Here is a 41911-nt window from a genome sequence, read left to right as displayed (position 1 = left end):
GGATGAACGATACAGCTCTACGTCCACTTTATCCCTACGAACAGAGCCTTATGTCTCTGGTGTGCTATAAGTGTGTCAATCTAATCCCATGGATTCGTGAATTAGGCTGTGCATATTGCGGACGAGCGATCCGCTGTCCAGATTGTCAGCGTCATCCTTTGCGAAATGATGGTCTAAGAGCCAATCGAAGCGTGGTGCGCTATGACGAACAAATGAAGAAATGGCTGTCTCAGTATAAATTCAAGGGAGATCGGGTGAATGAGCTAGTCATGGTCAGGATGATGCAGCTTGCCTATGAGCCGCTGCTGTCCACCGTGTGGGAACGGCGACCAAGCATTAGAGGTGGTGGGATCCCTTCGTTGTTCCAGGGCAAGCGGGAGGCGATCCTGCCAGATCTCATTACATTTGTACCAACTACTCTTGAGCGTATCCAAGTTCGCGGATTCAATCAGGCAGAGCAATTTGCACGGGTGCTGGGAAGAGAATGGGGAAGGCCGGTCGTAGATCTTCTGACGCGCACACAGGATTCAGAGAAGCAGAGTAAGCAATCCCGAATAGGTAGGGAGTGCAGCATGTCTAATGCGTTCGATCTGCCTCAATGGGCGGGGAAAAGCCTGCAGGAGGTCTGGAGTGCTTTAAAGGCAAGAGAAGGGAGTCCTGTGACTGAATTGCGTCTACTTCTTATTGATGATGTATACACAACGGGGAGTACGTTAAGAGCCTGCTCTCGCAAGCTATCGTCATTATGCAGGGTGCTTGACTGTCCGGTCTCGATTGTCAGCTATACGTGGGCGAGGGCTTAGACGAAGAGGAGCGCAGTACGACTACTCGTCTAGGAGATGAGCGGCGAATACGGTTTGGAAGGCTGAGGAATGAGCTGCGGCCCCAGTTTGCATGAGGCTACTCCAGCCACAAACTAAACAGGGCAAGGCTTGTGGATAAAAATTTGCTCGTCATCTGCCGATTATTGATATATGATGAAGAAATGAAGCATCGAAGGAGGCGAATGACATGGAGCTGAGCAATTGTCTGCGCTGCGGAAAACTTTTTGCCAAGGCATTCCGGGATCTCTGTCCAAACTGCTTGAAAGAAATCGAACAGGAGTATGAACGCTGTGTTGCTTATCTGCGTGAAACGCGTCAAGCCACGATGCGGGAGCTTAGTGAAGCGACTGAAGTAAGCGTTCGCCAAATTACGCGTTTCATTAAAGAAGGACGCATTTCCACATACCAAGCACCGAATTTGGCCTATGAATGTGAAATTTGCAGCCAGCCGATTCGCGAAGGGAATATGTGCGAATCTTGTCGAAGTCGCCTTGTGAAGGAGTTTACACAGACAGTAGTTGGTGCAGAAGAGGTGAAGGAAGCTCCTCGCATGGGGGATGGCGCCTACCGGGTTATTGATACGAAACGGGAACGCGAATAATTCAAATTTGGAATTTGTCAATAACAAAATTCTCTGAAATGAGATTTTTTAGATTAAGTTCATAATATTCATGACAATACATCTAAATAATTCTTGACACTGCGCCGATAATCTTAGTAAAGGTTATCGGCTTTTCTTATTGATAAGATGGAATGAGGCAGTAATGGAGCAGTCAACATGCAATATTAAAAGCTGTAATGGGTGCTTCTATCAATGATGGATATTGATCTAAGTTTGTCTTATGGAACGAGGTGAATGGGATGAAAATTAATGAAACACAGCGTCTTGGCGCGATCCAATATTATCAGAAACAGCAGGCGATGAACCGTGCATCGCAGAAACCTTCCCGCAAGGATGAGCTGATCATCTCAACTGAAGCGCAGGAAATGCTTGATGCACAGAACCGGGTAAACGGTTCTGCACGCAGTGAGCGCATTGCAGATTTGAAGAAGGCTGTATCCACCGGAACCTATCATGTGGAAGCGGACAAGATTGCAGAGAAGCTGCTTCCGTTGTTCCGTAAAGAGAACGAATGAGCGGAGGAACAGGTGTGAGTGTGCAGCGAATCATTGGATCGCTAACTCTTCTGAACGATTTGCACAAGCAGCTGCTTGATATTGCAGAAGAGAAAAAGCAAGTGATCGTCAAGAACGATGTGGAAGGCTTGTCGCAGCTGATGACGAAGGAATCCAGACTGTTGAAGCAGGTATCGGAGGCTGATGAGGAGCGGCAGCAGGCAGCACAGGAGTTCATACTGGAGAAGGGCATACGATCCCAGTTGAATTTGACGGTGACAGAAATTGCTCGACTTGTATTCCAAGCGGAGGAACGCGTGGAATTGCTGAATATACAGCGGGATTTGTCCGATACCCTGCATAAGCTGAAGGAAAGCAATGTTATTATCCAGGAGCTGTTGCAGCAATCGTTATCCTTTGTCGAATACTCCTTAAATCTTTATATGAGCCGACCAGAGGATGAGGTAGTGTATCAACATCCAGCACAATCCAGCTCGAGCACACCGCGCAGCATGTTCGACACAAGAGCGTAGACTCAAGGATGAAAGCAGTTATAAAGGTACAGCTTTACCTATTTAGATAACAGATAGAAAGCTGAAATGCGAAGCTACGGAGAAAGTGAGGAAGCGAGCGATGCGTTCGACTTTTCATACATTAGAGATTGGTAAGCGGGGCATTATGGCCCACCAGACTTCCATCAGCACAACAGGTCACAATATTACGAATGCGAATACGCCTGGCTATTCGCGTCAAGTCGCGAGGCTGACGGCTGCACGTCCGATTGATTATCCGGGTATGTACAACTCGTCAAGAAACCCGAATCAATTGGGGATGGGCGTTGAGGTGGACAGTATTCGCCGAGTACGCGATTTCTTGCTGGATATAGAATATCGCAATCAGAATACGGTTCATTCCACATGGAAGGTGAAGCAGGAAACGCTTGGGAATATTGAGGGTGTATTCAACGAACCTTCCGATAACAGCTTGGCGAAGAGTGTATCAGAGTTCTGGAATGCTTGGCAGCTGTTAAGCAAAAATCCAGGCAATTCTGATCTGTCTGCCCGTACAGTAGTTCAGCAAAAAGCAGTTGCACTGACGGAAACATTCAATCATATTTCCAACCAATTGAATGTACTTGAGAATAACTTAACTGAGCGAATCAACGTTAAGATTGGCGAAGCCAACAACTATATAACTCAAATTTCAGACCTGACACAGATGATTAAGCGCATCGAAGGTCTTGGTGACAATGCCAACGATTTGCGGGATAAGCGGGATTTGCTGGTTGATCAGCTGTCTGGACTCGGCAACGTGAATGTTGTTGAAGGGGAAGAAACGTATCAAGTATCCTTTGGTGGCACACTCGTCATTGATAATATGGCGATGACGCAGATTACGGACGGCGACATTGGTGCATTAACAGATGGTGAGATTAAAGGCTACGTGGAATCGAGAGATATTCATGTTGCCGAATATAAACGTCAATTGGATATCATCGCGAATACGATTGCGAATGGGCCAGTTGAGGTTACCATCCCAGCGGGTACGATATTGCCGCCTGGGGTATCTATACCGAATGCAGTTATGGATCCATCCAACCCGCGTAAACTGATGAACGATGCGAAGTATACGGTGAACGGTCTGAACGGTCTGCACAAAATGGGCTATGCCCTGCAAGAGCCAGCCAAGCAAGGCGGAGACTTCTTTGTATCGCAGAATGGCGGCCCGATCACTGCTAGCAATATGAGGGTAAACGCAGATATATTGAGCGACGTGAAGAACATTGCAGCTTCAATGCGCACAGAAGTACGCCAAGGGCCTAATGGTACAACGCAAGAAGTTCCATTGCAGGGTAACGGCGATATGGCTCTGCTTATTGCCAGCTTGGCGGAGAAGGTATATAGCTTCTCACAACCAGGTGCAGTTACGAAATCTGCGACGATTAACAGCTATGTGCAATCCGTCGTTGCGCAGCTTGGTACAGATGCTGACCATGCAACGAAGATGGTAGAGAACAGCTTGCTGCTTGCGGATCATGCGGACAGCCTGCGTCTAGCAGTCAGCAGCGTGTCGATGGATGAAGAAATGTCGGACTTGATCAAATTCCAACATGCATATAGTGCTTCATCCCGCATTATAACAACGATGGATGAAATGTTGGACAAACTCATTAACGGTACCGGCGTCGTCGGTAGATAAGGAGGAAGAGTGACATGCGTATAACCCAATCAATGATGAGCAGCTCCATGATGAAGAATTTGCAAAATAATTTTAAGCGCCTAGATAAATATCAAGAACAGCTCATGACGAACCGTCGCTTGAATCGTCCTTCCGATGATCCTGTAGGAGTGGCAAGCGCGTTGCATTACCGTGCAGAGATTAGTTCGACGACGCAGTTTGAAGAAAATGTGCAAGATGCGGATTCGTTTATGAAGTTCACGGATACAGTATTGAACGAAACTACTCAGATCGTTCAGAAGTTATCCGAACTCGCTGTCCAAGGCGGAACGGATACAGTTCCTAAGGATGCTCGAGAGAATATTGCGCGTGAAGTGGAACAGTTGTACAATCACTTAGTCTCCTTGGGTAATTCCCAATTTAAGGGAAAATTCATTTTTAATGGCCAACGTATTGATCAGCAACCATACCCTGCAGATCCTGCAAAACAAACTTATGATTTAGATACTGGTGTTGTTCAATACCAAGTAGGTGCGGGTATTTATGTCGATGTAAATATGCTGGGTGACAAAGTATTTGGAAAATATGGTTCTTCAGATAATATGTTCAAGATCGTTGACGATATGAAACAGGCACTTTTGAATGATAATACTGGCGGAGTCGCAGGAGCGATCCCAAAGCTGCAAGGTATGCTTGAAAAGCTAACCATTGCGCAAGCAGAAGTCGGGGCAAAACAAAACCGATTGGAGTTTACGACGAGTCGGTTAGAAGATTTAAATTTGAACTATATAAGTTTACAAGCTGAGACTGAGGACATAAACATGCCTAAGGTTATTACGGAGTTGAAAACGTCAGAAAGTATATATCAGGCTTCATTAGATACAATTGCACGTATTTCTCGTCCAAGCTTGCTTGATTTCTTGCGATAGGATGTTGGTGATATGAATATCCCTCGGATACAAATTGATCAACAGTACTCCAAAGTTGGTTTGGAACGTGAAGTCGGGAGACTCAATATCGAAACTCCAACCCCAAAGCTAGAGATTTCCCAGCAACAGGTTTCTGTGCAAATGGATCGTAGCGACGGTAAATTAGAGATTGACTCTCGTAAGGCTTGGTCAGCATTGGGGAGTGCGAGACTTGAGGAAGTTACAGATCGGATCGCGCAAGAATCATTGCAAATATCGATGCAAAACATTGCTAATATATCAAGTGAAGGTGATCGGATGATGGCCTTCCATAATAAGGGAAATGCATTTGCTGAGATTGCGAGAGAGCGGATGTTCAGACAATATCCGATCGAAGTTTGCGGATCGCCGAGCTATGATAATGTAGATATTGAATATACTCCTGGAAAAGTAGATATGGAATGGAAAAGTGGGGGCGTGAAATTCGATTTTAATCGCACTCAACCAAGAGTGGACTACTATCCTGGCAAGGTTAATCCTTATCTCATTCAGAAGAACTATCTTTTCTTTTCTAGTAGCGGCAAACAATTGGATGCAGTAGTATAATGAAGTAGTGAAATAGCTATATAGAACTAAATGTTCTCTATAGCTATTTATTTTGGGAGGGATAAAAAGATGGAAGTGAAATCTTCGCGTCTTGGCATATTGCAAGTTTCTGAGGACGATTTTGTGGAGTTTCAAGAAGGGGTTTTGGGTTTCCCTGAATCTAAAACGTATGTTTGGCTAAATTCTATGGAGACTGATCTTCCAATAGAATTGTTACAGTGCACTAGGGACAGTAATTTGGCATTTATGGTTGTTGATCCATTTGAATTTGCATCTGAGTATGAATTCGATCTGAGTGAAGAGACAAAACACGCATTGGATATTTCGTCGCAAGAACAAGTGGTTATTCGGGTCATCCTCACTGCTCGACAGAATAGTACCACAATTAATTTAAGGGCACCGCTTATTATTAATGTCATTAATCGTCGCGCCTCTCAAATTATTTTGGATGGACCTCAGTATCAGTTGCAATATCCGATAGGGAGGGGATAGTATGCTAGTACTGACGAGAGGCAAAGGCCAGAAGATTATGATTGGACAAGACATTGTTCTTACTGTGGTTGAAGTCAATGGTGATCAGGTGCGAATAGGTATAGAGGCTCCTTCTGATATTTCTATTTATCGTGAGGAGATATATAGGAGTATTAAAGAACAGAACGAGTTTGCTTCAAAGTCGGAACTAACACTTGATCAGATCGAACTTATTGGAACGTTGCTGAAGCAAAAAAAATAAGAAAATTTCGATTATTGGAGAAATAGCTATAAACTTCGACTATTCAATGCCGATATATTATATAGCAGGTCATTCGCAATGATTCTAGCGGCCGAAGAATCTAGCATGACCAGGGGGTGTGAGCAAGGAAGCGAGCACCATTACACGATTCCAGGGAGGAAATTAATTATGCGTATTAACCACAATATCAGTGCTTACAACACACAACGTCAATTGTCTTTCAACAACACACAACAAAGCAAATCTTTGGAAAAGTTGTCTTCCGGTTACCGTATTAACCGTGCGGCAGACGATGCAGCAGGTCTTGCAATTTCCGAAAAAATGCGTAACCAAATCCGCGGCTTGGAGCAAGCTAACAAAAATGCTTTGGATGGCATTTCCTTGATCCAAACTGCTGAAGGCGCGTTGAATGAAACTCATGCAATGTTGCAACGTATGGCAGAATTGTACACGCAAGCAGCGAACGAAGTATTGACTACTTCTGATACTGCGAAGATCGACAAAGAGATCGGTCAGTTGACTGCTCAAATCGACTCTATCTCCAGCCAAACGAAGTTCAATACGAAAGATTTGATCAGTAAAGCTGTAGACAAAAAGGCGCTTATTTTCCAAGTTGGTGCGAACAAAGGAGATACAATTACCCTTTCATTGGCATCAGCTGATACAGCTAGCTTGACTATTGATAAACTTAAAGCGTTGGATGATGGCAAAAACGCAACTGCAGCTGATAACTTGAAAGCTGTTCAAGGCGCTATTGACGCAGTTTCCCAAATTCGTTCCGACCTTGGTGCTGTTCAAAACCGTTTGGAGCACACTATCAACAACTTGGGCACAACTGCTGAAAACTTGCAAGCAGCTGAGTCCCGTATCCGTGATGTTGATATGGCTAAAGAAATGAGCGAGTTCACGAAGAACAATATCCTTCAACAAGCTGCTACAGCTATGTTGGCGCAAGCTAACCAACAACCGCAAGGCGTTCTTCAATTGCTTCGTTAATCAATTAATTAGAATGGAACCGGCCGGGCTTACCGGTCGGTTTTTCTTGAATATACGGGTAGAAGGAGTTGTCTATCGTGCGGGTTGAATCGTTCCCAGAACCGTTCATAATTTCCCGTGGCGACAATTTGGCTATACTCGAAGATGGATTAAAGAATGCTAAGTCCAGTCACCAAGAGATAGTGCCATCTATCGGAGAGAAACAATTCAACGACATGATTGAACGGAGTAATAAGGCTCTGCGTGGATTAGATACCCATTTGAAATTATCCGTTCATCAAAAAACTCACCAAATCGTCGTTAAGGTAATGAATACTGAAACGAATGAGATTATTAAGGAAATCCCGCCTGAAAAACTGATAGACCTTATGTATAATCTCTGTGAGCAATTGGGTCTATTTGTAGATGAGAAGGCATGAGTAGAATGTGAGGTGGAAAATATGGCAACACCGATCCGTTTTGGAGGAATAGCCTCAGGTATGGATACGGATAAAATGATTAAAGACCTGATGAAAGTGGAACGTATGCCGGTCGATAAGATCAAGCAGCAGAAACAGTCAATCATGTGGAAGCGCGATGAGTATCGAACCATGAATAGTACATTGACATCTATTCGAAGCATAGTAGACAAAATGAGGTTTGCAACCTCCTTCAATAAGCAAAATGCTGTAAGCAGCAATAACGGGGTAGTAACGGCAACATCTTCGGCCAGTGCAGTAAGCGGCAGTTATTCGATTAGAGTCGATAAATTAGCCTCGTCAGCAGTACTCATCGGAGCTAAAAATGCAATAGATGTGAGGGATAAAATATCTTTCAATGGGGATTTTGAAGTAAATGGTGTAAATATTCATGTGGATAGTGACGACACTTATGAATCCGTCATGAAGAAAATAAGCAATTCCAAGGCAGGAGCGACGATTAGTTACGATAGTATCAATAAAAGCTTTATGATGTCTTCAACGTCTACTGGTTCTTCTGCAAAAATTGAAATAAAAGATCCTAATGGCGACTTTGCAAAAATATTTAACATAACTTCTACTTCGGCACAAGGCACTAATGCGGAAGTTGTGCTGAATGGAACGAAAATGGAGTTAGAAAATAACTCGTTTGAGTTTAACGGGGTAAAGTTCGATCTGAAGGGCGTATCTACATCGGATGTTTCCGTAACAGCAACACGTGACACTGGCGATATTGTATCTCAAATAAAAGAGTTTGTGAAACAATATAATGACTTAGTCGATAAAGTAAATCAGAGTACATCTGCAAGACCGAACAGAAACTATCGGCCGTTGACTGAGGAAGAAAGAGAAGGTATGACGGAAAAGCAGATCGACTTGTGGGAATCCAAGGCTAAAGTAGGTCTGTTGTATCGTGACGATATTTTAAAGGAAACAGTAAGCACCTTGCGCCGATCATTAGTTGATAACGTTAAGGGGCTAGGAGAGCCGAATTCTCTCTCAGACATCGGAATAACTTTTAAAGGTTATTTAAAAGGTATGACCGGAGAACTAGGGAAATTAGAAATTGATGAGCAAAAACTACAAGATGCAGTAAATAAAAATCCTGATGCAGTTATGCAATTGTTTACAAAAACAAGTAATCTTGATCAAAAGGATCCGAACTTTAAATCCGAGACAGGATATGCAGATCGACTGTATACCGATTTGACAAATCAAATTAACAAGATTATCAAGAGAATAGGATCAGGGAAAGTACCCGATGCTGTTGATAATAGCCAATATGGTAGAGATATTGATGAAATGAACAAGAGAATGCAAACGCTTGAGAGCCGTGTAGCATTAGTAGAAAAAAGGTATTATAAGCAATTTACGGCGATGGAAAAGGCGTTGCAAAAATTGAATAGTCAAGGTTCGTGGCTTTCTCAGCAATTAGGGCAATAAAAAAGTCCATTTTCAACGATCAACTTAAGGAGATGTTTAAATGATCGCATCGAATTACAAACAACAATATTTGAAGACAAAAGTAGAAACAGCGAGTCCCGGTGATTTAACACTCCTACTATACGAAGAGTTGCATCGCAAATTGAACATGGCGAAAATGTTTTTTGAAAAAGAAGAAATGAATGAAATGATGAATTATATTCATGGCTCAAGAGAGATTCTTACAGAATTGATCGCAACACTAAATTTTGAGTATGATATTGCTCGTCAATTGTATTCACTTTATCATTATTATTTACGTAAATTGAACGAGTTTGCTATTTCAAAACGCGTTTCTGATTTGAATGAAATCCTGGAGTTTGCTAAGGAATACTCAGACACATGGCGGCAAGCGCTTCAGCTTGTGAAGAGTAACAAGGTGAACGGATGAACGTGACAGATGCTTTAAATCGTATAAAAAAAATATATCAAGTAATCACTAGCTCACAAAATTACAAATTGTATTTTGATAATGAAGATGAGTTAGATGGCTTATTTGCTATTCTTGCAAGTAACACAGAAAATGATTATTCGAATCAGGAGAAGATGTTACTCCGTGAATTATACGATTTGAATGGTCAAGTAGAAAAAATATTATCAGCTAAAAAGAATCAATCGGAAATGTTTCAAAGAAAGTCTCAATCATTATACGATTCTCCTGCCATTCAGGAATCGTATTTTTTTGATAAAAAAAGTAATCAAGGAGGCAGTACGTTGAAACGAGTGAATCGTATTGCGGTGTTAATGCTCACCTTTTTAATCACTATTAGCGGAATCAATATTCCCTATGCATCGGCGGCAACGGATTATGTTACCGCAACTAAACTTGTTAACCCAGCAAGCATTCTAGTGGGGGAAGAAACAGAAGTAACATTGAATATTGAAGGTACACCACCTGTTAACGTCGTTAAACCAAATGATGTAATTTTAGTAATCGATAGATCCGGCAGTATGGGAACAGACAAAATGAGAGATGCCAAAGAGTCTGCTAAAGGATTTATCGACCTGATGGATTTCACAAAGCATCGGGTAGGCATTGTAGACTATAGCTCGGATATTAAAAATTTTGATCTCACAACAGACAAAGCAGCAGCAAAAAGTTATATCGATAAAATAACGGCCAATGGCGGAACAGCTACAGCAGATGCGATTGGTAAAGCGCAAGAGCTTCTAGCTAATCACCGTCCTGATGCGCAGCCAGTAATCGTATTGCTAACGGATGGCGCGGCTACAGTTGGTGGAGATGGGTTAAGTGCTTTTGACTATGCGTTGAAGAAGGCTCTTGAAGCAAAGGATGCGGGAATCGTATTCTATACGATCGCATTGCTTAACGCAGGCGAAAACCCAGAAAGCAGCGAACCTAATAAGTTGATGAAAAATATGGCGACTACAGCTCGCCATCACCATTTTGTATTGGGTTCCGTAGGATTGAATGAGATTTATGGAGCAATTGTTAAAGAAATTGGTTTGACGAGTGCCTATGACGTAACAGTAACGGATGAAGTGTCTGATCAATTTGAGATTGTTCCTAACTCTTATGATCATAATATTCCGAAACCAGTCGTAACAGGCAATACGTTGACTTGGAAATTCCTTGAGCTTAAAAAGGATACACTTACTTTTACGTATAAAGTTCGTCACAAATCTGATGGGAAAAATGGGAACATCCCAGTATCGACGACGAAATCTATGATAACTTATAAGGATTATACTGGAGTAGAGAGATCATATCGTACCCCTTCAGCTAGCGTGGAAGTCAAATATCCTGCACCAGTAATTACTTCAGTTACTCCTGATAAAGGAAACGTAACAGGTGGAGAGTCGGTCACCATTAAAGGTGCGAATTTCCGCCCTAATCCTACGGTTACTTTTGGAAGCGCTTATGCAAAAAATGTAACTTATGTAAATGATAAAGAAATTACAGTAGAGACACCTGCTGGTTCACAAGGGAAGGTATCAGTTAAAGTCACGAATGACGATAACCAATTTGCCCTAACGGACTTCAATTATTATGCTAATCCTGAAATAACGAGCATAACTCCATCAAATGGCCCAATGGGTGGAGGAACTACAATCAAGGTTTACGGTAAGTATTTCCTTAAGGGCGTTAAAGTGAAATTTGGAGAAAATTATTCCCCAAATGTTTCTTATAATAATGATGTCTCTCTTAGTGTAGATTTACCAGCAACTGATAAGCCAGGCCCTGTAGATGTAGTGATCGAGAATCCAGATGGAACAACTGTTACATCTAAAGGCGGGTTTACATATAACGAGCCTCCAAAAATGGAGTTGATTTCCGTTTCCCCGACGGAGGGGATTACAACTGGTGGCGAAACAGTTGCCTTAATAGGTAAAGAGTTCCAAAAAGGAGCCGAAGTATTTTTTAATGATGTAAAGATACCGACTGTATCGTTTATATCAACTGAAAAATTATCAATTAAGACTCCGGTATGGGCTGACGCTGCTACCGTAGATGTAAAAGTAGTAAATCCAGACGGAAAGCCTGCTGCTCTTACGCAGGCGTTTAAATATGTTACGCCACCACCACCGCCAGCACCTACAATTAAATCGATCTCCCCTAATTCCGGGAGAATGGATGTCAGTACGATGATTTATATTGATGGGACTGATTTTGTTAAAGGTGCCAAAGTTGTTTTCGGCGGATCTGATGAGTTAAGTGCAGACTTTATAGATTCGACACGCATGAGAATACGCACACCGTTATGGGATAAAGCTGAAACAGTGGACATCAATGTAATAAATCCAGACGGACAGAAAAGCGAATCAGGCAAAGAATTTACATTCTTGCCAATACCTGAGAAGCAACCGCCTGCAATAAAAAGCGTGATTCCGTCCAACGGGCCGATGGCGGGTGGAACAATGATTTATGTGGATGGAGCAGAATTCCAAAAAGGAGCGAAATTATACCTGATTAAAGGTGCTACAGAAGTTGAGTTGGAACCCGAATTTATTAACGCTACAAGATTAAGATTACGCACGCCGGCTACGACGGAATCAGGCCCGGTGGATATCAAGGTGGTAAATCCGGATAATAAATCCGTAGTCTTCCAAACAGGTTTTACTTATGATGCACCTCCGGTATTCCCTGACCCTGTCATTACCTCTGTCTCGCCTAATTCAGGGAATAAAAAGGGCGGCAATATTATTGATATTATGGGTACTGATTTCCAAAAGGGAGCTACTGTGACGATCGATACGACAACAGTAAGTCTATATGCTTATATCGATTCAACACGTGTACGTGTTAAGGTGCCTGCTGCAAACCCAGGTAGTGTTGATGTTACTTTGACTAATCCTGACGGTAAATCCTCAAAGATGGCTAATGGGTATACGTATGAAGAGTCTAAACCAGAAATTACAAGCATCACTCCTAATAAAGGACCGTTTAATGGTGGAACACTAGTATACGTTGACGGGATATACTTGGAACCGAGTATAGTAGTTACGTTTAATGGTAATGTTATAGACTATGAATTTATCAATAGCACTAGAATTCGTTTCAGAACTCCGCCTGCCCAAAAACCAGGGCCAGTCGATATTGTACTTACACATCCAAGCGGGGCGTCAGTAACTGCACAGTTTACTTATGATGAACCACCGGTGATTCCAGCACCAAAGATTTCTGTGTTATTACCTGCAAGTGGATCAGTGAATGGTGGTACAATGGTCTATGTTGACGGGGCTAATTACCAGAAGGGGGCCACTGTCACATTTAATGGCGTAAGTTATACGGCAGAATTTATTAATAGCACGCGAGTACGCCTAAGATCGCCGCAAGCTGCTGCTCCTGGTATTGTTGAAGTTAAAGTCATCAACCCAGACGGTAAAGAAAGTAATGGAATGAATTTCGAGTATAAATAATAAAGTGGGGAGGAGTCCTACGGGACCCCTCTTCTTTTTTAGGAGGATGAAATAGAAGTGAGTCTTCCAATAAGTATATGCATCTTGGCGAAAGATGAGGATGAGTTAATTGTAGAATGTATTGAATCCGTCTCGCGGTTTGTTAGGGAGATTATTGTTCTAGATACAGGTTCAAGTGATGGAACTATAGAATTAGCTACAAGGGCTGGGGCATCTGTATTCCAATATGAATGGGAAGGGGATTTTAGTAAAGCTAGGAATCATCTTATTTCTTTAGCTTCAGAACCCTATATTTTCATGTTGGATGCCGATGAGAGATTCACTGGAGGAAAAGAGGAACTAGAAAATACCATTAAAGAGCTTACCGGAGTCGGTCAAGTCAAAATTGTAAACTATATTTCCAACGAAGAACAAAGTGAAACTTACGTATCTCGTATATTCAAAAATAAACAAGGATTTTATTACGATGGGGTAATACACGAACAGCTGATGCTAAATGGAATGACAATTACTCCTCAAAAGACAAGGGTTTCCATAAAACATTTGGGATACCAAAAAGAAATTGTTAGTGGAAAACGAAAACTCGAAAGAAATATTGCATTGCTAAAAAAGCAACTTTCAGTGCAGCCTCACAATCCATATGTACTGTTCCAATTAGGGAGAACCTTCTATGTTCAGGGAGATTATACTCAAGCTGTAACCTCGTTCTTAGAAGCCAATCGTTGTATTGAAAGTTCAAGTGAAGTGCCTACTTATTATCCAAGTCTAGTATTACAGCTGGCCTACAGTCTAATGAAGTTAAAGCAGTGGGATCAACTGAAAAAATTATTTTTATTTGGTATTGAAAAATATCCCCACTATACCGATTTATACTTCATGTATGGCGTTTCTATTATTGAGTCTAAAAATATATCTGAATTTTCTCTTATCCCGCAATTATTTACTACTTGTTTGGAGCTAGGGGAGGCTGACTCAGCGTATTATGAAACGGTTCTGGGGGTAGGAAGCTTTAAAGCGTTATTTAATCTGGGACTATTCTATGAAATTATTGGGGACTCAGCAAAATCTTTTGCCTATTATCAAGAAAGTGCTGAAATGGGCTTCGATCCTGCACAGAAAAGAATAGATCAACTGCAATTAACAATGTAAGGAGCAGGAATATGCGATATCAAACTATTTCATTATGTATGATCGTTAAAAACGAAGAACATGTACTTTCTCGGTGTCTTGAAAGTGTTAAAGGTATTGTGGATGAAGTAATTATTGTTGACACTGGTTCCACGGATCGAACGGTTGAAATTGCTGAGCAACACGATGCGCGTGTTTATTCTTATAAGTGGGAAAATGATTTTGCTGCTGCACGTAACTATGCATTGGAGTATGCAACTTGCGACTACATTTTATCATTAGATGCAGATGAATGGCTAGACAACGACAGCAAAGCATTGCTCCTTGAGCCGCTTGAGGAAGACTATTATTTCCTTCGAATTAGAAATATTATTCGAGCTGGTGTCGTGGAGACTCATTCATTTATACGTCTATATAAGCGGGCAGTTGGATTTGAGTACGAAGGTGCGCTTCATGAACAGATCGATATCGGAAAAGTTGTTGGAGCGAAAGGTGAGCACTTACCTGTATATATTAATCATGACGGATATACAAAGATAAATATTGAGAAAAAAGAAAAGCATATGCGAAATATGGGGATTTTGGAGAAGGAGGTAAAGCGGGATCCTTCTGCATTCAATTATTTCAACTTGGGAACTCAATACAAATTAGTTGGTCAATTTGATAAAGCAATAGAGGCCTATAAAATAGCCTATTCTTCAGGCGCTAATTTTGTGTTTTCACATAAATTAATCATTAATTTAGTACAGTGCTTGACTATACAGAAGAGATACAATGATGCAATAAGAATAATAAATGATTCTATTGCTCTACATCCAGAATACACAGACTTCAGATTTTATCAGGGCAGTATATATTTTGAGATGAAGTATTTTAAAGATGCGGAGCGAAGCTTTCTTACATGTTTGGAGTTAGGTGAAGTCCAAAATCATCTCTTCACTTCCGTTGAAGGTGTAGGGTCGTATATGGCCCATGCTTATTTGGCGCAAATATATCTGGAAATCGGTGAAAAAGAAAAGGCGCAACAACATATTGTGGACAGTATAAAATTAAACCCGATTCATGTGGCTTCTTTAAAAATATGGTTGGATATGTTTCTTATGTCCGAGCCTAACGATATGCTTCGTCAGCTGTTGGCAGTCTATACATCTTCCGAACAAGCAAACGTTCTGTTGTTAGCATTATATCAGCTAAGAAATCCGCTTTTTGTGGAATATATAAATCATGTTGACAGCGAATTAGACTGTGAAGTTAAGGCATGGCAGCTGCAAGTTAATGGGGATTTAGATGAGGCTAAAAAAATATGGCTAAATACAGAAAGCATATCCGCTACTAGCTTCCGTGATGTTTTGTATTTAGCTGTGGTTACAAGAGATGAATTGTTTTACAGAAATTTCGAAAAAAACTTCAATTTACGACAGAAGGACAATTCATTTTTCCGTAAAGTAATCAATGGAGAGGATTGTTCTAAACTCGATATAAATGAAGAAGTCAGAGAATGTTTTAGTGACTTGTGTTACGATCTGTTGATGCTTCGCAATTTCGATGCAATTGAGGGATTAATCGATAATGTAAAAATTCCGATGCTTAGATTTGAACTGGCTTCTCAGCTCCATAAGTTTCAATTTACAGAGCTGGCTCTTAATGTGCTGTGTGAGCCAGAAAAGTCAGTGGATCAGGCTGCGGTTTTCTCGCTAGCTGCAGATTTATTGAACGAGTTAGGGGACTACGGGGATAGCTATCATTATTTAATTCAAGCAATTCAAAAAAAAGGGAATTATGAATATTATTTAAAACTTTATTTGTTGGCAAAGAAAGTCGGAGATAGCGAGAACATTAAATACTCTGTCGGCAATTTGTGCACTTTCATGCCCAAATCCCCATGGGCACATAAAGAATCATCACTTTCTTTATAGAAGCATAAATGACCATAAAAGAGCTGCGAAATTATAAGTAGAAAAGTAATAAGAAAAATATCCCTTTCCTCGTTGACAACGCTTCCATCCGGTGATATAGTCAAACTTGTGGAGGATAAAAACTCCACGGCATTTGAAGATGAAGGGAATGTTATCGACATGCAAGGTAAAGTAAAATGGTTCAACGCTGAAAAAGGTTATGGCTTCATCGAAACTGCAGAAGGCAACGACGTATTCGTACACTTCTCCGCTATCCAAACTGACGGTTTTAAGACTTTGGAAGAAGGTCAATCCGTAGAATTCGATATCGTGGAAGGCGCTCGCGGTCCACAAGCGGCTAACGTAATCAAACTGTAATCATACCGACGTGAGTCGAATTATATATGATTCCGATTAGCTACACACCCCTGGCTTGAATGCCAGGGGTTTTTAGTTTTCTTGAACTTTTATTTGAATTGTTTTTGTTATGTTTAGTGGTCGTTGAAGTTTCGCTATATAGATGTTTAATGAGCCTCAATGAGCTGTAAAGTGAAACCACATGTAACTTGATGTGACAAGACTTGCTGGTACCTATCCCGGAGTTCTGATTCCAGCTCATCGACAACCATGTAAGCCGTTTTATAACCTGAGGATAAGGGTAAATAAAGATACGGAATTGTAAACGGATTGTAACCGTTTTTTTGATTCCTCCATCATAGCTATGGTATAATAAAGGTATCCAAAGGAGGAGTGCTATATGGAATATAAAGTTCGAGGTCAGAACATTGAAGTCACAGACGCACTGCTTGACTATGTCGAGAAGAAATTGAGCCGACTGGAACGGTATTTTGAAACTCCCCCTGCTTCAGGCGCTAACGTTACACTCAGCGTCATTAAGGATGTACACAGTATTGAAGTAACAATTCCATTAACGGGTTTGCTGCTGCGGGCTGAAGATCGAAGCAAGGACATGTATGCATCGATCGATGGCGTCGTAGACAAGTTGGAACGGCAGATCCGCAAGCATAAAACGAAAGCCAACCGCAAGTTCCGTCAGGTTGGTGCGGCGGCAGAGCAGCTCTTCCGTGAACAGTCTACAGCAGCACCAGTTGCGGTGGAGGAAGAGGATGAGCTGGAAGTCGTACGGACGAAGCGATTCACACTGAAGCCGATGGACGTAGAAGAAGCAATCCTGCAGATGAATATGATTGGCCACAACTTCTTCGTATTCTCGAATGCGGAGAGCAAGGAAGTCAATGTTGTATATCGCCGCGATGACGGTCGTTACGGATTGATTGAACAAGGCTAAGAACGGGCACATTGAGTTCTCAGCTGCCATGTAGGGCAGAGAGCTCACCCGATTACCAAAAAAGGACTGAGCCTATTTCCACAACGGAATGGGCTCTTTTCACGTATATATAATAGTACGAGTTCTCAGAAGGTACGACTTGTATGTCACTTTCAAATGCCTTCTATTAATATAGTGTAAATTTTCTTTTGGTTGCTGTAAGCAGGATAGCCCACGGTATGCCGCTACATTCGTGTGAAAATGTGATGAAAGATCGCCGAAAACATGCCCAGCGGCGGTTGCGGGACCCTGTTGAAACTGTTACAATTTATTGCAAAACGAGTCGATGTTACCGTTCTTGTATAGAAGCTTGAATGAAGGATAGAGAACGGCCATAAAATCACGATCGGATTTGCGTGAAAGGGGTTAAGCATGCTAGGACTTGTAAAGAAAATATTCGGCGATGCCAACGAACGCGAAGTTAAGCGGCTCTTGAAGACGGTTGAGGTTATTAACGGTCTGGAACCCGAATTCGAGAAATTATCCGATGAACAATTACAATCGAAGACGGTGGAATTCCGTGAGCGTCTTGCAAAGGGCGACACAGTGGATCAGCTCTTGCCAGAAGCATTTGCTACAGTGCGTGAAGCTGCGAAGCGTACGCTGGGCATGCGTCATTATGATGTACAGCTGCTCGGTGGTATGGTGCTTCATGAAGGCAGGATCGCTGAGATGAAGACAGGGGAAGGTAAGACACTCGTCGGAACACTTCCTGTATATTTGAATGCGTTGGAAGGGAAAGGCGTTCACGTCGTTACCGTCAACGATTACTTGGCATCCCGCGATAGCGAGATTATGGCTCAAGTATACAACTTCCTGGGCATGACAGTTGGTTTGAACCTGTCTGGTATGGACCACAACATGAAGCAGGATGCTTATGCATGTGATATTACGTACGGTACGAACAACGAGTACGGGTTCGACTACCTGCGTGACAACATGGTGCTGTACAAAGAGCAAATGGTTCAACGTCCATTGAACTTCGCGATCATTGATGAAGTGGACTCCATCCTCGTTGACGAAGCGCGTACGCCGCTTATCATTTCTGGACAAGCTGCTAAGTCGACAGAGCTGTACTTCGTTGCAGATCGGTTCGTTAGCCGCTTGAAAGGTGAAGAGGACTATACGATTGATGTGAAGACGCGTCAAGTTGCACTTACAGAAGCAGGTGTGGCTAAGGCAGAGAAAGCGCTCGGCATCGAGAACCTGTTCGATGTGAAGAACGTAACGTTGAATCACCATATCCAACAAGCGTTGAAGGCTCACTCGATTATGCGTCTGGATGTTGACTATGTCGTAAATGACGGCGAGATTGTTATTGTCGACGAGTTCACAGGCCGTATGATGGCTGGACGTCGCTACAGCGACGGTTTGCACCAAGCGATCGAGGCGAAAGAAGGCCTTGAGGTGCAAAATGAGAGCATGACGCTCGCAACAATTACATTCCAGAACTACTTCCGTATGTATCGTAAGCTTGCCGGTATGACCGGTACTGCGAAGACAGAGGAAGAAGAATTTAAGAGCATTTACGGCTTGGAAGTTATCCAAGTGCCGACGAATAAGCCGAACCAACGTAAAGATATACCGGATGTCGTCTATAAGTCGGAAAATGCAAAATATAACGCGGTTGTAGAGGAAATCGTGAAGCGCCACAAAAATGGCCAGCCAGTCTTGGTTGGTACGGTGTCGATCGAGAACTCGGAGCGCTTGTCTGACATGCTTCGTCGCAAGGGTGTGAAGCACCAAGTCTTGAATGCGAAGTATCATGCGGAGGAAGCGAATATTATTTCTAGCGCAGGTGAACCGAATCAAGTCACCATCGCAACGAACATGGCGGGTCGCGGTACAGATATCATCTTGGGCGAAGGCGTATCGGAAACAGGCGGCTTGCACATTATCGGTACAGAGCGCCATGAGAGCCGTCGTATCGATAACCAGCTTCGTGGACGTGCGGGGCGTCAGGGCGATCCAGGCTCCTCGCAGTTCTACCTGTCCTTGGAAGACGAATTGATGCGTCGTTTCGGTGCGGATAACGTCCTTGGCATGATGGAGCGTCTTGGATTTGAAGAGGATCAGCCTATCGAGTCCAAGCTGATTACACGTGCTGTAGAATCTGCACAGAAGCGGGTAGAAGGCAATAACTTCGACTTGCGCAAAGTCGTCTTACAGTATGATGATGTCATGAACCAACAGCGCGGTATCATCTACAAGCAGCGCTATGAGGTGCTTGACTCCGAGAATATCCGCCAAATCGTGCTGGATATGATCAAGCCATGCATCGAGCGCGTCGTAGATGCGCACTGTAATGAAGAAGATATCCCAGAAAACTGGGATCTGGAAGAAGTCGTGAACTACATGCATCGTCAAATGCTTGACGAGGGTACAATTACGAAGGATGACCTGTGGGGCAAGGAAAAAGAAGAAATTACGGAATTCCTGTTCGGCAAGGTTATGGAGAAATATACAGAACGCGAAGAGCGCATAGGGCCAGAACTTGTGCGTGAATTCGAGAAGGTTGTTGTGCTTCGTGCCGTAGACTCCAAGTGGATGGATCATATCGATGCGATGGATCATCTGCGTCAAGGGATTCACCTTCGTGCTTACGGCGGTACGGATCCGCTGCGTGAATACCAATTCGAGGGCTACGAAATGTTCAACAGCATGGTAGCTTCGATCCAAGAAGAAGTGTCCACATACATTATGAAGGCTCAAGTAGAGCAGAATGTAGAACGTCAAGCTGTCATAGAAGAGAGTAAGATGTCTACGAATGCAGAGCCTGCTGAAAAGCGTCCTGTTGTAAGGGGCGAAGTGGTTGGCCGCAACGACCAGTGCCCTTGCGGAAGCGGCAAGAAATATAAGCAATGTCACGGTAAGCAAGACTAATTGGCTCAACGAGTTTTATGCCGATTATAGTCATGAACGCTCTTGCACCGGACATACATTGCTGCATAGACAGTAATAAACAGCATATTCATGGTGGATAGAGGCTAATAAGCAGCTCTCCATATGATAGACCCGAACGGGCGGCCGTATAGCCGCCCGTTGTTCGGGAGAGGGAAGCGACACTGCTCCCTTCCTAACCAATTTTACCGAGGTGGTATTATGATGATCGACGCAAGTGTACGTCACAATATGCGCAGCATCGCAGCTAAACTTACAAACCTTAGGGGGTCTCTTTGACTTCGATCTGAAGCAAGAGATGATTGCCAACTTCGAAGAGAAGATGGCTGCGCCGGACTTCTGGGATGACAATGACAAAGCGCAAGGACTTATCTCCGAGATGAATGCAATCAAGAGCATTGTCGACCAGTATGGGAAGCTGAAGCAGGATTATGACGACAATGAAATGATGCTCGAACTGGCAGAGGAAGAAGACGATGAATCACTAGCTGAGGAACTGACAGCGAATGTTGAACAACTCCTGGCTAGTATTGAGAATTTCGAGCTTCAGCTTCTGCTGAGCGAGCCTTATGATAAAATGAACGCCATTTTGGAGCTGCATCCAGGTGCAGGTGGTACCGAGTCTCAAGACTGGGGTCAAATGCTTTTGCGCATGTATACACGCTGGGCAGAGAAGCGCGGCTTCAAGGTCGAAGTACTGGATTATCTGCCGGGCGACGAAGCAGGCATTAAGAGCGTGACGCTGCTTATTAAAGGATATAACGCTTACGGTTATTTGAAGACGGAGAAGGGCGTGCATCGTCTCGTTCGTATCTCGCCATTTGATTCCTCTGGCCGCAGACATACATCATTTGTATCCTGCGACGTCGTGCCTGAGATTACAGACGACGCAGAAATTGAAATCCGTACAGAGGATTTGAAAGTTGATACGTATCGTGCGAGCGGTGCGGGTGGTCAGCACATCAATACGACGGATTCTGCTGTTCGGATTACCCATATTCCAACGGGCATCGTCGTGACGTGTCAGACGGAGCGTTCGCAGATCAAGAACCGTGAGCGTGCCATGACTCATCTTCGTTCCAAGTTGTATGAACGCAAGATTGAGGAACAGCAGAAGCAGTTAGCAGAAATCCGTGGTGACCAGATGGAAATCGCATGGGGAAGCCAAATTCGCTCCTATGTATTCCATCCGTACAGCATGGTCAAGGACCACCGGACGCAGGTGGAAACCGGAAATGTCGGCGCCGTGATGGACGGCGACTTGGATACGTTTATTGACGCGTACTTGAGAACCTTAATTCAACCATCATCTGAAGCATAAATATGTTGGTACCGACTGCGAAAACCTGCGCCGATCTTTGATCGGGGTAGGTTTTTTGTTGTGCTTGAATGCTTTACCATGCTAGAGAGTGCACATAATAAGATAGGTTCATGGCACAGGATACAGATTTCTTGCCAAGTACTACGACACCGCGGAGTACTGGGATACTGTGAAGTAGTGTGACTCCGCTAAGTACTACGGCGCTGCCAAGTATTGCAACAACGCCAAATGGTTCAACGTCGGCAAAACTGCAGCACTGCAGAGAATTGTGTGACACCACCGAGTACCACGATACCATACGCTTCAATACCATACTGTGTATTACGAAGGAGAGACATTATGCCCCATACATCGGATTCATCTATTTCTCAATCGAGGAAACCTCGGCGTAACAACAATGGCTTACTGCTTCCATACGATCATCCCATGCGGGCAGTAATGGATTACGCCCTGCTTTTCCTTGGAGCCTTTATTATGGCGCTTACGTTCAATACATTAATGCTGCCGAACAAGATCGCTTCAGGGGGCATTTCGGGTCTATCCATCTTGCTGGAGAGTCAATTTGGGTGGAACCCTGCAATTACGCAGTATGCATTCAATATACCGCTCTTCATTTTAGGGGTATGCTTGCTAGGCAAGCAGTTCGGGATTCGGACACTTGTAGGTTCCGTCTCCTTGCCGACCTTTATCTATCTCACACAACATTTAGGGCCTGCTACGGATAATCCGCTGCTTGCAGCTATTTTCGGTGGAATAGGGATTGGTTTGGGTCTAGGTATCGTATTCCGCGGTCGTGGCTCTACCGGAGGCAATGCCATTACGGCACAGTTGCTGAGTACTTTCGGTAAAATCAATATTGCACTGTCTGTCGCGATTTGTGATGGGGTTATCATTTTGCTTGCCGGGTTCATGCTTTCCTTTGAAAGCGCCATGTATGCACTCATCGCTTTGTTCGTCACGAGCAAGACGATCGATGTAGTTCAGGTCGGCTTGGGTTATACGAAGGTTGCATTCATTATTAGTGATGAAGCCGATAGAATTACGGATACGATTCTGCATGATCTTGATCGGGGATTGACGAAGCTGCAGGGCGAAGGCGGCTACACGGGCGAAGGGCGCACCGTGCTCATGGTCGTCGTCGGTCAGAGCGAAGTATATAAACTGAAGGCGATCGTCCGCTCTGTGGATCCACAGGCATTTGTCATTATTAGTGATACGAATGAGGTATTAGGCGAGGGATTCAAGGTGCAAGCGTAAGAAGAGCAAGTTACACTTATGCCTATTAAGGTCTACAAGATATTCATTCATTGCATAAGACTGTTCGATTTTATTCATAAAACGCAGTTCTATTCTGCATATCATGCGCCGCATGTATGTAGAGGGAGCTGCGTTTTTTTATTTACGGTCAAGTTATCCTCATTGTAAATTCAAATCATTTATCTCCGAAATCCCTATGGTTCATGGGTTCTGGACGATATCTCCCCTAATTATCATGATCTATCCTTTTATCTTTTTCGTAAAGAAAATGAAAATTCATGGAAAAGTCATTGTATTTATATAAATACGGTCGTATAATGATACATATTATTCATGAGGGATCATTTTCCTATACGTGTTAACTATTTCAGGGCAGTAGCAATATCCCGGATTTTATACCGATCACAACGAAGCCTACGTTCAGGAGCTTATACAGGAGTAGTGAGGAATGGAGAGAGTGGAATGAATCAAGAGAAGCATGTACGAGTAGCCATTGTTGGTTCCACTGGCTACGGCGGTGTCGAACTTATCCGTCTGTTATTAAATCATCCGAATGTCACGATCACATCAGTCATTTCAGCATCGAGCGCAGGAGCACCAATTGCAGACGGATACCCGCATTTGCATGAAGTGATGTGCGATACGTTGGACGGGGTGGATGTGGAAGAGATGCGAAGGAAGGCAGACGTTGTGTTTACAGCAACTCCTTCCGGCGTGAGCGGACAGCTGGTACCGAAACTGCTGGAGGCAGGACTCGCCGTTATCGATTTGTCTGGGGACTTCCGCATTAAGGATGGCGAGCTATATACGACATGGTATAAGCACGCTGCTCCAGCGGAAGAGTGGCTAGCGGAAGCCAAGTACGGCTTGTGTGAGTTGTACCCGGAGCGTGGATATGCAGAAGGGCGTAAGTTCATTTCCAATCCAGGCTGCTACCCAACGGCAACGCTGCTCGGACTCATTCCAGCACTGCAAGCAGGGTGGATTCAACCTGACAGTCTCATTATTGACGCGAAATCCGGCGTATCCGGAGCTGGTCGAGGCGTAAACTTAGGTGTTCATTATGCGGAGATTAATGAAAACTTCAAGGCCTACAAAGTTAACAAGCATCAGCATATTCCGGAAATCGAGCAGGTTCTTAGCGAGGTTGCACAGCAGCCGGTTACGGTGACGTTCACCACGCACTTGACGCCAATGACTCGCGGCATTATGTGCACGATGTATGCGACGCTTGCAGGGACATACATCGAAGATGACTTTATATCTCTCTATCAAGAGTATTATGCAGGACGGCGATTCGTTCGCATTCGTCCACAAGGACAGTGGCCGGCAACGAAGGAAGTGTTCGGATCGAACTTCTGTGATATCGGTTTTGCCGTAGATCGGAGAACGAAGCGGGTAACGATTATTTCCGTTATCGACAATGTCGTCAAGGGCGCGGCAGGCCAAGCGATACAGAATTTGAATCATATGATGGGATGGGACGAGACAACGGGGCTGATGCTCACACCGGTGTACCCATAACGTGAACATATATACGGATAGCATGAAGCTATTCAATGAAAAAGATGTACGACTTTGATAAAGAAGAAGGTTGATAGGGATGCAAACGCAAGCTCTGAGCACAGAGGTGCAATTATTTAACATTATCGATGGATCAGTAACAACACCTCATGGATTTCGGGCCAGCGGGCTGTATTGCGGCTTGAAGAAATCCGAACGCAATGATTTGGGTGCTATCGTATGCGACGTGCCTGCGGCAGCAGCTGCCGTGTATACAACGAACGTATTCCAAGCAGCGCCGCTTGCTGTAACGCGTGCAAGTTTGAATGAAGAGGGCAAGCTGCAAGCCATTATTGTGAACAGTGGAAATGCGAATGCCTGCACAGGCAAGCAAGGGGAAGCGGATGCATACCGGATGCGCAGTGCATTTGCAGAGCAGCTTGGCATTGCGCCGCATTATGTAGCTGTTGCATCCACAGGCGTCATCGGCGAGCCGCTGAAGATGGATTGCGTGGAGAGAGGGATCGTGGAGCTTCCTACGAAGTTGACTGAGCTTGGAGAAGGTGCGGAGCAGTTCTCACAAGCGATTTTGACAACAGATCTGGTGAAGAAGGAAGCAAGTGCGGTCGTTATGGTCGATGGCAAGCAAGTTACGGTTGCGGGGTGCGCCAAGGGATCGGGAATGATTCATCCGAACATGGCTACGATGCTTGGGTTCGTAACGACCGATGCATCAATCGGTCAAGAGGCACTGGCAGGTTTACTTCGTTCCACAACGAACAAGACATTCAATATGATAACGGTGGATGGAGATACGAGCACGAACGATATGCTTATCGCACTGGCGAGCGGCATGGCAGGCAATGAACCTCTCCATGAGCAGCATGAAGCATGGCAAGCGTTCGCAGCAGCATTCCACTATGTGTGTGAACAGCTGGCTAAAGCAATCGCTCGCGATGGAGAAGGAGCGACGAAGCTGATTGAGGTGCGTGTCACTGGAGCTGTATCAGATGAGGCGGCAACTGCGATTGCCAAGTCGATTGTTGGATCGAGTCTTGTGAAATCAGCTGTATTTGGTGCAGATGCGAACTGGGGCCGGGTTATAGCAGCTGTTGGTTATGCGGGGCAGCCGGTTAATCCCGATACGGTGGATATTCATATGGGGCCAATCACTGTGCTTCAGCAGTCAACACCGGTAGCATTTGATGAAGAGGCTGCGCTAGCCTATTTGAAGGGAGATACGGTCATCTTCCACGTTGATTTACATATGGGGGCTGGCGAATCCAAGGCATGGGGTTGTGACTTGACGTATGATTACGTGCGCATTAATGCGGCGTACCGGACATAGAGCAGAGCAAATGGGGGTCGAGAGCTGCAACTGATCAACAATAGCAGCGATGCGGCTTGGGTACCCATTATAGGTACCGATAGAGATAGTGTATAGGAGAGAGACATCGGAGAGGCTAGATAAGCTGCAAGGAAGTGTGAAGTTGTATTAAGCGGTGTAAAGCAAGAGCGGGAAGGAGCAGCGTGGGAGTATGGCAACGACAGAAACTCAGGGCGTAGAGAAGTCATTGGCGGCTACAGCTGTAAAGCTGTTCGTCATGAAGTGCGGAGGAAGCACCTTGGCAGCATTGCCGAATTCGTTCTATGAACAGCTTCATCAGCTTCAGGAGGATGGTACAGTTCCTGTAATCGTGCATGGCGGTGGACCTGCGATATCAGGCATGCTGGATAAGCTCGGCATCGAGTCCGAATTCATCGGTGGGCTTCGTAAGACCGATGAAGCCGTGCTTGACGTCGTCGAAATGATCCTTGCCGGACAGATCAACAAGCAAATCGTACGGCGCCTCACACAAGTAGGGGCTAAGGCGGTTGGGCTGTCGGGAACAGATGGCGGACTCATTCAGGCGGAGCCGGTACCTAACGCGGCGCAAGTGGGCTTTGTCGGAGACGTGACCCATGTCAATGCATCCTTGCTGGCTGGACTGGTCGACATGAATCATATGCCTGTCATTGCGCCAGTTGGACTGGATCGTGCAGGCCAACGCTATAACATCAATGCTGATACTGCAGCAGGTGCTGTAGCGGCTTATCTTGGATCGGAGCAGCTTATTGTGGTAACGGATGTACCCGGCATTATGAGAAACGGCCCAGAAGGGAAAGTTGTACTTCCCGTTGTGACGACTGAGGAAGTTGAGGCGATGATCGAGAGTGGCGATATTTACGGAGGGATGATCCCGAAGGTGCAGGCTGCGATGAAATGTCTGGAGGGCGGCGTGCAGGAGGTTGTTATTGCTGACGGATCTGAACCTGATGTACTGCGCCGATTGATGGCTGGGGAAGCGATCGGAACTCGAATTGTTAGGTCATAGGTGGCCTATTAAGACATGGAATAAATTGAAGGTTGGATCTTTTAGATAGCAGTATGCTGCAGCTGAGAGGCTGTGAACAGAGTAACAGACTGAACGAAGGGGTGGAGACGATGACGAAGAATATAGATGCCGGGAAGGAAGCTGGCGCTTTGTTCCCAACGTATGCCCGCTATCCAATTGCACTGGTCAAGGGGCAAGGGAGCCGTGTATGGGACAATGAGGGGAAATGCTACTTGGATTTCATGAGCGGCATAGCTGTAACGAACTTGGGACATGTGCCGGAGAGGGTCAAGGCGCGTGTACAAGAACAGCTGGATACGTTATGGCACGCTTCGAATCTGTTCTATATCCCACAGCAGGAACAAGCGGCGGAGCTGCTGACCGCGAATACATGTGCAGATGCTGTATTCTTCTGCAATAGTGGAGCGGAAGCGAACGAGGCAGCTATTAAGCTGGCGCGACGCTATCATGCAGCAGTTGCTAAGACAGGGCGGTCGGAAATTATTACGTTCCATCAATCCTTCCACGGCCGCACGTTGGCGACGCTGACAGCAACTGGTCAAGACAAGGTGAAGGATGGATTCGCTCCGCTGCCAGCAGGATTCCGTTATGTACCGTTTAACGATAGTGAGGCGCTGAAAGCTGCGATAACGGATAATACCGCAGCGATTATGCTTGAAATCGTGCAAGCAGAAGGCGGTGTCTTCCCGATCAAGGCATCATTCGCTCAAGAAGTAGCTGCATTGTGCAAGGAGCACGGACTTCTTCTCATCGTGGATGAAGTACAAACGGGAATGGGGCGAACAGGGGCATTGTTCGCATATGAGCACTACGGCCTTCAGCCGGATATCTTTACTGTGGCCAAGGGGCTCGGCAGTGGCTTCCCAGTAGGAGCCATGCTGGCGCAGGAGTATCTGCGGGCAGCGTTCAGTCCGGGCACACATGGCTCGACCTTCGGCGGCAACCCGCTCGCGATGTCAGCTGTAGTAGGCACACTGGAGACGATGCTGGAAGAGAAGGCTGCACAGCGGGCAGCGGAGAAGGGGACGACCTTGCTTAACGCGCTGCGGGTGAAGTTGAGCAATGTACCGCTAGTGAAGGATATACGAGGTCTCGGGCTTCTTGTTGGTATCGAGTGCGCGGAACCTGTGGCGGATGTGATTAAGGAGGCACAACAAGCGGGCTTGCTATTCATTAGCGCGGGTCCGAATGTGATTCGTTTGCTTCCGAATCTGTTCGTAAGTGACGAAGAAATCGATGAGGCTGTGGCGATTATCCACGATGTATTAGTGAAGCGTTCAGAAGTCGTTGCTACGGCATAGATGGCAATCGGAGCGTGTGTACAGATCGGATGGGAAGACAGCGACTATATACGGAGGTGGCCTTGATGGCAACAACAGCATCTACAATTGATTTGCGCGGACGCGATTTTATTGCGCTCGCTGACTATACGATGGAAGAATTGCAATACTTGATCGATCTCGCGATTGAGCTGAAGCGGAAGCAGAAGGCAGGCGAGGTGTATCAGCCGCTGAAGGGGAAGACACTCGGCATGATCTTCGAGAAGTCTTCCACACGCACACGTGTATCATTTGAAGTAGGGATGTACCAGCTTGGCGGTCAGGCATTGTTTTTGAGTAAAAATGATCTGCAAATTGGCCGCGGGGAGCCAATATTGGATACCGCCCAAGTGCTGTCGCGCTATGTGGATGGCATTATGATCCGGACGTTTGCCCATCGCACGGTCATAGATTTGGCGCGCGGCGCTACCATACCGGTTATTAATGGATTGACGGATATGAATCATCCATGCCAAGCGCTGGCCGATTTCCAGACGATATATGAGAAAAAAGGAACGCTGCAAGGCTTGAAGCTAGCCTATATCGGGGACGGCAATAATATGGCGAATTCCCTGCTAATGGGAGCGAGCAAGCTGGGAATGCATGTTGCTGTCGCATCGCCTGAAGGATATATGCCGGATGAAGGCATCGTGAAGCAAAGCCTCGAGCAGGCGCAGCAGTCAGGATCTCAAGTGCTCATTACGAGTGATCCGAAGGAAGCAATCGCGAACGCCGATGTGGTCTATACAGACGTATGGGCAAGCATGGGGTTCGAGGCGGAGCAGCTGAAGCGTGAGCAAGCGTTCCGCAACTTCCAAGTGAATGAAGAATTAGCTCGGTATGCGAAGCCTGATTATATATTCCTGCACTGCTTGCCTGCACATCGTGGTGAAGAAGTCAGTGAAGGTGTTATTGATGGCGGCCACTCTGTTATTTTCGATCAAGCGGAGAATCGTCTGCATGCGCAGAAGGCGATTATGGCTTCCTTGATGGGAGAGTAACGTATTTATGGATCGAGTTTGATCGGTAGATGGACTACTATTGTTAACGAGAATAGGCAGGCATCCTCTTTTTTTGGAGTACTTATGTTACATGGGGCTAAATCGTAACGACCTAAATAAATTGAGGTGGACGCACACTTGGCTGAATAGGGGAACTTGGTCAAGTTGATGGACACATGCAGGACGAATTGAACCTTATCGAGTTTATTAAACTTATCGAATTTATTGAACCTCATCTCTACAGCATATTGAACGGGGGAGTCATCGTGGCAAAGAACAAAATTGTGCTGGCCTATTCAGGCGGCTTAGATACATCCGTCATCCTAACATGGCTAAAGGAAACCTATGATGCAGAGATCATTACGTTTACCGCGGACATTGGACAAAAGGAAGAACTGGACGGCCTTGAAGAAAAGGCAATCGCAACAGGTGCATCCAAAGTCTACATTGACGATTTGCGCGCAGAGTTTGCGCAGGATTTCATTTTCCCGATGTTCCAGGCAGGTGCACTGTATGAAGGGCAATATCTGCTCGGCACGAGCATTGCGCGTCCGCTCATTGCGAAGCGGATGATTGAGATTGCTCGTATGGAAGGTGCAACGGCGATTGCTCATGGTGCAACTGGCAAAGGGAATGACCAAGTCCGTTTTGAACTGACGGCAGCGGCGCTGGCACCGGACATTCAAGTCATCGCGCCTTGGCGCTCGGAGCAATTCCGCGCTGACTTCCCAGGACGCGCTGAGATGATCGCCTACGCGGAGAAGCATGGTATTCCGGTGCAGGCTTCTGCGGCCAAACCATACTCGATGGACCGCAATCTGCTCCACATTAGCTTCGAGAGCGGCATGCTGGAGGATCCATGGTTTGACGCAACAGCAGATGCGAATAAAGGCATGTATGTACTGAGTGTCTCCCCAGAGGATGCGCCGAATGAGTCGGAGCTCATCGAATTAACATTCGAGCAAGGCAATTGTACTGTGGTTAACGGAGAGGCGCTCTCCCCTCTGCAGGTAATGGAGACATTGAATGAGCTTGGCGGCAAGCACGGCATTGGTCGTGTTGATATGGTAGAGAACCGCTTCGTCGGCATGAAGAGCCGCGGCGTCTACGAGACACCGGGCGGTACGATTCTATTTACGGCACACCGCATCATGGAATCGTTGACGATGGATCGCGAAGTAATGCATATCCGTGACTCGCTTATTCCGAAGTACAGTGCTGCAGTATACAACGGGTTCTGGTTCGCACCGGAGCGGCTTGCGATTCAAGCACTCGTCAACGAAAGCCAGAAGCATGTGACGGGCAGCGTGCGGCTTAAGCTGTACAAGGGCAATGTGATGGGCGCTGGCGTACAAAGTCCGGTGAGTTTATACAATCCAGATATCGCGACGATGGAGGCAGACCCCTCTCAGGCATACGATCAAAATGATGCAACAGGCTTTATTCATTTGAACGCCTTGCGTCTTAAGGTCGCTGCCGGGGTGCATGGTACGAAGGTTCATGGGGCTTCCTTGCAAGAAGCAGGCGTGTAATACAGGAAGGGGAGAGCAGCGTGAGCAAACTATGGGGCGGTCGGTTTACGAAACAGACGGATCAACTCGTTGAACAATATACAGCTTCGATTACATTCGATAAAGCAATGGCTGAAGAGGATATACAGGGCAGCCTTGCTCACGTGGCGATGCTGGGAGCTTGCGGTATATTGCCGCAGGAGGATGTAGATCAGATAACGGATGGACTTCATCAGGTCGCGAATATGATCCGCCGCGGGGAACTGGATTACTCCGTATCCGATGAGGACATTCATATGAATATTGAAAAAACGCTCATTGATCTTGTTGGCCCGGTGGGTGGCAAGCTGCATACTGGACGCAGCCGCAACGACCAAGTGGCGACCGATATGCACTTGTACATGCGCAAGCGTGTGGTCACCTTTGTTGAGCTGCTCGTGCAGCTGCAGGAAGCACTTATTGCGCAGGCGAAGGAGAACGTGGAGACAATCGTGCCTGGCTATACGCATTTGCAGCGTGCGCAGCCGATTCTATTCGCCCATCACTTGATGGCGTATGTCGCAATGTTCGAGCGCGATATCGAGCGTTTGACGGACAGTTATAAGCGCATTGATATGCTTCCACTTGGAGCGGGTGCGCTCGCGGGGACGACATTTGCGATTGATCGTCATTACACCGCGAAGCAGCTTGGCTTCAGCCGCGTATATGAGAACAGTCTTGATGCAGTGAGCGATCGGGATTTCATCGTGGAATTCCTGTCGAACGCTTCACTGATTATGATGCACTTGTCCCGCTTGTGTGAGGAGCTTGTGCTCTGGTCGAGCACTGAATTTCAATTCGTGGAGCTGGACGATGCATTCTGCACGGGTTCCAGTATTATGCCGCAGAAGAAAAATCCAGACGTCGCGGAACTAGTTCGCGGGAAGACAGGGCGGGTATACGGTAATCTTGTGGGCATGCTGACGGTACTCAAGGCACTGCCGCTAGCCTATAACAAGGATATGCAGGAAGACAAGGAAGGCATGTTCGACACAGTGCATACGTTGGACGGGGCACTGCGCCTATTTGCACCGATGATTGCCACGATGAAGGTGAACCGCAGCCGCATGCGGGAGGCAGTGCGTCAGGACTTCTCCAACGCAACTGACATTGCAGATTTCCTCGTTGGCAAGGGACTGCCATTCCGTCAGGCGCATGAAGTTATCGGCAAGACGGTGCTGTACTGTATTGAACAGAACAAATACCTGCTTGATCTGACCCTGGAGGAGTTCAAGCAGTTCTCTGAACTGTTCGATGATCGTATCTATGCTGTCCTTCAACCTGAGCAGGTTGTAAATGCACGCAACGTATACGGCGGAACAGCAACGGTGCAGGTAGAGGCCGCCATTGGGCGGGCAGAACAAGCATTGGCACAGAAGGCGCTCTGGATCGAAGCCAACGGTGGGATCAAGTTAGCATAGGAGTTGATGGTAGGCTGATTTCTGTTGGATTGGTTGATCATCGATAGTATTCAGCATCGTTATGACATCATGTAACTCAACTTATCGAAGAGCACTGCGCGTTAATAGCGTCCTGTGAGGCGCTGACGCGCTTGTGCTTTTTTGCATTTGGAGGGATGTTTCGCTTCGTAGGCTTCACCCCTGCCATTGCCTGAATATGTAAATATGTGTATAATTAACAATGTGCATATGCACGATCAAACTTCATAAGGAGGAATGCTAATGCCTCAGCCGAAGTACGTCACCGATATCGACAAGGTCACACAGTTGCCCGAGACGGAAAGGAAACGGCTCAAGCAGATTACCGAGAAATTTGTATTCCGCGTCAACGATTATTATTTGAACCTCATTGATTGGAACGACCCCAATGACCCGATTCGGAAGCTTGTTATCCCGAACACCGGGGAACTGAAAGAGTATGGACGATGGGATGCCTCAGACGAGGACACGAACTACGTAGTTCCTGGCTGCCAGCACAAGTATTCATCCACCGCACTATTAATTGTATCGGAAGTATGCGGCGCCTATTGCCGATACTGCTTCCGCAAGCGACTATTCCGCAACGATGTCAAAGAAGCGATGTCCGATGTGAATCCCGGACTCACTTACATTGCCGAACATCCCGAGATTAACAATGTCCTGCTTACCGGCGGAGACAGTCTGATTCTAGCCACCCCGAAACTGCGCATGATTTTACAACGTCTGCGCGATATCCCTCATGTTAAGATTATTCGATTGGGCTCCAAGCTGCCCGTTTTCAATCCGATGCGGATTTATGAAGATGAGTTATTGCTGGAGGCGATTCGTGAATTTTCAACACCTGACCACCGGATTTATGTAATGGCTCATATTAACCACCCACGTGAAATCACAGAAGAAGCAAAGCGCGGATTCCAGGCACTGCACGAAGCTGGAGCAATCGTAGTCAATCAGACGCCGGTGTTGCGGGGTATTAATGATGATGCGGATGTACTCGGAGAACTGCTAGATAAGCTGTCATGGGCCGGGGTAACCCCGTATTATTTCTTTATTAACCGGCCGGTTGCTGGAAATAGTGAATTCGTTCTCCCATTAAAGGAAGCGTACCAACTCGTTGAAGCAGCCAAGGCGAAGACGTCAGGACTTGGCAAGCGGGTTCGATTATCTATGAGCCATACATCAGGCAAAATCGAAATTTTGGCGATTGAGAACGGAAAGGCATATCTGAAATATCATCAATCCCGAGACGGGAACTATGGCAAGTTCATGGTGCTCGATTGTCCAGATCATGCTGCTTGGTTTGATGACCTTCCCGGCAACGAGCAGTTTTGGACACCACCTCAAAAAAAATCCCAAGATATCGTTTCTGTGAATAAACTTCCAGATATGCCGCAGCAGCGAACGAGGAGGGATGCGTAATGCAACGTTCTGTACCATCGTCGGATCGTACAGCTTTATCCGAACCCCTAGCTGGATCAAGCCCAAGCGAAGATGTTCCTTTCATTCAATCTGGAGACGAAGTCGTTGAATGGATGCACCGGCATGCTGCAGAGTATTTGCGCTTGCAATTTACGGACTTGTTCGGCAAGGTGAAGCAGTTTGTCATCCATCGTGATGAAGCAGATGCTGCTTTTAAAGGAAAGGTGATGTTTGACGGTTCTTCGGTCACAGGGTACGGCGGTGTAGATCAATCCGATCTCGCCTTGCATCCGGATCCAACTTCATTCCATGTGGATACGTGGCACGACTCTACATGCGGCACAATAGCAACTGTCTTTTGTGATGTACGCTTGCCGGATGGCAGACGCGCGCAGGGGTGTACCCGGAGTATGTTGAAGGAAGTGCTGCGAGAAGCAAAGGAATTAGGTTATTCCTACTATATTGGGGTTGAGGGTGAATTTTTTCTCTACCCGGTAAGTGAACGAGGAACACCAATTGTTACGACCCATGACGAAGGAGGCTATTGTGATCTGTTCCCTCATGATCGCGGAGAGAATGTAAGATTAGAATTATTGCAGGAGATGAGGAAGCAAGGCTTCCAAACTGAGGCGTCTCATCATGAAGTGGCTCCTGGCCAGCATGAGATCAACTTTCGCTTCGGAGAAGCGCTTAGAGCAGCTGATCGGTGGCAAATGTTCAAGCTACTGACGAAGCGAGTGGCAAATCAACATGGCCTACATGCCACATTCATGCCGAAGCCAATGAGTGGTCAAAATGGCAGCGCCCTTCATTGCAATCAATCTCTGCAGGACGATGCGAGGCGTAATGTGTTCCATGATCCGCATGCGTCATCCGAGATGAGTGACACTGCTCTCTATTTTATAGCTGGCTTGCTGCATCACGCAAAAGGAATGTCCGCCATTGCGAACCCAGTCGTTAATTCCTATAAGCGCTTAATGCCAGGCTATGAAGCACCGACTCATCTAACTTGGTCGGAAAGCAATCGTTCGGCAATGATCCGAATTCCGGCGGCACGAGGCAAGCAGACGCGAATTGAATATCGTACGCCGGATCCAACCGCTAATCCCTATTTACTGTTTGCGGTCATGCTGAAGTCAGGTTTGGAAGGTGTGAAGAAGAGGGAAAGGCCGCCCAAGGAAGCAAGCGGGGACATTCATCAAGCGAAAAATAGCACACCGTATAAATGGGATATCTACCCCCGGGATTTATTTGAAGCGTTAAGGTATATGGAGAAGGATACAATCATCCAGGATGTCATGGGCGAGCAGGCATTGAACACGTACATTTCAATGAAAGAACAGGAATATAGCGAATATGCATCACAAGTTCATGGGTGGGAGCTTACTTCCTATCTGCGAGAATATTAATAAATTGCATTCAAGCTCGGTATGAACGCAAGAAGAGCCCTCATCAATGATGATGCAGGGCTCTTTCTCTTGAATGTTGCCTTCGGTTACCTCTATCTAGGACTCATCATTAAATACGGGTCCATTCACACCATCCTCTAAAATCGGGTTTTGATCCTTTTTCGAAGAAGACTGATCCGATCCGCCTGTATTGACCGCTATAAGTGTCGGCTGTGGTCTGTACGTATCCACGAACATTTTTTTGCGTTCGACCACTTTGCCGTTAACGAGCTTGATCCGGTACGACTCTACCGTATATCCCTGTTTCCCCTTCTGGATCGTCTCGTGGCTGCCGATAGGGAGATTTGGATTTTTCACATATTTAATCGTTGGCTCTAGTACCTTCAATGTTTTGGTCTCCATCCGATAGGATACATCCTTATCCATTGTGCCGAAAAATTTAATGATGAGCCGATCGTCCTCAGCAGCAGTTCGAATAATAAGATGCTTGCCGGTTGTGTTTTTGAAGCGGAAATTAATATAGCCCTGAGAGAAGGTGGCATCTAACCCAATTGGTAAGTAAGAGACAGGTAATGAATGATTGCGTCGCTCGACGATTTCCAGACCAGTGCGAAGTACTGCATTGTATAAGGTGCTCGATACTTGGCAAATGCCTCCGCCAATGCCGGGCACAAGCTTGCCGTTGAAGATGACGGGAGCTTCCTTGAAGCCGTATTTCTTTTCCGTTTCAGCAATGACCTTATCATAGTCGAAAACCTCACCAGGCTTCAGCACCATGTCATGAATGGTCTGGGCAGCTGCGTTGACATTATGGGTGCGGCCGTCGCTGGCTTGCACGAAGCTGGTTGAGAACTCAATAATCTTTCGTTCAATCCCCTCCGCTTTCAGCGATGCTATTGTGACTGGTGGGGCTGTTTTTTGTAGTGGTACCTGAAGTGCAATGGATTGCCCTTCAATCCACGTGTGAGGGATGGAGGTGCGGATGAGTTGTTCCAACTGTAATCGGTCGATGCGAAGGACTGTTTTTTCGGGTTTATAGCGTATGTTGTCGTCTTTTGTGATTTCCCGCTGTGCATTTACGGGCTTGCCGAATGTCTTTTCCTCCCAGTCAGGCGTTAAGCGCTTCGCCCACACGTCCTTATTCCAACGGAATTGAAGTGTCCACGATGTCGGGAAATAGTAGCGTGCTTGAATTCGTTCCCAGAGAGAGCCTTCCTTCATCTTGTCGAGTGCGCGTAAAATAGGCTCCGCATCATATGTAACGCCGAGATCAGCAAGTGTAGTTTTGACTGGTTCAACGTTCGAGCCGTCGAAGGAGAATTCGAATGGCGTTTGCTCCAACTGCTCAATTTTTGCTTTTAATTGCTCGCGGAAGGCGTCCATGGATTGAGAGCCGATATTCCAGGTGGACAGATGTACGTTGGGAGGGATTGTTGGCTGTGATGCATAGCTGTGAGCTAAGCCCCATACCGCAGTACCTACCAACAAGAGCGAGGCAACGGTTATAAATAGTGCATGGATTTTTTTCACTGCAATAGCCTCCTGCTTATGAAAAAATGAAGAAGAGCGTCCTTGCTTGAAGGAAGCCTAAGGACGAGAAGATTTGATTTATTCATTTTCATACTATATGCGACTTGCATAGCAAACTTGACTCGATAAGTGTAGAGAACACGGGAACAATTGCGTTAGCTGGTTGGAGGGGAGGACTACAGCAAGGGTCGGACTACTTCCGACGGCGTTAGCTGCTATAGAAGGCTGAATGATAGCTAAATGTGGTGCTATGCGTAAAAAGATGTTGAAATTTCCTTTCTTTTAAAGGATTTAGTGCACTTATGTCGAATGTATATTAGCTGATCTTTTAAACTTAGGGTGTGATCATTTGATAGAAATGCAAGATGTATGGAAAACGTATCAAGACGGCTCTCACGCATTGCGCGGCATATCCGTCCAAATTGATAAGGATGAATTCGTCTATTTGGTTGGACCGTCAGGAGCAGGGAAATCGACATTCATGAAATTGATCTATAGAGAAGAAGTTCCTACGAAGGGGCAAATTTTCGTAAGTGGATTCAATATCGGTAAGCTGAAGCAGCGCAAGATTCCGTTCGTTCGGCGCAATATCGGCGTCGTGTTCCAGGACTTTCGACTTTTGCCGAAGCTGACAGCCTATGAGAATGTTGCCTTCGCGATGGAAGTTATCGAAGCGCCGAAGAAGGTCATTAAGCGCCGTGTGCCTGAGGTGCTGGAGCTGGTGGGCCTGAAACATAAGATGAACAGCCTGCCGGCGCAACTGTCGGGAGGAGAGCAACAGCGAATCGCGATTGCAAGGGCAATCGTGAATAACCCATCTGTAATTGTGGCGGACGAGCCAACGGGGAACCTCGATCCAGAGACATCATGGGGCATTATGAAGCTGCTTGAGGAAATTAATTTCCGCGGCACGACGATTGTCATGGCTACTCATAACAAGGATATCGTCAATTCGATGCGCAAGCGGGTTATTGCGATCGAGCAGGGACTTATTGTTCGTGACGAGGCACGGGGGGAATACGGCTATGATTTTTAATTCAATTTCCCGCCATGTCAGAGAAGGAAGCAAGAGTATTTTCCGCAATGGATGGATGTCTTTCGCATCGATTAGTACGATAGTGATCTCGTTATTTATATTAGGTGTGTTCATGCTATTGTCGTTAAATGTAAACGAGATGACGAAGCAAATTGATAACAAGGTTCAAATTCGAGTTTATATGAAGCTTGATGCTACACAAGAGCAGAAGGAACTAGTCGCTACAGATATCGGCAATATGTCAGAAGTAAGCAAAGTTATTCCCATCTCCAAGGAAGAGGGCATGAAGCTGCTAGAGAAGAACTTGGGTGAGGACGGCAAGGAACTGCTTAACGGCTATACGAAGGATACGAATCCGCTTCCGGATTCTTTTACGGTTGAGGTATACGATCCAGCAACAATTGGCATGGTCGCGAAGAAGATTAATGCCATTAATGATACGAATAGCGCGAAGCCGCTGTGGAAGGTCAATTACGGGAAAGGAACGGTCGATACCTTGCTGAAGGTAACGGCAACCGTACGTAACTTCGGCCTTTTTATTGTAGCCGGCCTAGCCGTGACAGCGATGTTCCTTATTTCGAATACGATTAAAGTTACGATTATGGCTCGTCAGCGCGAGCTTAGCATTATGAAGCTTGTTGGGGCAACCAATTCCTTCATCCGAGGACCGTTCTTCGTCGAAGGGGCTCTCTTAGGCATTGTAGGGTCACTGATTACCGTTGGACTGCTATTTTACGGATATCAGCAGCTCGTGACGAATTTTGAGCTGGGCTTGCAGATGGTCAAGCTTATTCCACTGCAGGATGCGTGGCTGCTTGTTGGCAGTACTCTAGTGGGACTAGGCATTTTGATTGGCACATGGGGAAGTACGATATCCATTCGTAAATTTTTGAAAGTATAGATAGCACCAACGAAATGCAGCGTGTGAACGATAGGCCCAAATCGGGGAAGATAGGAGGAACCGGATTGAAACGAAGTACTGGATTGAAGAAGTGGATTACTTTAATCGCAAGCTTTGCAATTCTCTTCTCGATGGCGCCGCCATCTACGGGACAAGCATCTGAGTTGGACAAGGTCAATCAGCAATTGAAGCAGCTTCAGAGCGAGATGCGTCAAGCGGAGAATAAGCAGCAAGAAGCGAAGTCCATGAAGTCCGAAGCAACGAAGTTGCTTGGGAAGACGCAGAAGGATATGGACTATCTTCTGTCTGAGATTGATAAGAAAGCTAATGAGATGGCGAATGTCGCTCATCAAATAGATGAAACAGAATTAAATTTGGCTAAGGCAGCAGATGAACTGCAGAAGGTCAACAAACGAATTGATGAACGTGAGGATTTGCTGGATACGCGTGTGCGATTGATGTATACGAACGGCGTCGTGTCCTACATAGATGTATTGTTTAGTGCGACAAGTTTCTCTGATTTCCTGGATCGGTTCGATTCACTGCAATCGATCGCTGAACAAGATAAGGAAATATTGGCGGAGCATAAGCATGACAAGCAGCTTGTAGTCCAGAAGAAGCTGGAGATCGAGACGAACCTGAAGCAAGTAAAATTGCTGTATGCGAAGCTCGATAATGCGAAGAAGGACTTAATGTTGAAGGAAAAAGAAAAAGAAGTCATGATTGCAAGCTATAATAAGCAAATTGACGAATCAGATGACGCCAGTGAGGAGCAGGACAGACTGCTCGTTGAGTTTGCGAAAAAGCGTGCAGAGTTGCTCCGTAAGAAGAATGAGCTGATGAAGCCGAAGGAGAAGCCAAAGCCGAAGGCGAAACCAAGAAGCAATTCGAACTCAGTGTACTCGGGCGGCAAATTTGCAGTTCCTCTTCATGACGATTATTATATCTCTTCACAATTCGGTTCGCGCACCGATCCGATTACTGGAAAACAAGGAGCGTTCCATAGTGGTCTTGACATGGCCACGCCGGGAGGTACTGATATCTATGCTGCTGAATCAGGTACAGTTCTGATTGCAGAATGGTGGTCTGGATACGGGAACTGTGTCGTCATTGATCATGGAAATGGTGTTTGGTCCCTGTATGGGCATATCCGCAACGGTGGAATTAAAGTATCGAAGGGTGACCAAGTTTCACGTGGCGACAAGATTGCAGAGGTAGGAGCAACAGGCCGTGCAACAGGCAACCACCTACACTTTGAAGTTCGCGTGGATGGAGAACGCGTTGATCCGGAACCTTATTTGAAATAAAAATGGCAGTTTCGACATATACTAAGATGAATGTTGACTGAGTAAGCGTAGGGAACATAGGGAAGACAAAGGCGGTGATTCGATGTCATTCAAAGGGAGAACCGTCGCTCTGCTCGTCGGAGCGGCTATGCTGACAGGCAGTGCCTTAACGTTTACAGTGATGGACTTGCCGATATTTGCGAGTGGTGGACAAGCTGCATCGGCAGGTAATGGTTTGTCAGCGAGCGAGATGCAGAAGCTGAACTCGGCGTTAGGCATAATCGAAAATAAATACGTTACCGCCATTGAGCGCAACAAGATAGTAAACGGTGCAGTTCATGGCATGATCGCCGCGCTTAACGATCCTTACTCCTCCTTTATGGAGAAAGAGGAAGCGGAGCAATTCAATCATAGCATTGAAGGTGCTTTTACCGGGATTGGCGCGGAAGTGACGATGGAGAATGGCGAAGTGACGGTAGTATCGCCGATTAAGGGATCCCCTGCTGAGAAGGCTGGCGTCAAGCCGAAAGACGTGCTGATTTCCGTAAATGGAGAGAGTCTGGAGGGCAAAAACCTAAACGAGGCAGTAGCGAAAATCCGCGGCCCGAAGGGTACGAAGGCTAAAATCCTTATCAAGCGGGCAGGGCAAACAGTTCCACTTGAGCTCGTCGTTGTGCGAGATGAAGTAGACATGGAGACTGTATATCCGAAGATGCTGGATGGAAGTATTGGCTATATTGAGATTCGTCAATTCTCATTGAATACGTTCGATCGTTTCAAGGAAGAGCTTGAGAAGCTGGAGAAGCAGGGAATGAAGGGGCTTGTTATCGATGTGCGTAACAATCCGGGCGGTGTGCTCGATATTGTGCAGAAGATGACAGAGCTGTTCGTTCCAGAAGGCAAGTCCATTGTTCAAGTGGAGGATCGGAACAAAGAGCGCAGCAGCTACTTGTCTAAGGGGACTGCGAAGCTGAAGCCATATCCGGTTACGATGCTGACGAATAAGGGCAGCGCCAGTGCTTCTGAAATTATGGCAAGCGCGTTGAAGGAATCTGCTGGAGCGAAGCTCATCGGTGAGCATACATTCGGCAAGGGAACAGTTCAGACGAGCTATAATTCTGGAGATGGCGGTCTGATCAAGATTACAATTGCGAAGTGGTTAACGCCGCAAGGAAATTGGATTCATCAGAAGGGCATCGAGCCAGATATTGCGATTCAGCAGCCTGACTTCTATTATGTCGCTCCTGTTCCGAAGGATAAGACGCTCGCATTTGATATGAACGATGCGAACGTCAAGAATGTTCAGATTATGCTTGCTGGACTAGGTTACAAGCCAGGACGCAAGGATGGCTACTTCTCCAAAGAGACAGAGGCTGCCGTTAAGGAGTTCCAGCAAGCATCCAAGCTAATCGTCACTGGCAAGGTTGACGCGAAGACAGGAGAACAGCTTGAGCTGGCGATTGTTAAGGCCATGCGGGATCCGAAGAACGATGCACAGTTGCATAAGGCGGTTGATGTACTGAAGAAGGAAATCCGCTAAATGCTGTCGAATATAAAGAAGGTCGTAAGCTTCGGCTTCGGCCTTCTTTTTCTTTTGATTGCAAGAATGGGTTTTCGGGTAAATGGATACGTGTGTACGCATAAAGTTCGTCTCCATTAAGGTTATAAAGGGTTATAGAAAGTGGGTATTTGGTTTGAAGGCAAGATGGTTAGTAAGCTTAAAGACAAGGATGGCTGTAAGTGAGCAGCCTAGAGGGTGCGTGTTCAGCATAGATAGAGTGCGTAATCTAATTGGTGATGGAGAGGGGCGAATCATGTGAACCTGCTGGTGGATATCAGTATTCGGGTAGGCGAGGCTGTATTGCAATGGCTGATCTCGCCATTTTATTGGCTGTCCATTCTACTCATTGCCATGCACTATCGCAGGCAAGTGATTCTGGAGCGAAGACTGTTCGCCGTGAAGATGCACAGCTGGATCACCCATACCTGGCATGCATGGCTCGGTGGCTTGATTTCAGGCATCCTCGTAACGTTCGCTGCAATTGGACTCGGCGTGTCTCTGACACGGGAAGTGATCGTGCTGCTGTGG

Annotated in this window: 35 protein-coding genes and 1 pseudogene; 35 read left to right on the top strand and 1 reads right to left on the bottom strand. The window is 45.9% G+C overall.

All coding sequences use genetic code 11. The features are described from left to right. The 30 genes from AZ66_RS04880 to glnA form a co-directional block, all read left to right on the top strand. Positions 1–803, top strand: an 803-nt coding sequence (locus AZ66_RS04880; protein ID WP_231586734.1) for a ComF family protein, incomplete at its 5' end; no start/stop codon positions are given. A 208-nt stretch (positions 804–1011) separates the two neighbouring features. Further along, positions 1012–1425 carry a TIGR03826 family flagellar region protein gene (locus AZ66_RS04875; RefSeq protein WP_044353824.1) on the top strand — a complete coding sequence of 138 codons (414 nt, stop codon included), beginning with the start codon at positions 1012–1014 and terminating at the stop codon, positions 1423–1425. Between the two features lie 260 nt (positions 1426–1685). After that, on the top strand, positions 1686–1961 hold the full coding sequence (gene flgM, locus AZ66_RS04870; protein WP_044353823.1) for a flagellar biosynthesis anti-sigma factor FlgM: 276 nt from the start codon (positions 1686–1688) through the stop codon (positions 1959–1961). 14 nt (positions 1962–1975) lie between these two features. Continuing rightward, positions 1976–2473 carry a flagellar protein FlgN gene (locus AZ66_RS04865; RefSeq protein ID WP_044353831.1) on the top strand — a complete coding sequence of 166 codons (498 nt, stop codon included), beginning with the start codon at positions 1976–1978 and terminating at the stop codon, positions 2471–2473. A gap of 100 nt (positions 2474–2573) precedes the next feature. Continuing rightward, positions 2574–4139: a flagellar hook-associated protein FlgK gene (gene flgK, locus AZ66_RS04860; RefSeq protein WP_044353822.1), complete on the top strand. Its 1566-nt coding sequence runs from the start codon at positions 2574–2576 to the stop codon at positions 4137–4139. Positions 4140–4153: 14 nt separating this feature from the next. Next, a complete protein-coding gene (gene flgL, locus AZ66_RS04855; RefSeq protein ID WP_044353821.1) occupies positions 4154–5047 on the top strand; it encodes a flagellar hook-associated protein FlgL in 894 nt (297 codons plus the stop codon). 12 nt (positions 5048–5059) lie between these two features. Continuing rightward, entirely contained in the window at positions 5060–5632 is a 573-nt protein-coding gene (locus AZ66_RS04850) for a DUF6470 family protein (RefSeq protein WP_044353820.1), read from the top strand. Between the two features lie 69 nt (positions 5633–5701). Continuing rightward, positions 5702–6124, top strand: coding sequence for a flagellar assembly protein FliW (gene fliW, locus AZ66_RS04845; protein ID WP_044353819.1), 423 nt, complete (start codon positions 5702–5704; stop codon positions 6122–6124). 1 nt (position 6125) lies between these two features. Then, positions 6126–6365, top strand: a complete 240-nt coding sequence (gene csrA, locus AZ66_RS04840) for a carbon storage regulator CsrA (RefSeq protein WP_044353818.1) — start codon at positions 6126–6128, stop codon at positions 6363–6365. 168 nt (positions 6366–6533) lie between these two features. Next, complete coding sequence (locus tag AZ66_RS04835) at positions 6534–7361, top strand: flagellin N-terminal helical domain-containing protein (protein ID WP_044353817.1); 828 nt, start codon at positions 6534–6536, stop codon at positions 7359–7361. Positions 7362–7438: 77 nt separating this feature from the next. Further along, a complete protein-coding gene (locus AZ66_RS04830; RefSeq protein WP_052648396.1) occupies positions 7439–7780 on the top strand; it encodes a flagellar protein FlaG in 342 nt (113 codons plus the stop codon). Between the two features lie 21 nt (positions 7781–7801). After that, positions 7802–9262, top strand: coding sequence for a flagellar filament capping protein FliD (gene fliD / locus AZ66_RS04825; RefSeq protein WP_044353815.1), 1461 nt, complete (start codon positions 7802–7804; stop codon positions 9260–9262). A 40-nt stretch (positions 9263–9302) separates the two neighbouring features. Next, complete coding sequence (gene fliS / locus AZ66_RS04820) at positions 9303–9692, top strand: flagellar export chaperone FliS (RefSeq protein ID WP_021258855.1); 390 nt, start codon at positions 9303–9305, stop codon at positions 9690–9692. A gap of 2 nt (positions 9693–9694) precedes the next feature. Beyond that, a complete protein-coding gene (locus AZ66_RS04815; protein WP_197081652.1) occupies positions 9695–13183 on the top strand; it encodes an IPT/TIG domain-containing protein in 3489 nt (1162 codons plus the stop codon). A gap of 57 nt (positions 13184–13240) precedes the next feature. Beyond that, a complete protein-coding gene (locus tag AZ66_RS04810; RefSeq protein ID WP_044353814.1) occupies positions 13241–14332 on the top strand; it encodes a tetratricopeptide repeat-containing glycosyltransferase family 2 protein in 1092 nt (363 codons plus the stop codon). Positions 14333–14343: 11 nt separating this feature from the next. Next, entirely contained in the window at positions 14344–16227 is a 1884-nt protein-coding gene (locus tag AZ66_RS04805; RefSeq protein WP_044353813.1) for a tetratricopeptide repeat-containing glycosyltransferase family 2 protein, read from the top strand. Positions 16228–16386: 159 nt separating this feature from the next. Continuing rightward, positions 16387–16584 carry a cold shock domain-containing protein gene (locus AZ66_RS04800; RefSeq protein WP_021257113.1) on the top strand — a complete coding sequence of 66 codons (198 nt, stop codon included), beginning with the start codon at positions 16387–16389 and terminating at the stop codon, positions 16582–16584. 379 nt (positions 16585–16963) lie between these two features. Continuing rightward, a complete protein-coding gene (hpf, locus tag AZ66_RS04795) occupies positions 16964–17515 on the top strand; it encodes a ribosome hibernation-promoting factor, HPF/YfiA family (protein ID WP_021258851.1) in 552 nt (183 codons plus the stop codon). Between the two features lie 411 nt (positions 17516–17926). Beyond that, on the top strand, positions 17927–20437 hold the full coding sequence (gene secA / locus AZ66_RS04790; protein ID WP_021258850.1) for a preprotein translocase subunit SecA: 2511 nt from the start codon (positions 17927–17929) through the stop codon (positions 20435–20437). Between the two features lie 222 nt (positions 20438–20659). Further along, positions 20660–21776, top strand: a protein-coding gene (prfB, locus tag AZ66_RS04785; protein ID WP_138189568.1) for a peptide chain release factor 2 whose coding sequence is annotated in 2 segments (ribosomal slippage) — positions 20660–20731 and positions 20733–21776 — 1116 coding nt in all. Because the reading frame shifts where the segments join, the coding sequence is not laid out codon by codon here. Positions 21777–22115: 339 nt separating this feature from the next. Further along, the gene (locus AZ66_RS04780; RefSeq protein WP_021258848.1) at positions 22116–23033 is read left to right on the top strand and encodes a YitT family protein; all 918 of its coding nucleotides are present in this window, start codon (positions 22116–22118) and stop codon (positions 23031–23033) included. 462 nt (positions 23034–23495) lie between these two features. Continuing rightward, positions 23496–24557 (top strand): N-acetyl-gamma-glutamyl-phosphate reductase, encoded by a 1062-nt coding sequence (gene argC, locus AZ66_RS04775; RefSeq protein WP_021258847.1) that lies wholly within the window; start codon positions 23496–23498, stop codon positions 24555–24557. 79 nt (positions 24558–24636) lie between these two features. Beyond that, positions 24637–25884: a bifunctional glutamate N-acetyltransferase/amino-acid acetyltransferase ArgJ gene (gene argJ / locus AZ66_RS04770; RefSeq protein ID WP_044353812.1), complete on the top strand. Its 1248-nt coding sequence runs from the start codon at positions 24637–24639 to the stop codon at positions 25882–25884. A gap of 190 nt (positions 25885–26074) precedes the next feature. Continuing rightward, positions 26075–26911 (top strand): acetylglutamate kinase, encoded by an 837-nt coding sequence (argB, locus tag AZ66_RS04765; protein ID WP_044353811.1) that lies wholly within the window; start codon positions 26075–26077, stop codon positions 26909–26911. Positions 26912–27021: 110 nt separating this feature from the next. Next, positions 27022–28233 (top strand): acetylornithine transaminase, encoded by a 1212-nt coding sequence (locus AZ66_RS04760; protein ID WP_044353810.1) that lies wholly within the window; start codon positions 27022–27024, stop codon positions 28231–28233. Between the two features lie 65 nt (positions 28234–28298). After that, positions 28299–29252 carry an ornithine carbamoyltransferase gene (argF, locus tag AZ66_RS04755; protein ID WP_021258843.1) on the top strand — a complete coding sequence of 318 codons (954 nt, stop codon included), beginning with the start codon at positions 28299–28301 and terminating at the stop codon, positions 29250–29252. A gap of 266 nt (positions 29253–29518) precedes the next feature. Further along, the gene (locus AZ66_RS04750; protein ID WP_044353828.1) at positions 29519–30784 is read left to right on the top strand and encodes an argininosuccinate synthase; all 1266 of its coding nucleotides are present in this window, start codon (positions 29519–29521) and stop codon (positions 30782–30784) included. Between the two features lie 20 nt (positions 30785–30804). Continuing rightward, complete coding sequence (argH, locus tag AZ66_RS04745) at positions 30805–32223, top strand: argininosuccinate lyase (protein ID WP_044353809.1); 1419 nt, start codon at positions 30805–30807, stop codon at positions 32221–32223. Positions 32224–32484: 261 nt separating this feature from the next. Beyond that, positions 32485–33660, top strand: a complete 1176-nt coding sequence (locus tag AZ66_RS04740; protein WP_021258840.1) for a KamA family radical SAM protein — start codon at positions 32485–32487, stop codon at positions 33658–33660. Then, positions 33660–35069 (top strand): type I glutamate--ammonia ligase, encoded by a 1410-nt coding sequence (gene glnA / locus AZ66_RS04735; protein WP_052648394.1) that lies wholly within the window; start codon positions 33660–33662, stop codon positions 35067–35069. Before AZ66_RS04740 ends, glnA begins: the two co-directional genes overlap by 1 nt. 96 nt (positions 35070–35165) lie before the next feature. Here glnA and AZ66_RS04730 read toward each other — a convergent pair whose 3' ends face one another. Then, positions 35166–36599: a VanW family protein gene (locus tag AZ66_RS04730; protein WP_044353808.1), complete on the bottom strand. Its 1434-nt coding sequence runs from the start codon at positions 36597–36599 to the stop codon at positions 35166–35168. A 349-nt stretch (positions 36600–36948) separates the two neighbouring features. Here AZ66_RS04730 and ftsE point away from each other — a divergent pair, with 349 nt between their 5' ends. From ftsE to AZ66_RS04700, 5 genes and pseudogenes are all read left to right on the top strand, one after another. Next, a complete protein-coding gene (gene ftsE / locus AZ66_RS04725; RefSeq protein WP_044353807.1) occupies positions 36949–37635 on the top strand; it encodes a cell division ATP-binding protein FtsE in 687 nt (228 codons plus the stop codon). Further along, positions 37625–38536 carry a permease-like cell division protein FtsX gene (gene ftsX / locus AZ66_RS04720; RefSeq protein WP_044353806.1) on the top strand — a complete coding sequence of 304 codons (912 nt, stop codon included), beginning with the start codon at positions 37625–37627 and terminating at the stop codon, positions 38534–38536. Before ftsE ends, ftsX begins: the two co-directional genes overlap by 11 nt. Positions 38537–38601: 65 nt before the next feature. Beyond that, positions 38602–39843 (top strand): murein hydrolase activator EnvC family protein, encoded by a 1242-nt coding sequence (locus AZ66_RS04715; RefSeq protein ID WP_052648393.1) that lies wholly within the window; start codon positions 38602–38604, stop codon positions 39841–39843. 82 nt (positions 39844–39925) lie between these two features. After that, positions 39926–41362 carry a S41 family peptidase gene (locus AZ66_RS04710; protein WP_044353804.1) on the top strand — a complete coding sequence of 479 codons (1437 nt, stop codon included), beginning with the start codon at positions 39926–39928 and terminating at the stop codon, positions 41360–41362. A 276-nt stretch (positions 41363–41638) separates the two neighbouring features. Continuing rightward, positions 41639–41911: pseudogene (locus tag AZ66_RS04700) on the top strand (serine protease); the annotation flags it as partial.

Origin of the sequence: Paenibacillus sp. E194 (genome assembly GCF_000935845.1) — a bacterium.
In the GTDB taxonomy this organism is placed as follows: Bacteria; Bacillota; Bacilli; order Paenibacillales; family Paenibacillaceae; genus Paenibacillus_B; species Paenibacillus_B alvei_B.
Note: the sequence above shows the minus strand (reverse complement) of the source record. Positions and strands in the feature narration are given on the sequence as shown.

Excerpts from the sequence above, each read along its gene's own strand:
- AZ66_RS04875 (WP_044353824.1), top strand. The coding sequence starts at position 1,012 with ATGGAGCTGAGCAATTGTCTGCGCTGCGGAAAACTTTTTGCCAAGGCA.
- flgM (WP_044353823.1), top strand. The coding sequence starts at position 1,686 with ATGAAAATTAATGAAACACAGCGTCTTGGCGCGATCCAATATTATCAG.
- flgK (WP_044353822.1), top strand. The coding sequence starts at position 2,574 with ATGCGTTCGACTTTTCATACATTAGAGATTGGTAAGCGGGGCATTATG.
- flgL (WP_044353821.1), top strand. The coding sequence starts at position 4,154 with ATGCGTATAACCCAATCAATGATGAGCAGCTCCATGATGAAGAATTTG.
- AZ66_RS04850 (WP_044353820.1), top strand. The coding sequence starts at position 5,060 with ATGAATATCCCTCGGATACAAATTGATCAACAGTACTCCAAAGTTGGT.
- fliW (WP_044353819.1), top strand. The coding sequence starts at position 5,702 with ATGGAAGTGAAATCTTCGCGTCTTGGCATATTGCAAGTTTCTGAGGAC.
- csrA (WP_044353818.1), top strand. The coding sequence starts at position 6,126 with ATGCTAGTACTGACGAGAGGCAAAGGCCAGAAGATTATGATTGGACAA.
- AZ66_RS04835 (WP_044353817.1), top strand. The coding sequence starts at position 6,534 with ATGCGTATTAACCACAATATCAGTGCTTACAACACACAACGTCAATTG.
- fliD (WP_044353815.1), top strand. The coding sequence starts at position 7,802 with ATGGCAACACCGATCCGTTTTGGAGGAATAGCCTCAGGTATGGATACG.
- fliS (WP_021258855.1), top strand. The coding sequence starts at position 9,303 with ATGATCGCATCGAATTACAAACAACAATATTTGAAGACAAAAGTAGAA.
- AZ66_RS04805 (WP_044353813.1), top strand. The coding sequence starts at position 14,344 with ATGCGATATCAAACTATTTCATTATGTATGATCGTTAAAAACGAAGAA.
- AZ66_RS04800 (WP_021257113.1), top strand. The coding sequence starts at position 16,387 with ATGCAAGGTAAAGTAAAATGGTTCAACGCTGAAAAAGGTTATGGCTTC.
- hpf (WP_021258851.1), top strand. The coding sequence starts at position 16,964 with ATGGAATATAAAGTTCGAGGTCAGAACATTGAAGTCACAGACGCACTG.
- secA (WP_021258850.1), top strand. The coding sequence starts at position 17,927 with ATGCTAGGACTTGTAAAGAAAATATTCGGCGATGCCAACGAACGCGAA.
- AZ66_RS04780 (WP_021258848.1), top strand. The coding sequence starts at position 22,116 with ATGCCCCATACATCGGATTCATCTATTTCTCAATCGAGGAAACCTCGG.
- argC (WP_021258847.1), top strand. The coding sequence starts at position 23,496 with ATGAATCAAGAGAAGCATGTACGAGTAGCCATTGTTGGTTCCACTGGC.
- argJ (WP_044353812.1), top strand. The coding sequence starts at position 24,637 with ATGCAAACGCAAGCTCTGAGCACAGAGGTGCAATTATTTAACATTATC.
- argB (WP_044353811.1), top strand. The coding sequence starts at position 26,075 with ATGGCAACGACAGAAACTCAGGGCGTAGAGAAGTCATTGGCGGCTACA.
- AZ66_RS04760 (WP_044353810.1), top strand. The coding sequence starts at position 27,022 with ATGACGAAGAATATAGATGCCGGGAAGGAAGCTGGCGCTTTGTTCCCA.
- argF (WP_021258843.1), top strand. The coding sequence starts at position 28,299 with ATGGCAACAACAGCATCTACAATTGATTTGCGCGGACGCGATTTTATT.
- AZ66_RS04740 (WP_021258840.1), top strand. The coding sequence starts at position 32,485 with ATGCCTCAGCCGAAGTACGTCACCGATATCGACAAGGTCACACAGTTG.
- glnA (WP_052648394.1), top strand. The coding sequence starts at position 33,660 with ATGCAACGTTCTGTACCATCGTCGGATCGTACAGCTTTATCCGAACCC.
- ftsX (WP_044353806.1), top strand. The coding sequence starts at position 37,625 with ATGATTTTTAATTCAATTTCCCGCCATGTCAGAGAAGGAAGCAAGAGT.
- AZ66_RS04710 (WP_044353804.1), top strand. The coding sequence starts at position 39,926 with ATGTCATTCAAAGGGAGAACCGTCGCTCTGCTCGTCGGAGCGGCTATG.